The sequence below is a fragment of the Nitrospira sp. M1 genome (assembly GCF_965152605.1).
This window is the reverse complement of sequence record NZ_OZ224217.1, coordinates 478,529-536,199: the sequence shown is the minus strand read 5'-3', so window position 1 is coordinate 536,199 and position 57,671 is coordinate 478,529. Positions and strand designations below refer to the sequence as shown.

At 47.1% G+C, this 57,671-nt stretch carries 57 protein-coding genes and 2 tRNA genes (2 of these 59 running past the window's edge); 14 read left to right on the top strand and 45 right to left on the bottom strand.

The annotated features are described in order from the left end of the window. The 5 genes from ACWHX8_RS02565 to ACWHX8_RS02545 all read right to left on the bottom strand — a co-directional run. A protein-coding gene (locus ACWHX8_RS02565; protein ID WP_447970410.1) for a DUF2868 domain-containing protein crosses the window boundary here: on the bottom strand, window positions 1–490 show its start. Its footprint begins 1,007 nt before the window's first position; the window shows 490 of its 1,497 coding nt (coding positions 1–490); the start codon lies at window positions 488–490; its stop codon lies off the left edge, out of view. Window positions 491–901: 411 nt separating this feature from the next. Next, complete coding sequence (locus ACWHX8_RS02560) at window positions 902–1,162, bottom strand: hypothetical protein (protein WP_447970409.1); 261 nt, start codon at window positions 1,160–1,162, stop codon at window positions 902–904. Window positions 1,163–1,178: 16 nt separating this feature from the next. Continuing rightward, window positions 1,179–1,325, bottom strand: a complete 147-nt coding sequence (locus tag ACWHX8_RS02555; protein ID WP_447970408.1) for a hypothetical protein — start codon at window positions 1,323–1,325, stop codon at window positions 1,179–1,181. Between the two features lie 793 nt (window positions 1,326–2,118). Beyond that, entirely contained in the window at window positions 2,119–2,769 is a 651-nt protein-coding gene (locus tag ACWHX8_RS02550) for a bactofilin family protein (protein WP_447970407.1), read from the bottom strand. A gap of 328 nt (window positions 2,770–3,097) precedes the next feature. After that, window positions 3,098–3,172 (bottom strand) — tRNA-Thr (locus tag ACWHX8_RS02545). Window positions 3,173–3,420: 248 nt separating this feature from the next. Here ACWHX8_RS02545 and ACWHX8_RS02540 point away from each other — a divergent pair. Further along, complete coding sequence (locus tag ACWHX8_RS02540) at window positions 3,421–3,879, top strand: DUF2914 domain-containing protein (protein ID WP_447970406.1); 459 nt, start codon at window positions 3,421–3,423, stop codon at window positions 3,877–3,879. Window positions 3,880–4,004: 125 nt separating this feature from the next. Continuing rightward, the gene (ubiA, locus tag ACWHX8_RS02535; protein ID WP_447970405.1) at window positions 4,005–4,916 is read left to right on the top strand and encodes a 4-hydroxybenzoate octaprenyltransferase; all 912 of its coding nucleotides are present in this window, start codon (window positions 4,005–4,007) and stop codon (window positions 4,914–4,916) included. Window positions 4,917–4,919: 3 nt separating this feature from the next. On the opposite strand, the gene ACWHX8_RS02530 is transcribed toward ubiA, so the two are convergent. From ACWHX8_RS02530 to serC, 28 genes are all read right to left on the bottom strand, one after another. Continuing rightward, window positions 4,920–5,969, bottom strand: a complete 1,050-nt coding sequence (locus tag ACWHX8_RS02530) for a c-type cytochrome (RefSeq protein WP_447970404.1) — start codon at window positions 5,967–5,969, stop codon at window positions 4,920–4,922. Further along, the gene (locus ACWHX8_RS02525; protein WP_447970403.1) at window positions 5,966–6,811 is read right to left on the bottom strand and encodes an ethylbenzene dehydrogenase-related protein; all 846 of its coding nucleotides are present in this window, start codon (window positions 6,809–6,811) and stop codon (window positions 5,966–5,968) included. Before ACWHX8_RS02525 ends, ACWHX8_RS02530 begins: the two co-directional genes overlap by 4 nt. 47 nt (window positions 6,812–6,858) lie before the next feature. After that, window positions 6,859–7,581: a c-type cytochrome gene (locus ACWHX8_RS02520; RefSeq protein WP_447970402.1), complete on the bottom strand. Its 723-nt coding sequence runs from the start codon at window positions 7,579–7,581 to the stop codon at window positions 6,859–6,861. A 21-nt stretch (window positions 7,582–7,602) separates the two neighbouring features. Continuing rightward, the gene (locus ACWHX8_RS02515; RefSeq protein ID WP_447970401.1) at window positions 7,603–8,256 is read right to left on the bottom strand and encodes a c-type cytochrome; all 654 of its coding nucleotides are present in this window, start codon (window positions 8,254–8,256) and stop codon (window positions 7,603–7,605) included. A 35-nt stretch (window positions 8,257–8,291) separates the two neighbouring features. Further along, complete coding sequence (locus ACWHX8_RS02510) at window positions 8,292–10,169, bottom strand: cytochrome ubiquinol oxidase subunit I (protein WP_447970400.1); 1,878 nt, start codon at window positions 10,167–10,169, stop codon at window positions 8,292–8,294. 63 nt (window positions 10,170–10,232) lie between these two features. Beyond that, window positions 10,233–11,102, bottom strand: a complete 870-nt coding sequence (locus ACWHX8_RS02505; RefSeq protein WP_447970399.1) for a hypothetical protein — start codon at window positions 11,100–11,102, stop codon at window positions 10,233–10,235. A gap of 85 nt (window positions 11,103–11,187) precedes the next feature. After that, entirely contained in the window at window positions 11,188–12,300 is a 1,113-nt protein-coding gene (locus ACWHX8_RS02500; protein ID WP_447970398.1) for a cytochrome b, read from the bottom strand. Window positions 12,301–12,318: 18 nt separating this feature from the next. Continuing rightward, the gene (locus tag ACWHX8_RS02495; protein WP_447970397.1) at window positions 12,319–13,263 is read right to left on the bottom strand and encodes a QcrA and Rieske domain-containing protein; all 945 of its coding nucleotides are present in this window, start codon (window positions 13,261–13,263) and stop codon (window positions 12,319–12,321) included. Between the two features lie 25 nt (window positions 13,264–13,288). After that, window positions 13,289–14,095, bottom strand: a complete 807-nt coding sequence (locus ACWHX8_RS02490) for a c-type cytochrome (RefSeq protein WP_447970396.1) — start codon at window positions 14,093–14,095, stop codon at window positions 13,289–13,291. Between the two features lie 25 nt (window positions 14,096–14,120). Then, the gene (locus ACWHX8_RS02485; protein ID WP_447970395.1) at window positions 14,121–15,863 is read right to left on the bottom strand and encodes a cytochrome ubiquinol oxidase subunit I; all 1,743 of its coding nucleotides are present in this window, start codon (window positions 15,861–15,863) and stop codon (window positions 14,121–14,123) included. A gap of 73 nt (window positions 15,864–15,936) precedes the next feature. After that, window positions 15,937–16,497, bottom strand: a complete 561-nt coding sequence (locus ACWHX8_RS02480; RefSeq protein WP_447970394.1) for a c-type cytochrome — start codon at window positions 16,495–16,497, stop codon at window positions 15,937–15,939. 1,037 nt (window positions 16,498–17,534) lie between these two features. Next, a complete protein-coding gene (locus tag ACWHX8_RS02475; protein ID WP_447970393.1) occupies window positions 17,535–17,885 on the bottom strand; it encodes a hypothetical protein in 351 nt (116 codons plus the stop codon). Window positions 17,886–17,923: 38 nt separating this feature from the next. Continuing rightward, window positions 17,924–18,943 carry an adenosyl-hopene transferase HpnH gene (hpnH, locus tag ACWHX8_RS02470; protein ID WP_447971846.1) on the bottom strand — a complete coding sequence of 340 codons (1,020 nt, stop codon included), beginning with the start codon at window positions 18,941–18,943 and terminating at the stop codon, window positions 17,924–17,926. 88 nt (window positions 18,944–19,031) lie between these two features. After that, window positions 19,032–19,107 (bottom strand) — tRNA-Cys (locus ACWHX8_RS02465). A gap of 68 nt (window positions 19,108–19,175) precedes the next feature. Then, window positions 19,176–20,381 (bottom strand): flavodoxin-dependent (E)-4-hydroxy-3-methylbut-2-enyl-diphosphate synthase, encoded by a 1,206-nt coding sequence (ispG, locus tag ACWHX8_RS02460; RefSeq protein ID WP_447970392.1) that lies wholly within the window; start codon window positions 20,379–20,381, stop codon window positions 19,176–19,178. A gap of 14 nt (window positions 20,382–20,395) precedes the next feature. Then, window positions 20,396–22,291 carry a 1-deoxy-D-xylulose-5-phosphate synthase gene (gene dxs, locus ACWHX8_RS02455; protein WP_447970391.1) on the bottom strand — a complete coding sequence of 632 codons (1,896 nt, stop codon included), beginning with the start codon at window positions 22,289–22,291 and terminating at the stop codon, window positions 20,396–20,398. A gap of 155 nt (window positions 22,292–22,446) precedes the next feature. Next, the gene (locus ACWHX8_RS02450) at window positions 22,447–23,196 is read right to left on the bottom strand and encodes a tetratricopeptide repeat protein (protein ID WP_447970390.1); all 750 of its coding nucleotides are present in this window, start codon (window positions 23,194–23,196) and stop codon (window positions 22,447–22,449) included. 191 nt (window positions 23,197–23,387) lie between these two features. Then, window positions 23,388–24,596, bottom strand: coding sequence for a BamA/TamA family outer membrane protein (locus ACWHX8_RS02445; protein WP_447970389.1), 1,209 nt, complete (start codon window positions 24,594–24,596; stop codon window positions 23,388–23,390). Window positions 24,597–24,610: 14 nt separating this feature from the next. After that, window positions 24,611–25,264: an MlaC/ttg2D family ABC transporter substrate-binding protein gene (locus tag ACWHX8_RS02440; RefSeq protein WP_447970388.1), complete on the bottom strand. Its 654-nt coding sequence runs from the start codon at window positions 25,262–25,264 to the stop codon at window positions 24,611–24,613. A 232-nt stretch (window positions 25,265–25,496) separates the two neighbouring features. Next, complete coding sequence (locus ACWHX8_RS02435; RefSeq protein WP_447970387.1) at window positions 25,497–26,318, bottom strand: 5'-methylthioadenosine/S-adenosylhomocysteine nucleosidase family protein; 822 nt, start codon at window positions 26,316–26,318, stop codon at window positions 25,497–25,499. 15 nt (window positions 26,319–26,333) lie between these two features. After that, the gene (shc, locus tag ACWHX8_RS02430) at window positions 26,334–28,514 is read right to left on the bottom strand and encodes a squalene--hopene cyclase (protein WP_447970386.1); all 2,181 of its coding nucleotides are present in this window, start codon (window positions 28,512–28,514) and stop codon (window positions 26,334–26,336) included. 241 nt (window positions 28,515–28,755) lie between these two features. Further along, window positions 28,756–30,060 (bottom strand): nucleotide sugar dehydrogenase, encoded by a 1,305-nt coding sequence (locus ACWHX8_RS02425; protein WP_447970385.1) that lies wholly within the window; start codon window positions 30,058–30,060, stop codon window positions 28,756–28,758. 362 nt (window positions 30,061–30,422) lie between these two features. Next, window positions 30,423–30,869, bottom strand: a complete 447-nt coding sequence (locus tag ACWHX8_RS02420) for a type IV pilin protein (protein WP_447970384.1) — start codon at window positions 30,867–30,869, stop codon at window positions 30,423–30,425. A gap of 353 nt (window positions 30,870–31,222) precedes the next feature. Then, on the bottom strand, window positions 31,223–33,040 hold the full coding sequence (locus ACWHX8_RS02415; protein WP_447970383.1) for a tetratricopeptide repeat protein: 1,818 nt from the start codon (window positions 33,038–33,040) through the stop codon (window positions 31,223–31,225). A gap of 98 nt (window positions 33,041–33,138) precedes the next feature. Continuing rightward, window positions 33,139–34,488 carry a replicative DNA helicase gene (gene dnaB, locus ACWHX8_RS02410; protein WP_447970382.1) on the bottom strand — a complete coding sequence of 450 codons (1,350 nt, stop codon included), beginning with the start codon at window positions 34,486–34,488 and terminating at the stop codon, window positions 33,139–33,141. Beyond that, entirely contained in the window at window positions 34,475–35,800 is a 1,326-nt protein-coding gene (gene hisZ, locus ACWHX8_RS02405) for an ATP phosphoribosyltransferase regulatory subunit (protein ID WP_447970381.1), read from the bottom strand. Before hisZ ends, dnaB begins: the two co-directional genes overlap by 14 nt. Before the next feature lie 70 nt (window positions 35,801–35,870). Next, window positions 35,871–37,466 carry a phosphoglycerate dehydrogenase gene (gene serA / locus ACWHX8_RS02400; RefSeq protein WP_447970380.1) on the bottom strand — a complete coding sequence of 532 codons (1,596 nt, stop codon included), beginning with the start codon at window positions 37,464–37,466 and terminating at the stop codon, window positions 35,871–35,873. A gap of 50 nt (window positions 37,467–37,516) precedes the next feature. After that, entirely contained in the window at window positions 37,517–38,599 is a 1,083-nt protein-coding gene (gene serC / locus ACWHX8_RS02395; protein ID WP_447970379.1) for a 3-phosphoserine/phosphohydroxythreonine transaminase, read from the bottom strand. A gap of 306 nt (window positions 38,600–38,905) precedes the next feature. On the opposite strand from serC, the gene ACWHX8_RS02390 reads away from it, so the two are divergent. Continuing rightward, window positions 38,906–39,175, top strand: a complete 270-nt coding sequence (locus tag ACWHX8_RS02390) for a hypothetical protein (protein ID WP_447970378.1) — start codon at window positions 38,906–38,908, stop codon at window positions 39,173–39,175. A 75-nt stretch (window positions 39,176–39,250) separates the two neighbouring features. On the opposite strand, the gene ACWHX8_RS02385 is transcribed toward ACWHX8_RS02390, so the two are convergent. Next, window positions 39,251–40,273 (bottom strand): tetratricopeptide repeat protein, encoded by a 1,023-nt coding sequence (locus ACWHX8_RS02385; RefSeq protein ID WP_447970377.1) that lies wholly within the window; start codon window positions 40,271–40,273, stop codon window positions 39,251–39,253. A gap of 166 nt (window positions 40,274–40,439) precedes the next feature. Further along, complete coding sequence (locus ACWHX8_RS02380; RefSeq protein WP_447970376.1) at window positions 40,440–41,930, bottom strand: FAD-dependent thymidylate synthase; 1,491 nt, start codon at window positions 41,928–41,930, stop codon at window positions 40,440–40,442. A gap of 395 nt (window positions 41,931–42,325) precedes the next feature. Here ACWHX8_RS02380 and ACWHX8_RS02375 point away from each other — a divergent pair, with 395 nt between their 5' ends. Then, the gene (locus tag ACWHX8_RS02375) at window positions 42,326–43,693 is read left to right on the top strand and encodes a sodium-dependent transporter (RefSeq protein WP_447970375.1); all 1,368 of its coding nucleotides are present in this window, start codon (window positions 42,326–42,328) and stop codon (window positions 43,691–43,693) included. A 478-nt stretch (window positions 43,694–44,171) separates the two neighbouring features. Beyond that, window positions 44,172–44,435: a hypothetical protein gene (locus ACWHX8_RS02370; protein ID WP_447970374.1), complete on the top strand. Its 264-nt coding sequence runs from the start codon at window positions 44,172–44,174 to the stop codon at window positions 44,433–44,435. A 44-nt stretch (window positions 44,436–44,479) separates the two neighbouring features. Here the strand turns inward: ACWHX8_RS02370 and ACWHX8_RS02365 are convergent, their stop codons facing one another. The 5 genes from ACWHX8_RS02365 to ACWHX8_RS02345 all read right to left on the bottom strand — a co-directional run bounded on the left by ACWHX8_RS02365 (window position 44,480) and on the right by ACWHX8_RS02345 (window position 46,211). Continuing rightward, window positions 44,480–44,635 carry a hypothetical protein gene (locus ACWHX8_RS02365; RefSeq protein WP_447970373.1) on the bottom strand — a complete coding sequence of 52 codons (156 nt, stop codon included), beginning with the start codon at window positions 44,633–44,635 and terminating at the stop codon, window positions 44,480–44,482. A gap of 129 nt (window positions 44,636–44,764) precedes the next feature. Continuing rightward, window positions 44,765–45,145, bottom strand: coding sequence for a type II toxin-antitoxin system death-on-curing family toxin (locus tag ACWHX8_RS02360; RefSeq protein WP_447970372.1), 381 nt, complete (start codon window positions 45,143–45,145; stop codon window positions 44,765–44,767). Further along, window positions 45,142–45,369, bottom strand: coding sequence for an AbrB/MazE/SpoVT family DNA-binding domain-containing protein (locus ACWHX8_RS02355; protein WP_447970371.1), 228 nt, complete (start codon window positions 45,367–45,369; stop codon window positions 45,142–45,144). Before ACWHX8_RS02355 ends, ACWHX8_RS02360 begins: the two co-directional genes overlap by 4 nt. Window positions 45,370–45,540: 171 nt before the next feature. Further along, complete coding sequence (locus ACWHX8_RS02350; protein ID WP_447970370.1) at window positions 45,541–45,975, bottom strand: TA system VapC family ribonuclease toxin; 435 nt, start codon at window positions 45,973–45,975, stop codon at window positions 45,541–45,543. Further along, window positions 45,972–46,211: an antitoxin gene (locus ACWHX8_RS02345; RefSeq protein WP_447970369.1), complete on the bottom strand. Its 240-nt coding sequence runs from the start codon at window positions 46,209–46,211 to the stop codon at window positions 45,972–45,974. Before ACWHX8_RS02345 ends, ACWHX8_RS02350 begins: the two co-directional genes overlap by 4 nt. A gap of 131 nt (window positions 46,212–46,342) precedes the next feature. Between ACWHX8_RS02345 and relB the strand changes: the two genes are divergently transcribed. Further along, entirely contained in the window at window positions 46,343–46,555 is a 213-nt protein-coding gene (relB, locus tag ACWHX8_RS02340; protein WP_447970368.1) for a type II toxin-antitoxin system RelB family antitoxin, read from the top strand. After that, window positions 46,539–46,823: a type II toxin-antitoxin system RelE family toxin gene (locus ACWHX8_RS02335; protein ID WP_447970367.1), complete on the top strand. Its 285-nt coding sequence runs from the start codon at window positions 46,539–46,541 to the stop codon at window positions 46,821–46,823. The genes relB and ACWHX8_RS02335 overlap by 17 nt, the downstream gene beginning before the upstream one ends. 108 nt (window positions 46,824–46,931) lie before the next feature. On the opposite strand, the gene ACWHX8_RS02330 is transcribed toward ACWHX8_RS02335, so the two are convergent. Continuing rightward, window positions 46,932–48,497 carry a hypothetical protein gene (locus ACWHX8_RS02330; protein ID WP_447970366.1) on the bottom strand — a complete coding sequence of 522 codons (1,566 nt, stop codon included), beginning with the start codon at window positions 48,495–48,497 and terminating at the stop codon, window positions 46,932–46,934. Window positions 48,498–48,942: 445 nt separating this feature from the next. On the opposite strand from ACWHX8_RS02330, the gene ACWHX8_RS02325 reads away from it, so the two are divergent. The 6 genes from ACWHX8_RS02325 to ACWHX8_RS02300 all read left to right on the top strand — a co-directional run bounded on the left by ACWHX8_RS02325 (window position 48,943) and on the right by ACWHX8_RS02300 (window position 53,189). Next, window positions 48,943–49,374 (top strand): Fur family transcriptional regulator, encoded by a 432-nt coding sequence (locus ACWHX8_RS02325; RefSeq protein WP_447970365.1) that lies wholly within the window; start codon window positions 48,943–48,945, stop codon window positions 49,372–49,374. Window positions 49,375–49,421: 47 nt separating this feature from the next. Continuing rightward, on the top strand, window positions 49,422–49,847 hold the full coding sequence (locus ACWHX8_RS02320; RefSeq protein WP_447970364.1) for a rubrerythrin family protein: 426 nt from the start codon (window positions 49,422–49,424) through the stop codon (window positions 49,845–49,847). Between the two features lie 103 nt (window positions 49,848–49,950). Beyond that, the gene (locus tag ACWHX8_RS02315) at window positions 49,951–51,234 is read left to right on the top strand and encodes a heterodisulfide reductase-related iron-sulfur binding cluster (protein ID WP_447970363.1); all 1,284 of its coding nucleotides are present in this window, start codon (window positions 49,951–49,953) and stop codon (window positions 51,232–51,234) included. Further along, entirely contained in the window at window positions 51,231–51,812 is a 582-nt protein-coding gene (locus ACWHX8_RS02310; protein WP_447970362.1) for a DUF3501 family protein, read from the top strand. Before ACWHX8_RS02315 ends, ACWHX8_RS02310 begins: the two co-directional genes overlap by 4 nt. Before the next feature lie 173 nt (window positions 51,813–51,985). Then, a complete protein-coding gene (gene erpA / locus ACWHX8_RS02305; RefSeq protein ID WP_447970361.1) occupies window positions 51,986–52,306 on the top strand; it encodes an iron-sulfur cluster insertion protein ErpA in 321 nt (106 codons plus the stop codon). 94 nt (window positions 52,307–52,400) lie between these two features. Further along, the gene (locus ACWHX8_RS02300; RefSeq protein WP_447970360.1) at window positions 52,401–53,189 is read left to right on the top strand and encodes a 6-carboxytetrahydropterin synthase; all 789 of its coding nucleotides are present in this window, start codon (window positions 52,401–52,403) and stop codon (window positions 53,187–53,189) included. Between the two features lie 25 nt (window positions 53,190–53,214). Here ACWHX8_RS02300 and ACWHX8_RS02295 read toward each other — a convergent pair whose 3' ends face one another. Both ACWHX8_RS02295 and ACWHX8_RS02290 read right to left on the bottom strand, forming a co-directional pair. Continuing rightward, on the bottom strand, window positions 53,215–53,553 hold the full coding sequence (locus ACWHX8_RS02295) for a thioredoxin family protein (protein WP_447970359.1): 339 nt from the start codon (window positions 53,551–53,553) through the stop codon (window positions 53,215–53,217). A gap of 104 nt (window positions 53,554–53,657) precedes the next feature. Continuing rightward, window positions 53,658–54,128, bottom strand: coding sequence for a redoxin domain-containing protein (locus tag ACWHX8_RS02290; protein WP_447970358.1), 471 nt, complete (start codon window positions 54,126–54,128; stop codon window positions 53,658–53,660). Between the two features lie 372 nt (window positions 54,129–54,500). On the opposite strand from ACWHX8_RS02290, the gene ACWHX8_RS02285 reads away from it, so the two are divergent. Further along, entirely contained in the window at window positions 54,501–56,888 is a 2,388-nt protein-coding gene (locus ACWHX8_RS02285) for a penicillin-binding protein 1A (protein ID WP_447970357.1), read from the top strand. A gap of 19 nt (window positions 56,889–56,907) precedes the next feature. Here ACWHX8_RS02285 and iscX read toward each other — a convergent pair whose 3' ends face one another. Continuing rightward, a complete protein-coding gene (iscX, locus tag ACWHX8_RS02280) occupies window positions 56,908–57,123 on the bottom strand; it encodes a Fe-S cluster assembly protein IscX (protein ID WP_447970356.1) in 216 nt (71 codons plus the stop codon). A 21-nt stretch (window positions 57,124–57,144) separates the two neighbouring features. After that, on the bottom strand, window positions 57,145–57,671 hold the final stretch of the coding sequence (hscA, locus tag ACWHX8_RS02275) for a Fe-S protein assembly chaperone HscA (protein ID WP_447970355.1). It continues 1,300 nt past the right edge of the window; the window shows 527 of its 1,827 coding nt (coding positions 1,301–1,827); its start codon lies off the right edge, out of view; its stop codon occupies window positions 57,145–57,147.

Genomic DNA, 57,671 nt, shown 5'->3' with positions numbered 1-57,671 from the left:
GTGAAATTGCAAGCCCCGATGTCGCTAGCCACTGTGCGAGACCCTCAACTCGAGCATTCGTTCTTGCGCGTGACACGAGCCAATTCATGCCCGACCACATATACAGACCAATATTCCACAGCACCAAGGCAAGCAATGGAAAATGTAAAAGATTGATATGTCCCTCTGGCCCAATCGGGTCGGTCAAGAACCCTCCGATCATGGCCAGGGTACCAATCAAGACAAGCGGAATGTGCCGCTGAGTCAAACGACGCGTAAGACGGAAAACCGAGTATCGCCTTTCGAGTGTAGCCGTAAGACGTTCCGCACGGTCTATGACAAACCGTTCTTCCGAAACACGTAAAGCTGCATCCGTCTCAGCAGACCCATGGGTTTCACGAGCGAGCTTTTCTGCTCGTTGCCGATCATGAAGCGAAAGAAACTGTCCGGCAGGATCTTCTTCCTCACAACTCCACGTGATGACAATTTTCGAGAGAGTATCTACGTCCATGTATGATTATAGGCAAGTAGAGATTTTCATTGACTCATGAAAGTGTAGCAGGTTATTGCGATTGCTGGAATCTCACAGTGACAGCAAAAACACACCTCAACTATGGTCTTACCCTACACTGCTGGTCTCTGTTGAGAGGTGCAATCGCTGCATTCCGCCTATTATCAAGCCATCCTTCTATTTCAAAATATCATCGATCACTATTAAGCGATGTCGTCCGAAAAACGCAAGCGGTAGGCTCACCGTTCAAGACAGACATCTGCGTTTCAACACTACCGATACGGACGATCGGGAAAACGGAATAGCCTTCAGTAGTCATGAATACGATGATAATGCGGGGAAGAGATGAGGGGAGATCACGTTCATGTGGGGTACATTCCCATTAAATTGGAATGCCCCCACGCAACACTTCTATGGAATTTTCGTCTTGGCTCGAGACCGAGATTTTCTTTCGACGGTAGCAGTCGTCAGACTCGTCTTGTGTGTTGGCGAAGCCAACTCACTCAGGACGTCACTCGGTCTATTGGCGACGGCTCCGGATATACCTTGATACACCTTTCTCGCGGCTTCTGACCACTTTGGATTAAAGGGAGCACCTCGAAATGCCGCCTCAGCAGCTTTTTTTTCATCATGGGTGAGTGGTCGTACTGTTTGCTTTGTCGATGTTGACATTGTGCGTCTCCTTTTCTTAATGAACTAAGGGCCTGGGTTCCTTTTCCGCTTGCACCCGTCGACCACAATTTAAACACGCGTAGTAAAACATTTTAAGCCCAACTTCAAGGTCAACCGCTCGTTCAATGACCATCGACCCTTGGCACTTATCACATGTCTTCATGTTGTCCTCACTCTCTATGCTACAAGTTGTGCATTCCTAGGTTAGCTTGAGCAAGGGGCATGCCCATGTTGTTTTTCGGCATAGAACTGACACAATGCACAAGAATACCTAGCACTTAAAAATAAGGAAGAGCGTGAGAACGTTCTTTTGCGTTTGAGAAGAAAGGTGGGACGAAACAATCGTGTAAATCTGACTGACGACCCTACAACAAAGGATAGTCCATAGCTCCAAAAGGCTCCTAATTCCAGAGAGTTAGCCAGGAACAGTCCGTGTCAGGTCATCTTACTTAGGGACACGCTGCGGACTGGTGAATCCATCAACCAACAACGACATGCAATCTGACACACCAGATGACAAGAACGGAAGGGAAACGGATGGATAACTGGGTTGCGTGAATGAAAGGCCGCTATAGCCGTTCCAGTTATGCCGAATCTGCATGTCGTCGCACTGAATGCGGATTGACCCATCGTGATTGAAGCGTCAATCGCCTGTAGGTCATCCAGGCGGGCATAACCTTCCTTACGTTCAGGCGGCACAACGTGTGTTTTTGCGCTGTGTACATGATGTAAATTCGGTTGGAAGCTCTTTGGTATCACTATAGTCTAAAGACGCGGGAACATTCTCAGTATCAGACAAACTATGACAACCAGCAAGACAATCTCTATGGCCGTTCAATACAGTGAGAATGTGCGTGACAAAATAGAAATGGGCAGCCACCTGACTCACAACGTATCCTGTTGTCAACCAGAAGACTGCCCATCACGACAAGCGATAATATGAGTGGATTGCTGTGTTACTTCAAGGCATTACCAGATTCAGGTTTGGTTGAAGAGCCATTTGTTGAATTTTTGTCAGTATTGGTATCCGTTCCTGTAGACTCGGAAGAACTGGCTGAGGTTTCTGAACCTTTATTCTTTTTCCCGGCATTGCTGAAGTTTTGACCGGTATTGCCATTGGGTTTTTGGTACGGAGCCGGCTCCTTATACTTCATCGCTGACTGGTCACTGGAAACACCGCTGCCCGAATTCATGGAAATATCTCCATTAAACACGACACCAATTTCCATTGATAACTCAGGAGTCCTCAAGGAACCATCCATGATAGCAGTAGAAAGAAGTTGCACCTGTTTATTGGCTACAATGTCGCCATTAACCTTCCCTTTACTAATGACTGACCCGGCATTCACTTTGGCACTGATGACTGCCTGTTCACCGATTAATAACGTCCCATTCGTGTGAATTTGTCCATCCATGTTTCCATCGATCTGGACACTACCTTCGTAATAAATTTCTCCTTTAAATTCCACTCCAGGACCAATAAACGCTACGACCTCACCTTTGCCGTCTACCGGTTGAGTGGGAACCTGAAATGTCTTCTGTGATTCTAAGGCTCCGTAACTCGTCACAGTTTGTGTCGGTACGTCTAATTCGCTAACGGTTGCCATAAACTCTCCTCCTAAGGTTCATGAGGATACCGGCTCATGCCGTGACCCTACTATGGGTGTGTGTAAAAACGCTTTCGTGTTTCCTGTCCATAGTGTAATTCTATCGGCAATTCATCCAAGCGGCTTTAACATCAATTTTGATGCGTTCAGTCTTTCAATGTTCAATACGGAATCCGCTAACTGTGCACGATTTTTCCATGATTTTGCGTGTTTTTTCTCATTGCGTACCCACCCACAAGTCAGCTTGAATAGAGCTGCCGACACGACCGATCGCGACATTCAGACAGCCATGTAGGGGAACCTATATGAAAAAATAATACGAGTAAACTGGAGCCGGCGAGTGGGATTGAACCACCGACCTACGGTTTACGAAACCGTTGCTCTACCACTGAGCTACGCCGGCCCTGGCTCGTTGACTAGTCAAGGAGAGAAGGGCAAAACATTGATGGGAAGTCCTGAGAAAATTGAAGGATTGCTGGACAACCGTAGCCATTTTATACCGTTCTTAAGGAGGAGGCGTCAACTTTCTTCGTTTGCCTTTCCTGAAAAGGCTTTCCCGGAGTTAGTCGTTGACAAGAATAGCCCAATATCCTAAGTTGAGGACACAATTATACTGTATTGTCAGTCACTTAACTGATAGGGGTAGTCCTCGTGCGTTTTCTCTTAACGTTATTGATTCTTGGAACCAGTCTCATATATAGCGGCTACGCGTGGGCTGACTTTGAAGTTCTTGATGTTTCGTTGGCCAGTTCTATTCGGAATCGAGAACCCTCGACTCCAGTCTTGCCAGCGGCACATTGCGAAAAGGATAAAAATGGTCAATCCGACCTCCCAGTCGTGAATTCTTTAGTCCGACGCAAAATCTTCTTTTGGACACGCATTGCTTCTTCTTCAGAAGGAGCCATTCGCCACACATGGCATCAACATTTGGAAAATGGCTGGGAGACAATAGCCGAAGTGAACCTTCCAATTACACCATCACCAGGGTATCGAATGTGGAGCTCAAAAGCTTTGCATAGAGGTAATCCAATTGGAGATTGGATGATTGTCGTGGCACCATCCCATGATCCAGAGCATGTGCTCTGCATCACACGATTCAGCGTAAAATAGTGATGATGTCCGCTTGCATGCTATGAGCGTCTTCGTCTCTACGACCATAGACCTTACCTTCTATTCTTACAATGCGACGGCCGTTCGCTCAATGAACCGGCTCCCGTAAGGGACATGTCTCCCAAATGTTCAACGCATTCCCCACTCCTTCAGTAGATTCTTCGTCAAAATTACCTCCTCAAACGCCATCCATCCTTTCGGCATATGCTCGACTGATTCGACTCCGCAATCAAAGTGGAACATTGTTGCTTGTTCTTCCATCACTCTGGGCTTTAGTTTTGGCATCAGAAGGAAATCCAGACTTTACGCTCATAGCGATCTTTATGCTCGGATCGTTTTTCATGCGAAGTGCCGGCGTCATTTTCAATGATCTTGCAGACCGATCGATCGACCAAAAGGTTCATCGCACCAAACACCGCCCATTAGCCAGTGGAGCGCTTACACCTGGTCAAGCAATAGGCTTGGCTTCACTGATCATCGTATTGGCAGGTGTCTTGGTCTGGCGTTTAAATCCATTAACCATGGCCTTAAGTCCAATTGCCTTGCTACTCGCCGCGATCTATCCCTACGCCAAACGATATATTCACATCCCACAATTCATCTTAGGAGTCGCTTTTGGCTGGGGCAGTGTAATGGCCTGGTCGGCAGTACGCAATAATCTTGATACCACGGCATGGCTGCTCTTTGCAGCAACAATATGTTGGGCAATTGCCTACGACACGATCTATGCGTTACAGGACAAAGAGGATGACCTACAAATCGGCGTTAAGTCATCAGCGATACTCTTTGGATCCTATGTTTGGCTTGGAGTCGGAACGTGTTCCGCGCTAACGATTGGGTTTGTAGGAATGGCCGGATGGACAATGGGCTTAGGGCAAGTTTTTTATGGAGGGCTTGCTGGAATTAGCGTATTTTTAATCTACCAATCCTTGATCCTCGTCAAGAAGCAACCTACACATGTGTACTTTTCAATGTTTAAACAACACGTGTGGGTGGGAACAGCGATACTCGTAATCTTCTGGCTTGGGTTCGTCTAAACCCTATTCTTCTGAAACAACAGGAGCGATGGATTTATCAGGTTTTGGAGCTCGAAGTGTTTCGAGATACGCCGTCACTGCCCTGGCATCCTGATCATTGAATCCCAAATTAGGCATTTTGGTGTGTTTTTTAATACCTTGCGGATACATCAACCATTTATAAACCCATGTTGCGTTTAACCGAAATCCAGCTCGATCTAACACGGGCCCGACAAGGCCTCCTTCTCCCGCAATGCTATGACAACTATTACACCCGTATTTATTGAAATAGAGATGCTTTCCAGTTTCCTCTAATGTTACCCGCTCTTCATCGGACACCGTCAGGTCTGGACGCGCAACCGTCATTTTAGGGCGTTTGGCAAATCGTTCAAACGCGAGCTTCGCTTCATTCTGTTTAATAGCAGCCTGCGTTGCAACTTCTTCTTCAGGCAATTCGATTTCTTCTGCTTCAAAATCCTCATCGCCAGCCGCTTCCGCAGCTTCCTCTGCGGCTTCCACTTCGGCATCTCTCTTGGCTTCTGCAGCTTCAAGTGCCTGTGAGGCTGTCTCAAGAACTTGAGTCGCTGATTCAAGTTCGGACTCCAATTGCTGACGTCGTCCCTCCACATCGAAGGTAAAGTCACCTCCATGAAGTGACCGTACATATCGAACAAGTGTCCAAACTTCCATCTCTGAAAGTGTATACTTGAAGGTCGGCATCGTCGCCACACCAAAGTAGTCCACATCATCGACAACTTTTTGATCGGTCGTATCTTTCATGTCACGGGAAATTGCATTAAATATGTCTTCATCGGAGATCGAGTCGCCCATGGATGAATCAGAAAGGTCTTTTGGTGGCGGAAATTCCATATTCGATAAGCTATCCCAATTAAATCCTTCTCCCTGCCTTCCAGACTCTCCATGACAATGCATGCAATAATGACGATAGATCTTTTTTCCTTTTGCCGTCTGTTCATCCTCAAACAAGGCACAGCCATTCACGATGAACAAAAGACCCAAGCTGACCACTAACGGCCATACCCACCGACGCCTGGACTGCTGCGAGAGATTCATACGGCCTGTCCTTTACGAAGTTTTCTGATGAGGAAAAATTCAAACGCTGCGGCAATTAAGAGCCCCAATACTACATAGCCAAAAATAGAATTATCTGGTGCTGGCTCAGCGCGAATCGACCACCACGAAGACACAGCCTTTTGACTGCCTTTTTCTTTCACGGCACCATCAACAAGTTTTCCGTCCCAGAAGGCAAAAGCCACGCTGGTCCAAGTCCCTGGAGTAATTTGAATATCATGCTCATCGCCGGTTTCAAGAGGTCGTGAAAACACGACATTCCATGTTCCATCTTCCCAAATACCTTTAGCGGAGACATCTTGCTGTTCTTGAGGTCTGAGGGTTTTGAATCCCTTCGCACTCATATCCGTTGCTGTACCTGTTTCATTTTTCCAGTACCAAATATTAACCGGTCCGCCTTCGACTAAAAGCATCTCTTGCCCATGAGCAAAATGCGCTTTTTGATCACCAACCATAAACTCTAAAGCCGCCGCATCTGCAGCGTCTTGCGTTGGATCTTGATATTCCACACGAATGGCAATGTTCTGTCCATCGTGTAGACCACGAACTTTCACTGTCTTGACTGTCGCTTCTTGTAAACGATCAGGCCAGTGGACTTGAGGAGACAAATTGAACTCTGACTCAGCGACAGAATCCCAAGCTGAGGCTTGTGGATCGTCAATTGGCACAGCGCTTTCAGACAAATAGACTCGAACCGAGACGCTGGCTGGGGCACCTGCTGGAGGTGGATCGCTGCCATACACAGAACTTGTCAGGAACACGAAAAAAACACCCACAAGCGTGAGACAAAATCCTGTGCTAAAACGTGTGAGCCAGTGTTTCATATTCTCATACCTATCTACCATCGGTTCACCTAACCCAATTGAATCTTTTATTCTTCTTCTTCCCATGTTCTCGGAGATTGCCCGGCGCCATCGTATTCACCGATTATTACTTTCCATATTTTCTCATCGGTTAACTCATGTTCCCATCGTGGCATTGCCGACTTCCACGGCATTCCTTCAATTGGTAGGCCCACACCACCTTTTTTTATTCGCCAGAACAAATATGATTCTTGTAGTTGAGCGATTGTTCCCGGGTCTGCAAAGTTTGCTGGTGGAGGATTAAAGCCTGGAGCAGCCGTTCCTTTCCCATCAAAATTTGGACCATGACACGGTGAACAGTTGGCAGCATAGATACCTTTACCCTCTTGTATGTTTTGCTCATTCGCAGGATAGGGATTCGCTAAACCAACAAATTCTCCTGGTGGCGCTGGATGAATGGTCCTATTCTCCGCAGGCGGTAAATCACTTGGCGCTAGCTTCGTATAGGTTTGCCATCCAACAAGAAGAGGAAACACGATCAAGAGCAACAGTCTCGCCGATTTGGCCGGGCCATCGATTTCACCGGATAAGAAACGATAAATTGGCCCCATAAAGGACTCCAATCCACCAGCACTCATCGTTTGGTAAATCATGGCACCACTAAGCGTAATCGCCAAGTATAAATAAATAAGGCTTGCTGGCAATGGTGCGGTAAAGAGAGGAAGAAGAAACGCCAAGAAGACATAGACTCCTACGAGAAGAATCGCTGTAGAAACAAGTGGGCCTTTCATAACGCTACTCCTAATTAAGAATTATTTGGAGCCCTTGGTCGTGGCTTGCGCGACGACAACGGAAGAACTGGCTTTGCCTGTGCCATGAATGGCAACGGTCTCTTCTTCTTGGTCTGACTCAGGGCTCAAAATGTCTTCGACTTTAATACTAATCGGTTCTCCACTCATCTTTTGAAGAAATGCAATGACCGAGTATATCTCTGGCTTGCTTAGAGCAATTGGATTTTTGTTGATATACGGCATTTGCGCTGGATACTCTTCCGGTAATTGATCATGCCGAAAGTCCAAATAGATATATGCCTGTGGATCGGTCAAACTCTCATAAATAAACTCTGGAGCAAGCTTTGCGCCTATCCCGGCAAGGTCGGGACACCGCGCAGATTCACTCGGTCCAATAGAATGACAGAGCGCGCACTGCCCTTTACTGAAAAATATTTTTTGCCCAAGAGAGGCAAGATCATCAGGAGACTTCACACTAGCAATGTCAAACGATTCAATGGCAGGGGGAAGAGAAGCCATTTGAGGAACACTCAGAGCCATAAGGCTAAATGACCCAAGCACAATAATGACAAATCCAATGACACGAAGAAATTTCGATTTAATGAAAAGGAGGATACTGATACCCAGCCCTACAACAATCAATCCAATTAATTGTAGTAATGCAACTTCACTCATGGTGCCTCACTTTTCATTGTTACCTTCATGACAATTCAGAAGCCTGTCTCTCTTGACGAAAGTTCATCCTGTCTCGGAGACCCTCCAGCCATTGCTGGCGCAGCGCTTCCCATAGGTGGTACTTTCGCTTCCTGTCCGCCTGGAGGTTGATTCTTCGCTTTATCACCTAATGTTGCGACCCAAAAGATAAATGCAGCTAATAGACAAAACACAAAGGTGTTTAGTGACATAAATGCTGCGGCATAGCCCAATGCTGGAGAGTAGGCATATTCAGATGTATCGCGCATGACACCGTAAATATGCCAGTGAACCCGAGAAGACGATCGTGCATAACCCATCAAGGACATCAGCAAAATAACCATTACCGCATTCAAGACTAAGCTATAACCAGCCCGAACTGGCATCTGACCCCACACCATTTCTGTGGTTGTTTTCGCACTTTTCATCAAGAGAGCCGTTAACGGTGTAAAGGTTACCATGATGAATATCACAATCAGCACTTGTGCCACTGAGAAATAGTTAATTCGTATAATTGCAGGAACAAAGTATCCCCAGACACCAAGGACGATAACCGCAATTCCAGCAATGGCTAATAATACTCCCATCAAGGCTTTTGCGGCTTTTGCCCATCCTGCCGTTTCAACTTTTCCCGCCCGCCAATACATAATGAAACTCATAAACGTGACGAGAATCATGAGATTCGACACGGTCATTTTGGCTGACATAACTCCAAACACTCCAAGGAGTGGATGGTGAGTACCTCCCATTTTTTGAGCTTCTGCTAAGCTGGCAACAAGCGAATGGGGAGTCATCCAAACTGCAAGGCAGGCCAAGAGAACAACCAACATGGCCATGATTGGTTTCTTATATTGACCTTCAGAACCAGGTATTCGATGAGCAATACCTAGCCAAAAATAATAATTTGCCCCGAGAAACAACACACCTATAAGCATAGCCTGAAGAATAAAGAGCCAGGCTAAGAACCCCCCCATCAGCGTAATGCCCATTTGCTGATTGTACTGATAGATTTCTCTCATTAACCAATAGCCAGCAAATGGAAGCGGCAACATTCCGAATACACCGATGAAGTTACCTACATATCCCATCCAGTCATAATGCTCTTTTTCTTCTCTTGTGACCGCCAGGAGGTACCTGACGCCTGCATACGCCCCGCAGATAAATCCGCCAAGCACCACATTCGCAATTAATCGATGGATATTGACTGGCCACCATGTTGGATTTTGCATGGCTGCCCAAGCCCTTTCTATAGCGGTCCCATCGGCAACGACAACTGGGCTGGCCTGAAACGTCGCCCATGCATTTGGAACAATCATAATTCCGAGTGCAAAGAGATTGAGTAACAGTCCAAGAAAAATATGAAAAGCTTTTTTCCGACCCTGCATTGCATCCCATCCGTACCAATACATGTACAAAGTCGCAGTCTCAAGAATGAAGAGGATGCAATAGGCAATAAATGACGGGAAAAAGATATCGGTGAGATAGGCCATTAACTTTGGATAGAGTCCAACGAGAAGAAATAGTAGGATTCCTCCAAAAAGAGCCGTTGTGGCATATGCTGATGTTAAAAGTTTTGTAAATTCCTTTGCGAGCTTGTCATAGCGTGGCTCATTTGTCTTCCACCCGACGATTTCACACACCCAGGCAAAGATTGGAACACCCAACACAAACCCGGCAAGTAATAGATGCTGCTGGGCCACGATCCAAATAATGTTGCGGCTACCAATACCAGGCAGATCCCGATACTCGACCGACATTGCCTGCGTTGCGGCATCTTGAGCCCAAGCAAGGATTGGGAATAGGAGAAGAATAAGTAATCCACCCCACTTGAGAAGAGATACCCCCGATATTGGAAAGGTTGAATTCCTGAGGATATGTAGAGGTCTTCCGTACATGATTACTTTCTCCTCACCCACACGTTATAAAAAACCATGAATACCCGGTCATTTTATACCCCGTTATTTAGGGGGAGATGGTGCTTTTCCCTCTGTCGTTTTTTCAGGCTTCTTTTTTTCGTCTGGCTTTCCACCGTCGGCGTCTTGTTCTTTTTCTAACTCAACAATAGTTAATTCTGCTTTCTTAAGCACCTTCTCTGTATTTGCTAAGACCTCTAACGGCTTTACAGGCGGCTCTATCTTTACCACATTTGAATACACATATTCATCATGTGGATGAGGCGTTGTTTCTGGCAACAAGCCCCAAAAAAGAAATACCATGACAACCCCGACAAACGTAAACGAGGTTAAGAGAAGCACCTGATCGGCAGGAATACGAATTTTATCCCAAAAGTGAACGATTTGCTCAAAGTTACCGTCTTTCGATGTTGAGGCATTGACTTCTCGTTGAGCCAATGCGCCTAACCCGTAGAACCATCCTACCGTGAGCAACACCAATACCGCACTGGTGACACTCCCCCACATGACTAGTTCAATGGTGATTTGCTCGGCAACAGGAATCGCCCAGACACTTTCTTTAATTGTTTCGACAATACTGGTCGTGATGCTTTTTGAAATGGACTTCACAAACCCGACGGTAAAGTACAAAAGTGGCAAATAGATGACACTAAATAGTGCCCACTTCCACCACAACCTCAAGCCTAATCCTGGCTTTGAATCAATACTGAGCCGTTCCAACAAGACCGTTCTTGCACAAAGACCTAACGCCCAAATATCAATAGGGATGGAAAGGAGTAGAAGGAATTCAATCCCTAGACCTTTCCAGGGACGTAGTCCACCCGCAAGAAGCAGGAGACAGATAACCATCTTTATGGGAAAGCCAGTCCAGAAGGTAGGCCAAAAAACTAAGAGCCCAAGCTTTGTATTAGACATGTGCAATAACTACGTGTCTCAATGTAAAAAAAATTGACATTTCCAAGGCCATGTATTCTTCAGACAAGAAATTCTCGCCTTACGACTAGTGGAGAAACTCTCTATTAATAATGGCAGACACCGTAAAGATTAAAATACCGAGCATAATAACAATCCAGCCAACCAGTGCAACGGGACGCTTAAAAATATCGCGTTGCGGATTGGTATCAATAAACGGCAGCGCTGCAAGAAAAGCCATAAATGCCCCAGGAATGGCAATAGCCCCAAGAAATTGCCCAAACTCTCCACCAAACATCTTTAAACGTAACAGCTGAAATAGAAAGAGGAAGTACCATTCAGGCTCTGGATGATAATCTCCAGGATCCGGGGTCGCCTGTTCGAGCAGCGTGACGGGTTCAATAAATGCCAAGCAACAAACGATTAGAAATACTGTGGCCATTGCCACGATGTCTTTCCATATTTGCCGTGGGAAAAAGTAATCGGTCTTCGCTTTCAATTCCTCAGGAGTTCCTCTGAACGGACCAGCAGGACCTGCCTTGCGGAATAAAAAGATATGCAGCCCCGCTAATCCCATTAACCCTGCAGGCAATACCATCACATGAATCACAAAAAATCGACTTAACGTCATCTGGCCTGGAGTTGGGCCTCCCTTTAAAAAGCGAGCCATGAAATCTCCGACAATTGGTGTTTTATCCATGATCTCGACACCGACGACGGTTGCCCAATACGCCCGTTGATCCCAAGGGAGGAGATAGCCGGTAAAACCAAAAGCCATCACGATACCAAAAAGGGCTAACCCTACGAGCCATATAAGTTCTCGTGGTTTTTTATACGCACCCCACAGAAAAACCTGCGACATGTGCGCAAAGACCATCACCACCATCGCTGAGGATCCCCAGAAATGGTAACTTAGCAAAAACCATCCATACTCTACTTCGTGGATAATGTACTGAGTACTGTCGTACGCATGGTCAGTACTCGGAACATAATAAAACATCAACAAAATACCCGTGACCACTTGGAGGATAAAGATAAAGAGAAGACAAGAGCCAAAGGCATACGCCCATCGTGACCCTCCAGGGACAGGCTCATTGAGCATTTTGGCCTGTAAAGTCTTTAAGCCAACACGCTCGTCGACAAAGTCCACAACCTTCTCTAACGCATTAGGTTCATTCGCGGTACGTTGCTGATCATTCATGATGTTGTAGTAAGGGAGTTACAAAAGTCTGATTTGGTTTTTGACGCCGGCCTTATACTCAACGTCAATAATTTTAATTTCTCCACCAGCATTCACATCGAGCGGTAACACATCGAGCGCTCTTGGTGCCGGTCCATCTATCACTTTTCCAGCCTCATCATAGATACTCAGATGACATGGACATAAAAAGACGCCATCAGGATAGTTTTTCGTCCTTCTCCATTTATAGCCACACCCTAAGTGAGGACACTTTCCAGAGAATCCAATAAACGGTGAATTGGCTTTATTGACCCAAATGACATCACCCTTATCATCATAAAACTTTCTATCCTCGCCTTCGTACACAGCTTTCTTTACTTCCTCAGTAGCCTTTACAACCCAAATGTTTTTTTCAATCTGCTGCTCAGGCATAAAGGCTTCCTTAAAACCGCGAGTAAACTTAAACTGATAGCCGATATTTTCCTTTGACAGCTTTTTAGCACTCCCAACATTGAACCATGCATTATCGTACGGCTTATACATCGGTTTCATCAGGTACTTTAAGACCGGAAAGGCAAAGGGTAATGCAATCAGGGCTCCGATCGCATGTGTCATATTTGTAAAAAACGTTCGACGCGGGACATCACGCTCTAAACATGGGAGGGGAACTAGCACTTCCCCTGGATTCACATGAATATTATCTTCGAGATGCGCAATTTCTACTTCGTGAGTGGTCACATATTGATCTCTATTCAAGATGGGAAACTGTCCAAACTCTGAGGTCGAACAACGAAGAACAATTTCTTCTTCACTCAGGATTTCTTGAACGTCGCCGATTGGCACACAACGCTCCTGGCCCTGATTCCCAGACTCTTGAACAACAACATGGCTCACTTCATGAGAAATGGGGTCCATGATGACTTTTGAGATCTTTCCGACCTCACCATCACTACTTCGAGCTTTTGCAGTTAACTTAGGTTGCATAACACCAAATGCCTACAATCAAGGTTTAATTCATCTTAATGGGTTTTGGAGTTTCCACCGATGTATTCTTCAGAGTTGCAAGATAGGCAACAAGGGCATCAATTTCTTCATCAAACATCAGATCTTTATACTTATCAGGCATTTTGCCTTTTTTATACTGCTTATCAAAGCCTTCCGCCATCCAACTTTTTGGATAAAGGATTTTTTCTTTAAGCTGTTCTGGCGTCATCAGACTTCCAATGTTATCCATTACCGGTCCACGTTTTTTACCACCTTCACCACCTAATTTATGGCAGTTGTAGCACTCTTGCAGTTCCCATTGCTCTTTCCCGAGAGCCACAATATCTCCTCCAGCACCTGAAGCTGCAGGGACAACCTCTTCAACGACTTCAATATTCCCACCACCCAACGAGTTCAACTTTTTATCGATCGCTATCGCCCGCTCATCAAGTGCCTTTGCACGTGCAATGAGTTCCTCAGCTTTTCCTTTTTGAGTTCTAGCTTTTCGCGCCTTAAGCAACTTATCGATTTTACCTTTTTCAACTTCCGGGTCATATTGAGGTAGCCCACTCGCCCCTGCCGTGAACATGACAGAGAGTACGATATAGAACACAACCAACCCAATTGCAGCCTTCGGTCCTTCAAGACGATTCATCGTTGGGGCATCAAGTAAGATGAACACGAGAGCACCCAACATGGCATACGAAAAGAACATCACTTGAAACACGAATGGGAAACCAGTCAGCTTGGCAACCACGACTAAAATCACGCCAATAATGACTCCAATAATTCCCTTTTTCATGATGTTACCCACGAGACTTTGCTGAGCCATTCGCTTCTCCCTTATATCGCTGAAATTACTTCGCCCCTTCTGGAACAGGAACTCCCTGCGCTTCAGGAGCCTTATCTTTTGTGATGCGCAAAGTCACCATGATGGCAAAACTCACGACGGTAAAGAACACGACCGTGCATCCAGTGATCCACCACGCCGAATAAGCCAGCGTAGGCGTAAATGCTTCAGCTGTAAAATCTGGAAGCAGGTTGTACACATGAAAGTACTTTCGAGTCAACGACCGAACCGTTCCCATAAGACCCATCGTCCAAATAGCACTGAATGCCAAGAAAATGAGAACGAATTGAGAGGCGAAGTCGATTTTCCCCCACGAAATACTTCCTACGCGAATTCCACGATTATAGAGAATATAGTTAACAATAGTTAAATACACCAAGGTAAATGCCGCCGCATTCTTCGCCGGCATCAAGGCAAGCTCCTGAGCCCACTCTGGCAATTCCAAAGCATGCGTGGCCTCCCCTTGTGTCGCAACAAACCCATGCGGCGTCATCCAAATTGCATCAGCCACAACAATCATCAAAAATCCAACCTTGATCATGGTAAACGCTGATACCGTAAACTTTAATCCAGGCAACCGACTGAGCACCGGCGGCAAGATCACGAGCGCCGCGAGATAAATCAAAGACTGCCATTCCGGTGGTGGAAACATTTTCCATGCGAGTCCCATTACCGCAGGCATCACAATAACGGCAATCATCACCAATCCAGAAATTCGAACTTGTTCAACCCCCTGAATTCGCTTCATACTGAGCCAGATATAATAATTGCTGGCAAGGAAGATAAGACCAATCATCGCGCCTTGCATTTCAAAAAACATCGACAATTGGTCGGCCATCATGTAGGGGCAGATCGACGCGTCATAGTCACAAAGCTCATAAGCTAACAAATAACCCATGAATGGGAGAAGGAGGAGAGCGCCAACCCCAATGAGATTGCCGATAAAGCCCATCCAGTCATAATACGCACGCTCTTCATCAGTTCGGGAACGCATATACATGTAGGCTGCTATAAGCCCGGCGATAAACCCACCAAACGTGACATTGCCCACAAGCCTGTGCAAATTCAAAGGCATCCAACTGTAGTTGGCCACCTTGTCCCATAAACCAGCCGTCTGTATGAATTCGACAAGCGACATGCCTTCCGCCGCTTTAGCAGGCGTGTTCATAAATGCGGTAGGCCCGTCAATGACGAACAGGGTAATCGTTCCAACCAAATTCAATAAGACACCTAACGCGATGTGCCTTGCCTTCTTACTCCCCTTCATTGAATCCCAAGAATAGAAGTAGGTGTATAGAATGATGGTTTCTGCAATAAACAAAAGAGGGTATATAACTGCAAAGACCAGGAAGAAATGCTTGATGAGCCATGTCGTAAAGTCAGGGTACGTGCCCAATAAAACAAATATAAAGAGGCCTCCAGTGAGCGCCGTCATACTGTAGAGAATGACAGTGACCTTGGTGACCTCTTTTGCTAGGCGATCATACTTCGGATCGTTATTCTTGTAGCCCAGCCATTCAGACACAACAGCAAAGATTGGTGCGCCAAGAATGAAGGCCGCAAATAAGATGTGCAACTGAGCCACAACCCACACAGCTGTCCGATTTCCAGCATAGGGGAAATCGACAGGTGGCGCATCGGGGGCCTGCCCATACGCAGCAGCCGCACCTAGCACCAACAAGCCTGGCAAGAAAAGTAGACTTCGGCTTAATGTTTTCAAGGGTCGTGGCCCTCCTTCTTTAGCTTTCATGTGCCCCATGAACAACTTGTAATCTTCTTGGTTTAACTAAAACTTTAAGATCTTGCCTCCGCTTAGCTCCAACTCATTCTGCTGGAGCTTCATCGGTTGGAGCTTCTGCTGCTGGAGCTTCTTCAGTTGCGGCTCCTGCCGCCCCGGCCGTACCCACTGGAACCCATTGCTTCTTTGCAACGTCATACTCTAGCCCCTTAAGACCAAACGTCGCTTCAAAGGCAATAACTTTCCATATTTCATCTTCTGAAAGCTTGCTCTTCCAGGATTTCATTTTTGTTCCTTTTACACCTTCCGACACGCGCCAGAACCATTGCGAATCCGAATATAATTTCATGTGTTCGGTCTGCCTGAAGTCACGGGCTCCAGCCTTGACCGGCTTCCCGTTCTTTCCATGACAGCTTGCACAATTCACATCAATGTTTTGCTGACCGGTGTAAATGGCCTGCCCTTCGGCAATAATATCTGCATTTCCCCAGTGATCTGGAGGCATGTGTTTATCCGCATACTCTGGTGGAGCTGGCGGCGGAGGTTTTGGAGGTCCCTCAGATCCTCCACCGCATGCCGTGAGGGTTAATCCAGCAACGGATAGACCGACCAATAAGACGTTTCTAAAACTATAACTCTGCTTCATATAACCCCCTAGTTGAACGTTGTGATATACAAACTCATCAAGGACACATGCCGACTACTTCACACAAACACATTTTGTCTTTCTCGCAAAAAAGCGCTTTCCCCTGCCATAAAGCCAGAAACAAAAGCGCTACCCACATCAAGCTTTTCAGCAACTCAATGAATGAATGTGTCTTTTATTACACCTGGTTATGCATGCAGTCAGCGTCTTACGTAAGTGGAATTGCCACAGCTTTTGCAAGCTCAACACCTACCCACTTCCATTCCAGTAATGGTCTCCTTAGTAGTTCACCTTTCTGCTATAAGTGGATAGAGAGACGCGACCTTTGCTCTTCATGACTTTTGTCTGTCCAGAAAAATATAATGAGATCGAGCGACATGAAACAATCACACAAAGACAAAATCATTCCGCCCAAGGCCCAGACTCACCACCTACCCCACTTGCCATACCGAACATTTACCGTACACTGATAAATGCCTGAAACGCTCAAGTAAAAAATCATTGATCGTGTATATAGTAAAGATACAAAAACTACGAGCCCAATCAATACCTCATCAAACCACGCAAGCTTTTAGCACAATCAGAGGCTAAACCGATACTCTTTTAACACGAATAATTCTACACTTGCGGACACAGGCTTCATTGCTTTGATTCTTTAGGTCTCGCTTCGATGACTTTACTATATTCCGATGCTTGAAAACTATTTCTTGGCTATCAAAGATTGAAGCATTCAACTGAAAAATAGTTAGATTCTTCATAGTCAAAAAAGGTCCGTGGTTTCTAGCACAGACAAGAGGTAATCGTCAATGATGACAGCACAATGTTTCTTAGAATACCGGCATTTTCGTCAATCTTCATCAATGATAATTTTATGTGTGATGAGGTCAAAACGAACAGTTGCAGAACGTAGGCACACGCAAAGATAAAGCAACAGGATCAACCATATGTATCACTGTACAATGAAAGACTTTAAAACAGGCGAGAAAAGGACAATACGGAAAACGAAGGAGGAAGGAATGCGTGACGAGCGAGGAACGTTAAGCTTTCTTCTGCGATAACTTCTCCATCTTGTTGACCCAGTCATCCCAAGATTTTCCGAAGGCCGTATCTTCTCCAGAAAATTCCAGAACGGCAAGGTCTTCATATGGAATGCTCCGCATACCAGACTGGCCTTTAGGAAAAATTTTAATGGTCGAAGACGAGGACTGCACATCTCGGTCATAGACATACCCCTCGATCAACTCACCGGACTGCAGTTCAATCCTCACATCTCCGCGATAGTCAAAGGCCAAATCAATGACTCGTTGCCGCTCTTGAGGGTCAGATAATTGAAACCTTTGCCCCTCAAGGCTTTTCGCAGCAGACGGTGATTGTTGATGATTATCCATACCTAGTAAGAGAGAGACGTACACTCCATAGGGGAAACCTAGGAAGTCACATGAGGAAATAACGTGGATCTGACTGTCCCTAAAAACCCTGACCAAGAACTGAAGGTGTCTTCGACCGCTGAGGCTTCATAGCCACAATGCACCATACAATCCTGACATTTCTCATTTCGACCCGTTCCATAACGCTCCCAGGGCGTCTCTTCCATTAGCTCTCGGAACGACGATGCATAGCCATCTTGGATCAAATAACAGGGTTTTTGCCAGCCAAAAATATTATACGTGGGATTGCCCCAGGGCGTACATTCATACTCTCGCTTCCCCATCAAAAATTCCAAGAAAAGTGGAGACTGATTAAACTGCCAGCCCCGCTTTCGCTCACTGAGCAGTTGCGTAAACAGCGCATGCGTCCGTTCGCGCTTCAGAAAACTATTCTGATCTGGAGCCTTGTCATAGCTATAGCCTGGCGAGATCATCATCCCTTCAACGCCTAACCCCATCATCTCGTCGAAAAATTGACGGACACGAGAAGGGTTCGCATCGTTAAATAATGTGGTATTGGTGGTTACGCGAAAGCCACGCTGAAGAGCCGCACGAATCGCCTTCACCGCCACATCGTAGACTCCCTCTCGACACACCGCATGATCATGTTCATCTTTAAGACCATCCATGTGAACGCTAAAGGTCAAGTACTTAGAGGGCGCATAGTCCGACAGTTTCCGCTCAAGAAGAATGGCGTTGGTACATAAGTAGACATATTTTTTCCGCTCAACCAAGCCCTCGACAATTTTGGGCATCTCCGGATGAATCAACGGCTCTCCCCCGGGAATGCTAATGATCGGCGCATCACAATCATCAGCGGCGGCCCAACATTGCTCTGGAGTTAACCGCCGATCAAGAACATGATCAGGATATTGGATTTTCCCACATCCGGCGCACTCAAGATTGCAGCGAAAAAGAGGCTCCAACATGAGCACGAGGGGATAGCGCTCAACCCGCTTAACTTTTTGAGTGATCACGTACTTTGCAACGGTATACATCTGAGAGACTGGTACAGCCATCATGCTCTCCTTATACGATACATCGAATATTGACCTATGATCATAGTATATTAGACTTTTTTGAGTTGGAAAGGTTACAGAGAAAATATGGAGGCGCCGAGCGGGTTCGAACCGCTGAATCGCAGTTTTGCAGACTGCTCCCTTAGCCACTTGGGTACGGCGCCCGAAGGCGTATTATAGAGACTATCAGTCAACGAAGACAAGAATGACAGAGACGTGTAGCTGCAAAACATTACGAACGCGCAGGCAACACAGGAATTTCTTTTCGTCCAATCACTTTTTCTTCGTCTTCTGAATTGTTGAAAGAAGGAAACTGAGAGGATTGAAAGGCTGGAAGGGCTACATCTGCTTGACCCGTACTCGCCAACTCCGCTTCTTTTTCCTGAGCCATCATTTCAACTTCTTGAATCAACACATCAATCAACTCTTCTGACGGAACCTTGCGAACAAGCTTCCCTTTTTTAAACAAAATACCAGAACCTTGCCCACCGGCAATCCCAATGTCGGCCTCCTTCCCCTCTCCGATGCCATTGACCACACAGCCAAGCACAGAGACGGTCAAAGGAGTTTTGACATGACCAAGCCGATTCTCCAATTCATTCGCCATACGAACAACATCGATTTCCACACGGCCACACGTCGGACAGGCGATCACATTCACCCCTCGATGTCGCAACTCTAAGGACTTTAATATTTCAAACCCAACCTTGACTTCTTCCACTGGATCAGCGGCAAGCGAAACCCGCAAGGTATCGCCAATGCCTTGCGACAGAAGCCACCCCAAGCCCATGGAAGACTTAATCGCACCAGTCATCGCCGTTCCGGCTTCCGTGATGCCAATATGCAAGGGATAATTAGATTGCTGCGCAAACAACCAGTAGGCATCAATCGCCATATGAACATCCGAGGCCTTGAGTGACACTTTCATGTTGGTAAAGCCAACATCTTCCAACGCATGCACCGCATTTAAGGCAGACTCTGCAAGGGCTTCAGCCGTGGGATAGCCATACTTCTCAAGAATTGGCTTTTCAAGAGAACCACCATTCACGCCAACTCGCAGCGGAATGCCGTTGTCATTGACAGCCTTTATGACTTCTTCCGTCTTCCACCACGGCCCGATATTGCCAGGATTAATGCGAACACAATCAACAATTGCAGCCGCCTTAAGTGCAAGGCGATGGTCAAAATGTATATCGGCAATGAGTGGAACGGTCATGTGAGGTTTAATCTTCGACAAGGCCGCAACAGCCTCTTCATCGGGTACGGCAACTCGAATCAGTTCACACCCAGCTTGCTCCAACTGATGAATCTGCTCAAGCGTACCCTTCACATCGCTGGGATGAGGAATAGTCATGGATTGAACGGAAATTGGCGCATCTCCGCCAATTTTGACATTCCCAACCTGTATTTGCTTGGTTTTCCTACGAGTGATATACACGATAGTATTCCAGACTAATCCATCACAGTGTGGAGAGGAACTCGTGCGAGCAAGGCCTTGGCTTGGTCATAAATGCCATTCGCCGTTAGCCCATATTTTTCTCGCAAAAGGTCTTGAGGACCCTGTTCTATATAAAAATCTGGCAGCGCTAAGACCTTGGTCGGAATATGCCAGAGACCTTGATCAGACAACGACTCGAGCACGGCTGATCCAAACCCACCCATCTGGCACCCTTCTTCCATGGTCAGCAAGCATTTCACCTTCTTGGCGACCGTTCCGATTAACTCGTTATCGAGAGGCTTGACGAAGCGTGCATTTACGACTGCTGCAGAAATACCTTCTTGAGCCAGCCGTTCTGCGGCCTCCATCGCATGGTGCACTAACACCCCAACCGCGATCAATGCCACATCGTCTCCATCTCGCAAGAGCTCACCTTGCCCAAGCGGTAAAGGCTCTGGAGTCGCATCCATCGGCACCCCAAGACTTGCCCCGCGTGGATACCGGACAGAAACGGGACAGTCATAATGAATGCAGCTCTTCATCATATGCTGCAGTTCGTTCTCATCTTTTGGAGCCATCACTACCATATTGGGCACATGTCGTAAGAAGGCAAAGTCAAATGCTCCATGATGCGTTGTCCCATCTTCCGCAACCAACCCTCCACGATCAATACACAACGTGACGGGTAAATTTTGCGTCGCCACATCATGCACCACTTGATCGTAGGCCCGTTGCAGAAACGTTGAATACATGCAAATGACAGGGCGCATGCCCTGAGCGGCCAAGCCTGCGGCAAAGGTCACGGCATGCTGCTCGGCAATTCCCACATCATAGATTCGATCAGGAAAGGCCTTTTCAAACGCGGCCAGCCCAGTGCCTTCACACATCGCCGCCGTAATCGCAACAATTCGCTTATCATCCTTGGCCATATCGACTAAGGTTTTCACCGCTATTGCGCTATAGGAAGGCCTTGTGGCTTTTTTCGTCGGCTCTCCAGTTTTCGCATCGAAGGGTGAACAGGCATGAAACCAAACCGGGTTTTTCATAGCCGGCTCAAAACCTAAGCCTTTTTTGGTAATGACATGAAGAAGTGTCGGACCTTTCAATTTGAGCACATTGTCCAGCGTCGTCAACAAATGCTCAAAGTTGTGTCCATCAATCGGCCCAACATAACGAAAGCCTAATTCCTCAAAGAGCAGACCTGGCAGTAAAAACCCTTTGGCCAGTTCTTCCGCCCGAATCGCCATCTTTTTGACTGGCTCACCAATCTGGGGAATAGTTTCGAGAAGCTGCGACGTTTCTTCACGTAATCGCGTATAGAATTCACCGGTAAACGTTCGATTGAGGTACGCCGAAATTGCCCCAACGTTTCGAGATATAGACATCTGATTGTCATTGAGGATCACGACTAAATTTTTCTTGAGATCGCCAGCATGCTGCAACCCCTCCAAGGTCATACCTGCCGTCAAAGCTCCGTCCCCCACGACACAGACCGTCCGATGAGGGAGTCCCATTTGTTCATGCGCTTCGGAATAGCCAACAGCCGCCGATACGCCAGTTCCCGCATGTCCGGCGTTAAACGCGTCATACTCGCTTTCTTCACGCTTACAAAACCCACTCATCCCGCCAAACTGCCGTAATGTATGAAATTGCTCTCGTCGACCCGTGAGAAGTTTGTGCGCGTACGCTTGGTTACTCGTATCCCACACGATTTTATCGTTCGGGGTATCAAGCAAGTAATGCAACGCGACTGTGAGCTCCACAACGCCTAAATTTGACGCTAAATGCCCACCGACATTCGAAAGAACAGAGATGATTAAGCTCCGGATTTCCTGACACAATTCAGGAAATTCTTCGGGCGATAATTTTTTAAGATCTGCAGGACTCTCAATCCGTTGTAGTATCGACATAGCTATAACCTTTCGCTGTTCATATTGAATTCGTCGCCAGGGCAGGAAAACATACAGGAATCGACAATACTACGTAGTTTTCATTATACCTGTAATTCTCCCATAGACAGGGAAACAAGTCAAGAAATCTTGTTGCCAACTTAAGAAGTCATATGCTAATGCGATTCGGCTGAATTCTGCACATTCCCCTCAAGCTTTTGAAGAATCTTTTCGGCTTCAGGTTTATATCGAAACGCCCAACTCCAATTCTGTTCGGAGGGGTGACGTTGAACAATATTCCGTAGCTCTTTCGTCGCCGCAGCCACATTCTTTCTTTTGACATAGAGCTTCGCAAGATCAAGTCGTGCGTGAGTATCATGCTCATCAGCCAGCACAGCTTTTTTCAAGTAGGCCAATGCGGCATCTTCATCTCCCCCTAAAAACCACGGCAATTCATCCAACATCCGGCCAAGCATATGCAAGGCCGGGGCATGATCAGACTGCAACTCCACGGCTCTGTTCGCATGGAATTTCAATTCATCTACCACGAGTGCAGAAGCCATACGGCCCTTGAGTTGCGTGGCACTCCCGAGATTTGCAGCATAAAAAAAGTGCGCATCGGCAAGCGACTCATCGTGCGTAAGAGCCTGCTTCGCCAAACGAGCGCCTGCTTCATGGATGGCGATTCGTTGCGTATTTCCTTCAGCACTGAGGTCACCTAATTGCAAATACAGTCCGGCAAGCCGACTCAAGACCTGCGGCTCATTGGGACTTACTTGCGTTACAGCCTCTAATCGCTGAATATCTTCCTGAATCACCTGAATGTGCTCAGCTCTCTCCAGGTGAGCCCACACCGGACCGCTTGCGGCACACACACACGCAAACACAATCCATCCAACGACTTGCCGAGAAGGTATCCATTTCAAAAAACCAAAACCCCTTCCACGGCTATAGCCGTTCCAATATACTTCTGTCTGTATGACGTGTGTTGTTGTGCTGTGTACATGATGTACATTCGGCTGGAAGTTACTTGGTTTCGCTATAGACTGTCCCCTCGTTTCCACGCCTTCCTCGCTCATGCTGAAAAAAATCCTACCATTTTTACGTCTCTCATTGCCTAGAACGGATAATCCAACCCGGCAAAGACCGCTCCTCCTTCTTTACTGTACGCCCAATCTACGCGCCCAACCACATTTGGACGAACAATTCCGCGGAACCCAACTCCTGGAGTCACCTCATATTCACTAAACTGTCTGAATTCAAAATTACTATACGTCCGCCCCATATCAACAAAGGGCGCGACCTCAAACTCTACGTTCACATTAAAAAATCGAACCCCAAGGACATGAATTCGTTCTTCAACATTCAGTGACACCAAATGCCGGTCAATAAAACGATCCTCACCAAACCCACGCAAGTTGTGTTGACCGCCAAGGGAGCTTCGTTCATAAAAAGGAATCCCATCGCCAAAGCTCAACTGAACATTTCCGCGTATAGCCAAGATCATTCGCTTTGATGGGGTCGGGAATAACGCTCGCACATCGACGCCATACCGAAAATACACAAAATCATTAAGACTTTGCCGTTGAAAATTATGACTGGCCTCAGCGTAGGCCTCAGCACGGGTTCCAGCGGTTGGCGTGATGAGATTGTCTCGAGTGTCATATTGAAAAACTAATCGATTCGCCAAGATTGCCGTCCGCTCGATTCCCGTAAGTCCGGCGAACCGAACTCCCGTAAATGGCCGAGCCTTCACACCGCCCGGCTGCACTTCCACATCACGATACCGCTGTCCAATCATCAGCCGTGTCACATCGTTCAGATGCACCCCAAAGCTCCATTGCACCCCAATTTCCCGGCTCGTATAGTTGGATTCGTTACTTTCTGGCGTCGTCTGCCCAATCCCATAGAACCGTTTTGTGGCGTTTTTAAAAAACTCGGCGCCCACATCCAGAAAAAATAAGCCTTGGATAAATCCGGGATCCTGGTAACGAATTTTCAGCTTTCGTTCAATCTCCTCGGTGTAGGACCCCACAAACTCCATTTGGCGACCAGCAGACCAATAGCGGTAATAGTTCATGGTCCCACGGACTCCCAAAAATGAATTATGAATCGCCATGGGCGCCATGAGCGAGACAAGATTTCCCTCGTCGTCGGACTCAAGGACAGGAATAATAAGGCCAAAGTCTTGGCCATCGTTCTTCGATGCAGAAATAGCCGGAACGGCAAAGATAGACTGACTGGCCGAGGCAAGAGACGGACATATGCTGAGAGAGACTGCGAACAAAAAAAGGAGGGTACTCAGAAACCAACGGCAATGAGGCATGAAACACAACCCAATCAGGGCTGAGTCGCCTGATCGGCTTTCGTCCGCAATTTCGTCAACAGACCTTCAAACGAGGAGGTTTTGAGGATACGCGCAAATTGCCCGCGATAGTTTTTCATCAAGCTCACCCCGTCGATAATCACATCATACACTCGCCACTCCTGACCTTTTTTGAGCAAGCGGTAATCGATAGGAACACGAGACTTCGGTGAGATGACCTTCGTCTGCACTTCAGCAAAATTGCCCTTCGTGCGTTCTTTCAGATACTCGACTTTTTCTCCGGAATAGGAGTCAACATTGCCGGCATAGGACTTGGTAAGAAATCGTTGAAACAGAGCCACAAACTCCCGCTGCTGTTGCGAATTAAGATTACCCCATTCTCGCGAGAGCGTCCGTTTTCCCATTTCCTCATAGTCAAAGCGTTGACCGATCACCTCAATCAACCGCGTCAGGCGCTCTGATTTTTTGTCCTCACTCTGCAATTCTTTCTGTTGCAAGACAGCGAGAACCCGATCAATGGTGCCTTTAATAGCCTCGGTTGCCGACCCAGCATCAGCGGCATGCCCAATAGAGGACACTCCAAGCACACACCCGAGAAAAAGACCGAGGACAGTCACACGTAATCCACAGTTTGATTTCATTCGATGCTCCATTGCACGCTGGTTCATAAGCTGTTCACCTTATTGTGCATTCCCTACAATACCATGACGTACACAAATTAGTCTCTGGGCCATGGAAAACGTTACACGACATTCAAAACGTCCCGTCTGGCAAGGACTGACCAAGCCCTTCCTCATTTTACGCAACGTCTGAATCTTATTGGGAGATCCTTCCATTAACTTCCTATCAATCTTACCACGGGAGAGGGTTGATGCAATAAAACCAAGTCACAGGTCCACGTCAACTTGTAGAGGTGCGGCGTTGCGAGTCATAGCGTTGTCCAACCTCCTCCAAAAATATCTGAAAAAACTGGGTGAGACTTCGAGAAGCCGCCACCATGTGTTTTCGTAATTGAAGTATGTGGAGTACGGATGTAGGTTTCCGTATTATCTCACCCACGCCTTTCATCCAGTCGCCTGGATGAAGAAACAAATTGAAATCTATCGGAAGATCTTCATCGCTCAAATCCGATATGGTCCGGACCACCATAAACGGAATATGTTGAGTCTGCGCAACATACCCTAATGACGCACTTTCCATATCGAGCGCCACCGCATGTGTCCGGTCGGCCACAATCTTTTTTTCCGCACCAGTTCCGACTATGCGTGAAAGAGATACGATGTGACCGAACTGACTTCCGCTATCGATGGAACGGGCAAGGCGTAAAGCATGACTTCGAAACCGATCGTCACACACAATCGGGGTTTGGCCAGGGGAATGAGGGAAAACTGAGGCTGCATCCATCATCACTTCATGACCAACCACAATCGCACCAATGGAACACGGAACCAACGCTCCGGCAAACCCTGAAGACACCACGACATCCCACGATGCATCACTGAGCACAGACCGAGAGATGTCATAGGCTTTTTGAGGACCGATACCTGACTGAAATACAGAGACGTGCGCCTTCCCTCGACGCCCAATCGCACATCGAACGCCAGCCATGGTGGTCGTTTGCTCTACCGCCAAAGCTTTGAGGACAGCCTGATATTCCCAACGAGTCGCAGTAAAAATGGCAAGCGTAACTTGGGGAACCTCGGATGAGACAATTGGCCTCACAGATCTACTGATCGCTTAGAGGTTTTTTTGATGATGTCGTCGGGCTGCCTGTGTGGCAATGCGCAATTCATCAGCTCGTGACTGGCCATTCATCTTGATATTTCGATACATCGCCAGGGCCCACAAGGGGAAATACTTGAAATACCCATGGTAGCGGAGATAAAACACGCGGGGGAATCCAGTTCCTGTATGAAAAGGCTCATCCCATACCCCATCTTGCCGTTGATGACGCAGCAAGTAATTCACGCCGCGCACGACGCTAATGGAATCTGAGGCGCCTGCCGCAAGCAAGGCCATCAATGCCCACGCGGTCTGCGACGCAGTGCTTTCACCTCGGCCAGCCTGACCAGGATCAGCATAGGACTCGCACGACTCGCCCCACCCTCCATCATGATTCTGAACCGTTTCTAACCAAATCACAGCTTTTTGAACCCACGGAGCGGTCATATCAATATCAATCGCGCGAAGCCCCGAGAGCACACACCATGTCCCATAGACATAATTCACACCCCAACGACCATACCAACTCCCATCCGCTTCCTGCTCACGTTGCAAGAACTCTAAAGCCGGCTCTACCGCTGGATGTGAGCGATCATACCCTAATGTGCCCAACATTTCGAGACATCGGCCGGTCAGATCGGCTGTACTCGGATCTAGTAGCGCCTCATGATCGGCAAATGGAATTTTGTTGAAGATAAGACGATTATTGTCTTTATCGTAGGCTCCCCAACCACCATCGGACCCTTGCATGGCTAAGGCCCATTCGCAACCCGATCGAATCGCGTCATCTCGATCAGCCGGCAATTCTGTCTCAAGTTTTGACAAGGCAATGACCACAGCGGCCGTGTCATCCACATCTGGATACCAATCATTTTCACCCTGAAAGTACCAACCGCCGGGACGAGCGTCGGGTGACGACACGACCCAATCGCCGACTCTGTCGGTTTGACGCGATCGCAACCAGGAGGCTGCACGCAATAACGACGGATGATCAGCTTTCAACCCACGCTCAACAAGCATATCCAAGGTCAATGCCGTATCCCAAACAGGTGAGACGCAGGGCTGAAGATGCAGCGTTCCTCTTTGACTCCCCCCATCACGAGACGGTGCATACACCTCAAGAGCTTCGATTTCTTTCAGTGCTTTGGCAATCTGCGGATGATCAACCGAATAGCCTAACGCCTGCAGGGCCACGATTGAATTCGCCATGGCTGGATAAATGGCTCCCAGCCCTCCCTCCCCCTGCATATGTTCCAACATCCAGGCTTCAGCCTTTTTGACGGCACGCTTTCGTAGCGATTGCACGGGGTACATCTCATACAGTTTCAGAACCGAGTCAATCCAGACAAAAAAGTTCCGCCAACTCAACCAGACTCCATCCTTCGTAAAAGGCGAAACCTGTGAATAGTCGACCTGGTTCGAAGGCTGAACAAACAGTTCTTCAATCCCTTGTGCCTTCGAAATATGACAAAGAGGTCGTTTTGCAAAAATGATGAGAAGGGGAATAATCACGACGCGCGACCAATACGACACCGCATACAGATTAAAATACAACCACTGAGGCGCCAACATAATTTCAGCCGGCATGCTCGGCACCCTTCTCCAGGGGTACTGTCCGAATAATGCCAAGGTAATCTTGGTAAAGACATTGGCTTCAACCACGCCCCCACGATCAAGGATCAACTCGCGTGCCTTCTTCATGAACGGTTCATCAGGCGAGACGCCACAGAGCTTTAAGGCAAAGTACGCTTTGACCGATGCGCTGAGATCTGTTGGACCACCTAAATAAATTGGCCATCCCCCTTCATCCAATTGCATGTCAATCAGGTAATGCATCGCCTTCCGTTCCCGCTCGGGATCAACGCGATCCATAAATCTTCTCAACATCAGATATTCAGAGGTAAGCGTCGTATCGGCTTCGAGTTCAGCGACCCAGTATCCCACCTCTCTATTTTGGTGAGAGAGGAACCAGGATTCCCCTCGTAGCAATGCCTCTTCAATCGACTCAGCATGACCGAGCGTTGCCGAGGACGCACGGCTTGAAGACGACGGAGCCGAAGGTACGGGATTGGGATTATGAGAAACGAGTTTCAGGTCTGGGGTATGTCGCGTTGTCGCACGGGACTTTAAGGCTGGATGAACATTCGATAACAAACTGTCAGAAAGACGCACCAACAGTTGCTTGAAAATCCTCATAAATTATTTGCGAACGTCTGGTATATGAAAACACCGATGAAGAGAATGCACGAGCATTCATAGGGATACCCCCACGATACCCCTTATGCTGTAGAGGACTATTGCTTATAGCAAAACACCTAGGCACTGTCAACGCAATGCGAGAGATTGAGATGAAGGCAGGTTCGCCTAAAGAAAGGAACGGAAGGAAGGACGAAAGGGAAACAGTGACGTCAAAACTATGATCTACTTCCCCTTATCATCACGAAAGCAAAATAATACGTTCTCGATCATGCTGGACATGCTTCGTTCCATTACGAGTATCAAACACGACAGATGCCTGCTTGACAATCATGTCATAGTCAAAAGCCGAATGGGCCGTCAAGATAAGGGCACACGAGCTTTTGGCAACGAGCTCTGGGGTGAGTTCTTGAGATTTATACTGCCGATCTGCAATAGAAATGCTTGGAGCAAAGGGATCCGAATACACCAGCGTGGCATTTTCACGTTGCAATAATTCCATGACTTTTGTCGCCGGCGATTCACGCTCGTCGCTAATATCGGCCTTATACGTGACTCCCAACACTAACACTTGCGCTCCATTCAGACATTGGCCACGTTGATTGAGCACACGCTGCAGTTTACTGACAACGTAATAGGGCATATTTTCATTGATTTCGCCGGCCAATTCGATAAATCGAGTATGAATATCATATTCCTTCGATTTCCACGCCAAATAATAGGGGTCCAAAGGAATACAATGACCGCCAACGCCTGGGCCAGGATAGAACGGCATAAACCCAAAATTTTTGGTCGCCGCAGCATCGATCACTTCATACACATTAATGTCCATTCGGTCGCATAGTAACGTGAGCTCATTGACCAATGCGATATTCACCGAACGAAACACGTTCTCAAACACTTTGGCCATTTCCGCCACGCGCGGAGAACTCAGCGGAAATATTTTGACAATAGACTGTTCGTAAAAGGCCTTCGCCACTTCACGACAACCTTCCGTCACACCACCAACGAGCTTGAAGGTATTATGCGTCTTAAAGTCCTCATTGCCAGGATCTACCCGTTCAGGAGAAAAGGCCACAAATAAATCCTTTCCAACCGTCAGGCCCCGCTCTACTAATCGAGGAAGAATCACTTCTTCTGTCGTACCTGGATATGTGGTGCTCTCCAACACCACTAAAAGATCTGGATGCGCATACCGTGCAAGATGCTCTGTCACCTTTAAAATCGCAGTAATATCCGGCTCTTTATTTTTGGTAAGCGGAGTCGGCACACAAATAAGGACAACGTCACAATCCTGTAACTTCGAAAAATCGGTGGTGGCGACAAGCTTCTTACTCTCCACAACCTCGTGGAGCTCCACGTCATCTACATCACCAATGTAATTATTCCCTTGATTGACCAAATCGACTTTTTCAGCGACTGAATCGATTCCGATGACAGAAAACCCTGTTTTAGCCTGAAGAACGGCAAGAGGAAGTCCAACATAACCGAGACCAACAACGCCAACTTTGGCTGAACGATCTTTAATTTTCTCCAACATCTTCATCTATCACTCCTCCTTGAGCACCTTCGTATGGCTATCACAGACATTCATCTTTTCCATCGGGTAGGTCAATCGGAAACTTTATAGCGAAATGACATAACTTCCAAGAGGTAACTTTGGCTATGATCTTTGCCATCACCGGGAAAAAGCCGAGAATAGGCCGCCGGGATTAACCCTGTCCACTCCTGTTTATAGATAAGGGTCGCCAAGACAACGCAATATCACATGTCGTAGAGACGGCAGTGTATAGGAACGGCTATAACCATAGAAAGGCAATATCATTGTCGAATCAAATTTCGTTTCGGGGAGAATCAGACAGAACACACCCTGCGACCATCATGACCTAAATGGAGTGCCCGGACTTCCTACGATGAAACATCATTGGTCACATTTGTTAACACTTTATCTTGATCAATGGCCCAGACATCACAGGTGGTATCACCATCGATATTTCCAATGGCGACAGCCACAAAACTGTTTGGCGTCGCCTGGTCCAAGGTTGATGCGGTACAACCAGGCGGAAGCGTCCCGAGGCTAGACTTTCCAATTTCATAGTAATACCGTTGCGATGAACCACTCACCGCAAACCCTATTGCATTAAAATCGTCAATATAGCCATTATTTTCTGCAAAATACGCAATCTCACCGGTATGAATAGCGACCAAATTATTCTTGGCCTCCGTCTGCTTGGCCTTTGCTTGATACGTCATAAACTTGGGGATGGCAATAGTCGCAAGTATACCAATAATCGCCACGACAATCATAAGCTCGGTTAAACTAAACCCTTGTCTATTGCGTACGTGCTTTCTCATATGAATTCTCCTACGGATAAAGCGACCCTAATGCACTCGACATTCTGGGGGTGTTGCTTACAACGAGCTATCACACAACCACTGCTACTATTGTGCAAGAAGCTCCATCATTTGTCTATTCCCATACTGCATTCGATCTATGAACATCACAACTGACAGTCAGACGCGTTCCACTTCATTCGAGTCTCTTGTCGGTCAACCCAAATGGAAGCCTAAGTAAACAATTCGTGATGCGATATTCCATATGTACGAGACCACCCCAATGACTGACAATAGCCCAAATGAGGGGCAGAGGAACTTCGGCAAAGTTATAAAAACAGTGACCCGCTGCCGCCCGTGATTTCTACATACGTTTAGGGAGTGAAGGAATGTTCAGAAGCGCTATGACTGACTTTGGGAAGTTCTGACTGGAGTGTACCCTGTGAAGTCGGCTCACCAAATCCTTGATCTCGAAACCGCTTGATCAATCGCTCATTCGACGAATCAAGTTCAAGTGACCGCGCCCAGGCCTTCTGAGCTTTGTCTAACTCATCCCGTTGAAGGTATATTTCACCAAGATGTTCAAATATAACTGGATCATCGGCAATTAACGACAACGCATGATTAATCGTTGCCAGAGCCTCCTCACTTCGCCCAACTTTGAACAAAGCCCAACCGAGGCTATCGATATAATATCCATTATTCGGCTTTAATTTCACAGCACGTTGAGTGAGTTTGAGTGCCTGTTCGACCTGAACCCCACGATCCGCGTAGCTATAGCCGAGATAATTCAAGGCATCGGCATGTTCCGGCTCCAATTTCAATGCATGTTGCATGGCCTGAACAACATCGTCAAATCGATCCAATTTGTCATAGGCCGTACCCAGATTAAAGTGGAGATCTGCATTCGTCGGATCTTGCTGTATGCCTTCCTCAAACTCTTGGGCTCCAGACTCATAGTCTTCTTGCTGAAGATACGTGAGACCCAATAATAAATATGGCTCTGATCGCTTCGGATGAATGTGTTTCGCTTGCTCTAAGTGTGAGACGGCATCGGGGTACTGTTTTTGGCGGTAAGACAAAAACCCAAGATGTAATAAACTGTCATAGTACTGCGGGTTAATCTTGAGATTGGCTTGATAGGTGTCTATCGCCTGCTGAAAATCTTTCTGCTCTTCATACATAAGGCCCAGATAGTCGCGAACGCGCAACTCATTGGGTCGTGCCTGTAAAATTGCGGTCAGCTCATCAATCGCTTGTTGATAGTTACCCATTTCGCCATAAATCAACGCCGTACGAACTTTAATGTTCAAATCATCTGGATGATCTGCTGCAAGCAACGCTAATTGTTTCAAGGCATTCTCGTACGAGTGGTCAATGAGATATAGCCTGACAAGTTGCAAGCGAAATTCTTTATCATGAGGGTTTACCTCACGCAGGTATTGTTCGTACACATCAGCAGATTCCTGTTGCTTCTTTTGATCCTCATGCAAACTGGCCAAGCTCTGGTAGGCACGGCGAAAGTCTGTCCGTAATTCTATGGCCTTTTTAAAATGCTGCTCTGCCGCATCGACTTCACCTGATTCATTGATTGTAATGCCAAGATAGTAATGGGCTGCAGAAGAACGTGGAACTTGAGCGATTGCTGTTTCAAAGATAACCTTAGCTTCCGCTGTCCGCTTAAGACCCAAAAGAAGCATCCCTTTTGAAACATACCCTTGCTCTTCTCCTGGGGATGCGGCAATCACGCGATCGAAAATGGATAGCGCTGTCTTCGAATGACCAGTTCCCGCATACACGCGCGCTAACTGCATTAGATGAGAGACATCCTCAACCTCTGTCAACGGAATGGCATTGGCCATTTCAACGGCCAAAGACATCTCACTATTCGAAAAATGTAGCGTCGCAATGCGTAATTTTAAAAATGCTGAATCAGGATCAACTCGCAATCCCTTTCGATATTCCGCGATGGCCTCTCTTGGATTATTGGCCAATTCAGCCATATAACCGCGAAGAAAGTGATAGTAGGCTTGAGGATTCACCTGTACAGACACAGGACGTGGAGGGGGAGAAAGCTTAGGATTTCCCTGAGGGGCGGTACCGCACGACAAAATCAACAGAGGAGTGGCGAGAAACACGAGCGAGAGCCGTGCCCGACAAGAAGAAAAATGTTCCCAATATTGACGACCCAAAATATCCACCTAGATCACGATCACCAAGTTCATGTGTATTCTATCATGATCGGCACACAGACGGGATCTCACAATGAAAAAAATTTATAATCGATATTTTACTGGCTCTGTTGATGCTCCTCAAGATCTCGAAACGCCGCATATTGCTCATGAAAGTGAAGACGAGGCTCACCAATAGGACCATTTCGGTGCTTACGAACAAGAATTTGAGCCACACCCTTTTCTTCTGTGTCAGGGTCATAGACTTCATCACGATAAATAAACATGACCACATCGGCATCTTGCTCAATCGCACCAGATTCCCGCAGGTCAGCAAGTACGGGTCTTTTATCCGTCCGATTTTCAACCGCGCGGCTTAACTGCGACAACGCAATAATTGGAATATCAAGCTCCTTCGCCAATCCCTTCAGTGCACGCGAAATATCAGAGATTTCCTGCTGCCGCGACTCAGAATCTCGCCGACCTTCCATGAGCTGCAAATAGTCAATAATTAACAGGTCAAGGCCGTGCTCGGCCTTGAGGCGACGGGCCTTGCCTCGCATTTGCTGCACGGAAAGGTTGCCGGAATCATCGATGTAAATTTTCGCCTCCTCCAGACGAGTCGCCGCATTCGTCAAGGCTTTCCAATCATGACTGGATAGCTGACCCGTTCGAAGCGCATGAGAATCGAGCAACGCCTGTGAACTCAACATCCTCAGCACAAGCTGGGCTTTTGACATTTCCAAGCTAAAGATCCCAACCACGGCATTGCCTTTGATTGACGCATTTTCCGCAATCCCGAGCGCCAGACTGGTTTTACCCATGCTTGGCCGACCAGCAATAATGATGAGATCGGAAGGCTGTAACCCTGCCGTAAGATCGTCAAGTCTGGCATATCCTGTTGGAATGCCCGTGATACGTTCCTTACGACTGTAGAGACGATCAACAATTTCTACACTTTCTTTAATAATGTCGCTGACTGGCAGAAACGAGCGCCCTAACTTTCCTTGCGCTAAACGAAAAACCTCTCGTTCTGCAAAATCTAACAATTCATCAGTAGGACTTGTTCCTTCATACCCTCGAGTCGCCACATCTGTGGCCGTGCGAATCAGTCCACGCAGCATGGATTTATCATGGACGATCTTACTATGGTATCGGATATTCGCGGCACTGGCTACCATGTGGACGAGTTCAGCTATATACGATGCCCCGCCGATATTCTCTAATTCGCCAATGCTTTTCAGGTGTTCGGTTAATGTAATTTGGTCAACCGGCTCATTGTGCTCCGAGAGCGTCATCATCGCTTGGTAGATAATGCAATGAGCTGACCGATAAAAATCTTCTTCCGATACAATCTCAATCGCACGGTTTAAGGCTGCGTTATCAAGTAAAATCGCGCCAAGCACAGATTGTTCCGCCTCCAGATTTTGTGGAGGCAGACGGAGATCGGTCATTTCAGACACTGACATGAGGCGGTCCATTCAATAGGTCTGGCAATTCATGGCACTCGACCGTCGACAGGCGAGGTTGCTTCTGTTGAGATGCACATTTCATCAGCACAACAGAGTGAGGAGGTACGCGAGGAGCACCGAAGATAATAGCTGTGACTGTCCCCATTTTTTTTGCACGATCACGCGCGTGATGAATCAGAGCAGATTTTCCAACCACCACGGCTTCTTGAATAACCTGCAACCCTTCGCTTCGTAACCGCTGTGCTAACTTATATGCCACACCAAACTGTTTAAGAGGAGCCATAAGCAAGATCGGCACGCCCTGCGCTCCGGCATGGAATCCGATGGGATCTAAGCTCGCAACCACACGATCCATATTAAGGGCAAACCCTGTTGAGGGTAAATCTCGTCCAAATCGACCTAATAAATGATTATACCGACCTCCCCCCCCTAGCTCAGAACCAAGTGACGAGGTAAAGACATCGAATACCACACCGTCATAATAATCAAATCCTCGAGACTCACCAAGATCTAACAACATATGATCCTTGAGTCCCGCAAGGTCAAGTAAATGATAGACCTTGGCTAAACGCTCAAGCGGTCGCGTTAACGCCACATCTTTTCCAGCAACCGACCTCCCCCATTCCAGCACCTCATCCTGCCCACAACGCCCAGCGGCATCTAAAATGACCTGTGTTTTCTTTCGAGGCAAGCGTTCCTGGCCTAAGATACTTTCTAGTGCGGGGAGATCCTTATGGGCCGCCGCGGATTCCGCTTTTCGTTGCCCAGCCTCCGATAAACCAGACTTCGTTAGCAAGGCATGATAAAACCCGACATGGCCAAGCGAGACTTTAAAGTCTGGAAGACCCACAGCCTTCAGTAACTCAATGAGGGACATCAAGACTTCAGCGTCGGCATTGGCATCGTCCAGCCCAATCAACTCAACCCCAACCTGGAAAATCTCCCGTTCTCGTCCAGCATGTTCCGCTTCATAGCGAAAGACGGTCGTGCGATACGACAGCCGTAAGGGAAGGCCTGCACCGCCCATTCCCATCGCAACAATTCGTGCAATTTGCGCGGTGATGTCCGGACGGAGCACAAGGATACGACCCGTGGTCCAATCCGCAAATTTATAACACTTCTCTAATACTTCCGGAGCAAGGCCGCCAGACAGGACATCAAGATATTCAAAGGTTGGAAGAATGATCTCACGATAACCCCATCGTGAGAGAAGCGTGATGAGTTGACTTTCTAATGTTCGGACACGGCGCGCGGTATCCGGCCCAAACGTAGCCGTTCCGATTGGAATGAGGGAGCGCGCCGGTTTCATAGAAAGGTTAAAGAGAAAAATCGACTCGTGGTTATCGTTTGAACCCAGGAAAAGAATAGGCCTGGCCCACCTAGTGACCTTTAGAGAGATCGACGAGTCTCGCCGAGAGGATCCCATCCTCTCGCTTCACAACATCTAAAACCTCTGCCGGAGGAGGGGAATCTAACCCGAGGATCAACAGAGCCTGACCACCTTGCTGTTCGGCTCGAGAACATTGCATTTGCGCAATATTCACCGAATGTTCACCAAGGATTCGCCCAACGGTCCCAATGACGCCCGGACGATCAACATTGTCGATCAAAATCATTTGTCCATCACAAATCACCTCGACCTGGAATTGGTTGATCTCAACGATACGAGGTTCTTGTCGATGAAAGAGCGTCCCGGCGAGATGATAACTCTTTTGCCCCGTGTCGACTTTGATACGAATAAGACTGGTGAAATCGCCAGCGTCACTGCTCTTGACTTCTTTTACCTCGACTCCACGTTCTTTCGCCACAACTGGAGCATTCACAAAGTTAATGACATCTTCCAGAATCGGAGATAACAAGCCCTTGAGCACCGCAATGGTCAGTGGGGCCACCGATAGTCCGGCCACTTCACCAAAATATTCTACCGTGACAGATTTGACTCCCCCTTCAATGAGCTGAGCTTGGAAATGCCCCATACGCTCGGCCAGCGTTAAGTATGGCTGGAGCTGAGGAAGGACCTCTGGCGACACCGACGGAACATTCACCGCGCCACGGGCCAGACCACGCTTAAAGTAATCCACAAACTGCTCGGCTATCCCAATCGCCACGTTTTCTTGCGCTTCTTCTGTCGAAGCCCCGATATGCGGCGTACAGATGAAATTGTCGAGCGTCAGCAAAGGATGATCAGCCTTGATCGGCTCTTCTTCAAATACATCAAACGCCGCCGCATACACTTTCTCGGCTTTCAACGCGTCATATAAGTCCTGCTCATTGATAATGCCGCCTCTTGCACAATTCACGATCATCACGCCGTCTTTCATGTCCTTGATCGTCGTGGCATTAATCAGACCCTTCGTTTCATTCGTCAACGGGGTGTGCACAGAGATGACATCGGCCCGCTGAAACAGCTCTGCCAATTCAACAACTTCAATCCCCATCTGCTGGGCACGATCTTTTGCCAAATACGGGTCATACCCGATCACGTTCATGAAATGTCCTTGGGCTAATTTGGTCACATGGGAGCCTATTTGACCGAGCCCAACCAACCCCATCGTCTTGTTGTACAATTCCACTCCCATGAACTTACTTTTTTCCCACTTCCCGGCTTTCATAGAAGCCGTGGCTTGGGGAATCTTACGGCTCATCGACACGACCATCGCCATCGTGTGCTCGGCTGTTGTGATGGTATTCCCGCCTGGAGTATTCATCACAACAATTCCGCGTCGGGTTGCCGCATCAGTATCGACATTATCAAGCCCCGTCCCGGCTCGCCCGATGATGCGCAGTCGCCCACCCGCCTCAATCACCTCTTTCGTGACTTTGGTAGCGGAGCGCACAATGAGCCCTTCATAGTCTTTTATTTCTTTGAGTAACTCTTCTTTGGACAACTTGGTTTTCACACCAACCGAAAACCCAGCATGTTCCAACACTTCAACTCCACGAGCAGACAATTTATCACTCACTAAAATATTCATAGGTATCTTTTAAGCAACCTCCTCTTTCCTTCTTACAAAGGAGCAACGTATTAGGCTTTGCGTTTTTCAAAATCAGCCATGTAGGCAATCAGCGCATCAACTCCGACCTCAGGCATGGCGTTGTAAATACTGGCTCGCATCCCACCAACGGAACGGTGACCTTTCAGCGTGGTTAACCCCGCTTCCGTGGCTCCGGCGAGAAATTCTTTGTCTAAATCAGCATTGGCCAGGACAAATGGTATGTTCATCCATGAACGAGCAGACTTCTCAACTGGATTACTATAGAAACTTGAATTATCAATGGCGGCATACAGCTTTTGTGCCTTACGTTCGTTGACTTTCCCTATCGCGTTCAGACCACCTTGTTCCTTCAACCACTTAAACACGAGACCTGCAACATACACCGCATAGGTAGGCGGCGTGTTTAACATCGAATCCGCTTCGGCTTGCTGAGCATAATCATAGACACTTGGGGTTATTGGTGAGGCTTGCCCCATCAAATCCTCCCGAACAATCACCAAGGTCACACCAGAAGGTCCAATATTTTTTTGAGCACCGGCATAAATAATTCCAAAACGACTCACATCTATAGGACGGGATAAGATCGTAGAAGAAAAATCAGCCACAAGCGGAACGCCTCCAACATCAGGCACCCAGTGGAATTCTACCCCACCGATCGTTTCATTTGGCGTATAATGCACATAGGCGGCATCAGCATCTAATTTCCAGGATTCAAATGCTGGGATACTCGAAAAGTTATCGTCCTGAGAAGAAGCGGCGACATTGACGTCACAATATTTTTTGGCTTCGCTAATAGCCTTTTTCCCCCATGCGCCGGTCCAAATATAATCGGCTTTGGATTTACCTCGTAAAAGGTTCATGGGGATGGTCGCAAACTGTGTGCTAGCTCCGCCCTGCAAAAACAAGACTTTATAATTAGCTGGGACACCCAAAAGATCACGGACATCCTGCTCGGCATCAGCGGCTACAGAAACAAACTCTTTACCCCGATGACTCATTTCCATGATCGAAGCCCCGGCATTATGCCAATCGGGCAACTCCGCTTGAGCTTGCCGAAGAACTGGCTCTGGCAACATGGCAGGACCGGCACTAAAATTATAGACTCGCGACATATATGACTCCTCTTAAAAAACGAAAGGCTTTCGTAGAAATTTACCTAAGGTGATGAACCCACACATAAAGATTAACTTTTATCACACGCTCCACTGAAAACACACAATGATGTTACGTTTGAAGAATATGTGTCTGAGGAGGGAAGGCTCCTACAACTAAATTTTTCCTGGAAAAAGAGGCTACGCTAGCATAGGGTCCAAGACCAGTCAAGGAGCTGAGCTGAGAACTTGTCTTGTCGCAGACAATAGCCTAAAATGCGCCTGCTTCCAATGACTTTTGACGATTATACGCATATGAGGCAATAGATGAATGGACTGCGTTTTGAACAAAAAGGCGAAGGGGATTACTATAAACTTATCCTCCACATCGGAGACTGTTATGTGCCCGTGAGTGACGATATCGTTGAAGTTCTCACACAACAGACTTCCGCAACTGCGGACCAATTTTTACTGGTCTTACTTGAGAAGGTAGGCTATTCGTCCTACCTCAAAGAACAGATTCAGACTGAACTGGCAAAGGGTGGAAATACCAGCGCACAAATCAGCGCTCTCCAACAATCATTGACGACATCCTAGGCAACCCACGACACATCTATTCAGCAACCGACATAATTTTCGTCTAGCGTAAGCCCCATAAGACTGCCAGGGATCTCAGCCTCTCCCTCTCCCAATTCGATCGATAAAGTTTAAAATACGCGACTTGCGGTCTGGGTCTTTTTCTAAGTCCAAAGCACGACAATAATGAGAGGATGCAATGTCCTCCTTTCCCTTCGCGTCGTACACTTGGCCCACACCAAATGTGGCGCTGGCATCATTTGGATTAGCTTGCAACGCTTTACTAAAATAATCTAACGCGGCATCAGGACGTCCCTTCTCAAAGAGATACCACGCGATAGCTGTTGCAGCAGGGAAGAAGTCTGGATCAAGTCGAAGCGCTTCCTCATAGGCGCGCTGCGCCAAATCCTTGCGGCCCTTCGTCTCATAAATTGCTGCAAGTGCGAAATGGACTTCTGGATCATTCGGCACAAGCTCCAAGGATTTTTTGTACTCAATGATAGCCGACTCAATTTTCCCTTGCTCCGCCAATGCACATCCTAAATTGGTATGGGCCACGGCATCGTCAGGACGTAACTTTAAAATTTCCCGATATTGTGGAATGGCCATTTCCAATTGCCCCTGTTCTTGGTAGACAACACCGAGATTCAGTCGAGCGGCAATATAGCTCGGATCCTGCTTCACAGCTTCACGATACGATTTAATCGCCAGATCTTTCCGCTCCTTGAGCAGAAAAATCTGGGCCAGAAAAAAATGGGGGTATGGAGAGGTTGGATCCAATTGAATCGCCTTCTCATAACAGGCAACTGATTCTTCAGATTTCGCCGACTGCCCGAGAAATAAGCCTATGACTAATTGAACATGGCTATTATCAGGAGAACGTTCCCGTACCGTCTCCACCCACTTTCTCACAGAAGCTATGTCTTCAGGCTCCTCCAAAGCCTGACTATGTACATGCCAGGCCTTGGCAAAATTGCCTTGAATCAAACTCGCAATATTAATGGCAAAAAATGCGCAAGGACTCTTGTCTGGCCCCTCTGCCCATTCTGTCGCTTCGCGGAGGACCTTCTCCCACTCTCCCTTGAGTATCGCTTCAACTATGACTTCTTCATGCTTCATTAATACAGATCTTTCTTCCGGCTCTGAACTCAAACCATCAGAGCGTATCTCGTCGCTCGTGAAGCGTATCTCGTAAAATCCAGAAGAGTCCTTTCACGCAATATGTGAAATACATGCGATGAGCCAAAGTAATGTCGTCGACAGGGCTTTTTCAACGCTTTCAACGTTACCGCGTCAGCGTATCTTCAATATCCGGAGGCGTCGCTTGAATCAAGCTGCCGAGATACGGATACCGTTCCACCATTTTTTCTTTCATCAACCACGCAATCGTTCGATACGACCAATGCCCCTTCACCCCCGACCGCAATTGCGACATATATTCCGCCTCAGCATAGTCCATCTTAAAGAGACAACGCACCCTGAAACCAAAAGGAATGGCATAGAGCGCCCCTTCCTGGCTGGTATTACGAAGTTGCTCAATGTCTTGCCGCACGGCGTCCATGGCCTGACTATACATTTTCTCTACCCCTGCCTCCTTGAGCACCGGCGGCACATCGTATCCATGCATCGTCGTGAAGTTTTGCTGAATCTGCTGGCAACGACGATGACGGTGCATGTCCCGCCATCCTCCGATATCCATAAGGATGTCAAAAATAAAGGCATAGCCTGAACGAAACTCTTTAATCAGTTCATCATGCGGGCCACGCGATTGGAGCGCCACGGCAACAAAGTCATACTTTTGCTCATTTGACCATTGCTGGACCAACTCCAACAGACAGCGATACGGGGCATGGGCCACGCGATACAGCAACGTCGTCACCAATTCGTCTAACGGCTCGTGCGGTTCAATCAGGTCTACAGGAAGACTTCGCCCCGCCCATCCTTCCGGACGATCCAATCCCGCATTCTGTAAAATCCGTTTTCCGACTCGCGAAAGATCACGATAGACGTCTGATTGATAGGAACTTGGAACCGCGTAACGAGCCAGCGTTGGCGCTAACGGCTCTTCCTTGTTCGCATCTGTTTTCTCAAGATCGGCCCATATCGAAGACGGCCTTTTGGCGCACGCTTCCTTCAAGTCTTCTCCGATAGACTTGAGTTCTGGTAATTGTGCCGACAAAAGCCTGGCAATTTGCTTTTCCAACGTCCGAATACTCACAACCTGCCCAACATTGGTCTTCGCAGCCAACGGAAGTAAGTAACGCGTCACATCAAACGCCCGCGCGGCAATCGTCCTACGGTACTGCGCCTCAGGCATTGACTCTGGTCTCGGATCACGTTCCGAGAGAAATTGCTGAATGGGACCGGTTAATTCTCGATAGACGGTAAAGAGACTGTTGAGAATACCGTTGTATGTGCCTTCTGTTTCTGGATCTTGAATGGAGGCGGGCACAAAACATCCACTGGCTTCAAAGTTTTGATAGCGACTCGACTTGGCTTGGCCATCCCACAAGGGTTCATCTTCAATCCGGATAGCTGCAAGCTCCGAGATGTTTTCAAAACAGATCGTCACATGCCCTAAGTCCGCGATAGAACCATGGCCATAAGCAAAATAAAATTGTTCCCAGAACTTTTCCGACGAATGTGAATGCACCCACGCCAGACTCTCTTCAATAGAATCTGGGGATCGACTGTAGCGCGCCAGCGCATAGGCAGACTTTTCCGGCGGCATCGGCGCCAGTGCAATCACCCGCTGTGCTTTCTTGTCAGAACTCATAGAACCTCGTATGGTATAAATAACGCGCGAATCTTGGGGTTTTCACGGAGTCTTTGAATATAATGAGGTCGCTCACAGTTAGCAAGTCTCTCATAAGCGTGTTGAAAGTACCCATAGTATCTGACAACAACAATCGTAAGGGAAAACCCTTGAAACCCTGAAAAGCACTCGGTACACTCCGCAGGCTACTTGGGCGCCTATTATCTCACTCGGAGTAGGATCATCGCTCTCCACCAAAGGATGTGACTCATCAGCCATTGCCCACTCGATTATCGTACACAAGGCCACGATCTTGCCGCTTGGGACTCATTTTTCATTCTGACTTCATTATGAAGCTTTTTCTAACGGACGTAACTTTCCTCAATATACCTATAGTGTAGAACCGTAGGAACAGTATGGCAGCACACCTTCCAGAACAATCCATGCACGGCCAGTGGTCCTCACGCTGGACCTTTATCTTAGCCGCAACCGGGGCCGCTGTCGGACTCGGCAATATTTGGAAATTCCCTTACCTCACTGGCGAAAACGGCGGAAGCGCATTCGTGTTGGTGTATATCGTGTGCGTGGCAGCACTAGGAATTCCGTTGATGATGTCTGAGATTCTTCTTGGCCGGCGAGGTCGCTCCACCCCAATCAACTCCATGCGTGTCCTCGCCGCAGAAACGAAGACCAGCCAATGGTGGCAGATAATCGGCTGGTCAGGCACGATCGCTGGCATGTTGATTTTGTCGTATTACAGCGTGATCGGCGGGTGGACATTGGCCTATATCTTTAAATCAGGCATAGGCACATTTAGCGGGGCCACCGGAGAGATGGCCGCCTCGACCTTTTCGGAATTTGTGGGAAGTCCCGGCACTCTATTTCTGTGGCATACCATCTTTATGGCTATCACCATGAGCATCGTGGCAGGAGGCGTTCAAGGTGGACTGGAAAAGGCCGTGCAGTATCTCATGCCCACGCTATTCGTCTTACTCCTTGTGATGGTGGGCTACAGTATGACGACGGGATTTTTCGGAAAGGGCTTAGCCTTTCTGTTCACTCCTGACTTCAGCAAACTCTCGGGATCCAGCATGCTCACCGCCATGGGACAAGCCTTCTTTAGTCTCAGCCTTGGCATGGGCACGATTATGATTTATGGATCATACGTTCCCAAAGGCACCTCTATCGCCAGCACCTCCGTGGCCATCGCACTGGCAGACACGTGCGTAGCCTTGCTTGCCGGTATGGCAATTTTCCCAATTGTATTTGCCAACGGCATGGAACCCGGATCTGGGCCAGGTTTGATTTTCCAAACGCTTCCCGTCGCCTTCGGGAACATGACCGGAGGCATCGCATTTGGTTCGTTATTTTTCATACTGCTGCTCGTCGCAGCATGGACTTCGTCGATTTCACTCATCGAACCGCTGGTCACGTGGCTGATCGAAACCTATGGCATGTCACGTATTACGGCATCCCTCTGCTCTGGCTTCGCCACATGGCTTCTCGGATTGGGCACGGTATTTTCTTTTAATATTTGGGAAGAGGTTACGTTTTTTGACTTGAATTTCTTTGAGCTTTTGGACTTTCTCACGTCCAATATCATGCTTCCACTTGGCGGCATATTGATCGCTGTCTTCGCCGGCTGGCTCATGAAAGTTGAACTCACCAAATCCGAACTCAATATTCAAAATTCTACTATCTATCTCATCTGGCAATCCCTCGTGCGTTATATTGCACCCGTCGCGGTCTTTATCGTTCTGCTCAACGCCATCGGCGTTTTGTAAAAACGTATCTCGTCGCTCGTGAAGCGTATCTCGTCATCGGGGCAACGGTTCCTTCTCCCTTTTACGGAGAAGGCTAGGATGAGGGTGGAAGCGTTGGGAATGCGGAAACAGCTCACGACAAAGAATAAGCAGCTCTGTCATGACCTCGCTACTAACAATACTTCTTTATTTTTTGCCAACCTCTACAGAGACTCTCACCTATTCAAATCAGACAAACCCATTGTTATCTCATCCTGTACAGTGCGTATCTAAATAGATAATCAATGAAACGTGTAAGAACTTTGAATCTCATTTCAATCTTTAGAATCTCGTTGAATACAATCCAAAATACACACTCCCTTTAAGCTCACATTTACCTCTCAAAGTCTCTCAACGCCCATGACTCCCCGTCCGCGACAATGGCATTGCCCTTGCCTTCCCTACAGTCATGAAGGGATACACATTGTTCTTTAAACAATGAAAAAGAAAGGGATAGACCATGCAAGCGAATTTGAACAGCCACAACGGAGTGACAGAGCAAAACAAGGAAACCCCACATTGCCCTCGCTGCCAAGGGCTCTTGGTAAAAACCGACTATATGGATATGCTCCAAGGTGGGTATCTCTGGGGATCGGGACAACGATGCGTGAACTGTGGCCATCTGATGGACCCCAAAATCCTGCTAAACCAGTACCTCCAGCAAGTGGGTCCCAAAAACCCACCGACCAGGAAGCGACAACGAAGCGACTTCATTGCCGCCTAATAGGGAAGCCGTCCCAGGACGAAACAGGGAGCGAACAGCAACCATCATGTGCAGACTTTTCGAAACTGCTCGACATCCTGACGTCTAACATCATGCTGCCACTCGCCGGCATGCTGATCGCCCTCTTTGCTGGCTAGCTGTTGAAAGGCAAACTTACGAAATCTGAACTCGACATCCAACCCCCCCACCACATCTCTCATCTGGCAAGCGCTCGTGCGCTACATCACACTGGTTGTCGTCTTCATCGTCCTGCTCAAAATCTGTTGGGATCCTCTAGAAAACGTATCTCGTCGCTCATATTTCGTCTGACAAGGAATTACCACATTTGTTTACTGACAGTGCTCCTTCAGCCACAAGGCAAACTCCGCTTCAGTCAGCCTTTTGCTCACGAGATCGAGTATCACCTGAGTGGCCTCAGCTTCTGAGGCAACCAATTCCTTTTTATTTTTACCGAGAAATACATACCCGGTCAGAAAAGCTGTGCGCTTGTTACCGTCTATAAAGGGATGGTTTCTTAGGATACCGTGGGTATACGCCGCGGCGAGACCGAAAAGATCCGCTTTCTCATAAGCAAAGAGATTCTCTGGCCTCACCAGAGCACTGTCCAACAGGCCTTTATCCCGCAAACCAGTGGCCCCTCCATGTTCCGCAAGCAATTCTTCGTGCATGGCCAACACGAGTTCTTTACTAACCCACAATGGATCCTTCATTTGGCAAGCGCACGTAAGGTATTCCGATACTTCGACATACCTTTTTTCGCGATCTTCATGTCCTTTTCAAAGTCTGGATCATACGCGCTAATCCGGTAGCTGCCATCTGGGGCGTCGACGAGAAAGAGCTTCTCGCCTTCGTTGAGCTTCAAACGCGTTAAGACTTCTTTGGGTAACAAGACACCTAAGGAATTCCCAATTTTCCGAACCGTCAAGTCAATCATTGGCATCGCCTCCACGTTACAACGCACATTATAACACAAAAAACACTCTCAACGAGAATAAAAAAACAAAAAAATAGGGCGATCATCTCTCGAAGAATTTTACGTACCTTCACTTACAATATATGATACACGAACTTCGGGATGACTCTCCGGAATATGAGCGAGGTAAACTTACGCAAAGGGATTTCGAACATCCAACCAGAAAAACTTTAGGAAATCAGTGTCTGCAGTATACAGTTTTTTAATATCATGCTGGCGAAGCAGGGCAACCAGATGCGCATCCGGCACAAGATTTCCACGTACCGGCATCTCACCAGTTACCTCTCGATAGATCTCAAGAAATCCCTCCTCTTCCGACAACGACCGGACATGAGGAAGATTGAGCAGGGCCTCAATATTCGCAAGAACTTCATTTGGTGAAAGGGGGTGGGTAAAAATTCGAGGATGCGTCGCGATACGCAAATACGACATCAACGTGGGCCATGCGAGATAACAGAGCTCTCTATTCGACGCACATTGCTCAAGAAAGTCACTGGCAGCTAAATGAAAGGAACTGGATCGATCCGAGGCGTAGAGCAGGATATTAACATCGAGAGAAAAACTCACAGGGTGTCTTCATCAAGCGCAGCATAAACGGCTTCTTTATCCGCTAGATCCACCCGCGCCTGCATGGATTGAGACACCCAATTGAGAGAAGACGTTTGTTTCGGTTGCTTACGAGAGTTCAACGCTTCTGCCAACAACTGCGAAACGAGCTGTCCCAATGAACGATGCTCACTCTTCTGAAGCTGCTTTAATTCATTGAGAATCGGGGTATCGATATCAACAGTCGTCCTTGCCATGATGACTTGATGATATAACCCATATCATCTGATGTCAAATTGGACACATAAACTAACAAACGGATTTGACAGCTTGAGCTATACGAAGTATGGTTAATACATGTATTACATCTAATCCATAGAGGTGCACTATGGCGTCTTTACGTTTGGGTGAAGAACTAGAAAGCAGACTCGATCACTTGGCTGCCAGTACAGGGCGGACCAAGACTTTTTATATCAAGCAGCTCATCGAAGAACATATTGACGAACTTGAGGATCGTTATATTGCCGAACAACGTCTTGAAAATCCCGCCAAGCGTCTGAGCAGCGAAGAAATGAGGCAGGAACTTGGCCTGGGCCATTGAATATGACAGCCGTGTTGTCAAAGATATGAAAAAACTGGACAAGAAAGTCCAGCAACAAATCATCGCGTATTTCGATGAACGTATAGCCCCTTCCTCAGATCCCTGTACCTTAGACAAATCACTGAAATCTTCCTTCTCCGGTCTTTGGCGATATCGAATCGGCGATTACCGTGTCGTCTGCCGTATCGAAGATAAACAATTAGTCGTTTTGGTGATCCATATCGCCCACCGTAGCAAGGTCTATAAAAAACCATTTAAGGCACGGTAGACGTAAATTGAAAAGCCTCATTCAGTAGCGCGCTCTTTTTATAGGCTGGCCGCCCTCCCAAAAAGCGGAGTTATCTGAAGTCAAAATAGACAGGTAGCGATAAGTTAGTCAGGAACAACCATTGTCTTTAGAAATGAGAAGGCGTTTTTTATATTCTGCTAAATGTTCATAGTTATGAGCGGGTTCTGAGGCTTCAAAATTTAGAGTTAGCAAATCCGCCACTTCTGCATGGGCAAGTTTTTCATAGTTATCAATTAGGGTTTTTTCGAATTGCTCAATCGAGATTCCTGACAACGTGTTTTCTAGCGCATTCCACGATAAATACTGAATTCCCTCGATACCCAAATCCTTTAACAATCCAGATCTGTGGGCGAACAATAGAAACGGCATAGCTTCCGCGGTGATATGATCCGCAACAAGAATCACAGGGATATTGATTTTAGCGGGTGTTGCTAGCTTTTTAATCGACTCCGAACATTGAACAGAAGCATTGTAAAACCTCTCCCAGATATTATTAATGTCCTCTGGCCTCATTATAGAACGCGCTTCAACACTGGCAATCGCAGTCTTTGTTTCAATGATCAGATTTATCTTTTTCAACTGCAAAAATATATCAGCTTTCTTTCCCTCATGTTCTATCTTTGAAACACTATCAGAACCAAAAATATTCTCTAATGCATTCTGTATATGAACCTCGATAACGTCTCCCAAAACACTGAACTGGCTACATTGCAGAATGCTTCCATAAATGGCACTTCGAAGGCTTCTTGTAAAACTTCTGGGAGAAGGCAAAATAAATTGCTTTTTATTGCTACCTCTCAAGCATATCAAAGGCTTCGCAGATAACGGATCGGGGTGATATTTCTGATGCATGGGGTGGAAATCTTTAAGCGGATTAAACCAGTCACATCGTAAGTTTTCTTCAGGAAAACTTAATTGTTTTGCTAAAGCTTTTATTTGTTCTTCTGAAATTTGAAGTGTATTTAACAGCGCCGCTTCTGCTCTAAAATCTTCAAAGTCTATCCTCCCTTTATTACGTGAGGCGTTCGCCATTGCGTATAAGAAAAAACTAGCTCTATATAATTGCAGAAGATTTAGCCCAAACGTTTTTTCAGAAATGATTGCAACATCACCACTGCTTCTCTCATCAAGTCGCTCTAAGAGGCCATAGTCCGTATATATTTCCGACATATTAGATTTATATCCTTTACTCTGACTTCCTATTGACCTTGACACGAAAATATCTAGGCAACAACGTTTCAATATATCTAGGTTTAGATATCTTTGATCTAGCCAACCTTGTTGCTCAAGTGTCTTATGAATTTCCTGAGCTTCTGCATTTATAAATTCCGGATAATTGACAGTCTCCGGCAATCCAAGATAGTCATGACATAAATTGTGAAATTGCACTGAATTAATTGTGATAGTTCTATGATTATTGGCGGCAGACAAACCAAGAAGAATTATTTTCGGCCCATACGCTCGCATCACGATTCTTTGACCTTCAGCGAAACCGCGCATCTCACTATCCTTACATAAGTCTGCCCACACTAAATCCAAGCCGAGACTCACAACATCGTCTTTACGATATCGTCTCACCTTATTTGCCATAGATTGAATATCAACAGGTGTGTCTAAAGACAGTCTTTCACTAATAGAAAGCTCTAGTGTCATTACTTTTCCGTTTCTTTACGTATAATTTTCAGCCAAGATTCATAGATCACAACGTATCTTTCCACTTTTTCATGCACTCACATGGCCCCGTGAAGATTTATTAGTGTACGATGGATCCTCATATACAGCTTTATCGGAAAAGCAAGACGCCTTGAAGAGGCACCTCAAGAAAAGTGGGAGTCCTAAGTAAAGGGGACACAACCTTTTATAATTGGGGTCATGGCTTGATTATCTTCAATTTCAGTTTTTTTGTATTCCGAAATGTCAGGTCTAGCAATGAATCCTATTCTTAATGACTGAACCTTGCCCTCACCTTGGCTTCGTCCCTCTTCGGAACGAAGCCCCTGATAGGCGATGAAATTGTATTCAGGGTGAATAACACTTCCTTCACTTGACCGCATCACTACAATTTGCTAATTAGTAATGGTTCCTAAAAGAGAATCATATGCAAATTTCTTCTGAGGCTATCCGACAGCGGTTTAAAGACCAAGGCTTAAAGAGCACGCCCCAACGGGCAGCTATATATAAAGCGTTGGTGGAAACGACGAGCCATCCGACAGCTGAGGATCTGTACCGGCACGTTTCACAAGACTATCCGATGATTTCACAGAATACGGTCTATTACACACTTGGGGTCTTGCAGCAGGCCGGGTTAGTTCGTGAAGTGAATGTTGGGCATGAGCGAGCACGGTATGATGGGAACCTTTCTCCACATCATCATTTAATTTGTATGGAGTGTCATTCCATTGTGGATGTGATGGATAAAAAATTGAATGAAATTTCATTTCCTGCTGGGCTACCAACGGGATTTGAGATTACAGACTATCAAGTGGAGTTTCGTGGCTATTGCAAGCGTTGTCGTGCACAGAAAGTATAAATCTCTTTTCACTCGTTCGTTATTTTTCTACTAAAGGAGGCTGAGTAATGGGTAAAAGTCTGAATGGAACTAAGAGTCATGAAAATTTAAAGGCCGCGTTTGCCGGTGAATCGCAAGCGAATCGCCGATATCTCTATTTTGCGCGACGTGCAGACATCGAAGGCTATACAGATGTTGGAGGACTTTTCCGTGATACCTCTGAAGCGGAAACCGGACATGCCTTTGGACATTTAGACTTCTTGAAGGAAGTCGGTGACCCCGCAACCGGTGTACCTATTGGCAACACCGAATCCAATCTAAAGGCCGCAATCGAAGGTGAAACCTACGAGTACACGCAAATGTATCCAGGCATGGCTAAGACGGCACGCGAAGAAGGATTTGATGAGCTTGCCGAATGGTTTGAAACCTTGGCCAAGGCCGAAAAGTCTCACGCCAATCGCTTCACCAAAGGGTTAGAATCTCTTTCCTTATAAGCTTGCAGACAAGATTCTCCCCTACCCCAGACAGGAACATGACCTTCCTGTCTGGGGTTTTCATTCCAGACGCTATCATTGAACTTGATGAACTGAGGCACATGTGAAAGGCTTTGAACTCATTACGCCAGGCTGGGATCGCCCGCAACTTGAGACTGAAACATTGCGCGTGTTTGATATCTGCGACGGCTGCCGACGGTGTTTTAATCTCTGTCCGTCTTTCAACACGCTCATTGATCGTATTGATGACTACGACAATGACGTCAACAAGTTTACAGCCAAAGATTTCGAGCAGGTTGAACAGGAATGCTACTACTGCAAGCTCTGCTTTAACCACTGTCCGTATTCTCCACCACACAAATATGAAATTGATTTCCCTCGATTAATGGCGGCGTGGAAGAAACAACGCGTGGCCGAAAAAGGCGCAACTTGGCGTGACCGCCTACTCATTGAAACAGACTTGATCGGAAAAGTTGGCACACTGACGGCTCCTCTTACCAACTGGGCACTGCGAACACCTTGGGTCCGCAACCTCATGGAGCGAGTCATGGGAGTCCATCGCAATCGGCAGATCCTGCCGTTTCAGTCAGAATCGTTTCCATCTTGGTGGTCTAAGCGAAAGACCTCATCGACCCCATCCACTGCGAAAAGAAAAGTTGCCCTATTTCCCAGTTGCATGGTCAACCATCAAGCGACGGATATTGGAAAAGCCACAGTGCAAGTCTTGGAGAAGAATGGCATCGACGTCGTAACGCCTGAAGGTCAACAATGTTGCGGAATGCCCTTGTTTGACCTTGGCGATACCGACAAAATGATTGAAACGGCGAAGGCCAACTACGACACGTTTCGACCCTACCTGGAGTCCGGACACGACATTATTGTTCCAACCGCAAGTTGCAGTCTGATGCTGAAACGAGAATATCCCTACCTCTTACCCGACAATGAGCCAATTAAGAACATGGCGGAACGAACCTTTGATGTGTGCGAATACCTGATGAAACTGAAGAAGGAAGGAACGCTTTCCGTCGACTTTCCCACAAATCCCGGTCGTGTGGCCTACCAAATTCCCTGTCATCTTCGGGATCAAAATATTGGGTTTAAATCCAAAGAACTCATGGAACTCACCGGTGCCAAGGTTCAACTGATCGAGAAATGCTCGGGCCATGACGGAACATGGGGTGCGAAGGTGGAGTTCTTTGATCTATCAATGAACATTGCGAAGAAGGCCATACGAGACATCGAGAACGATACCGTAGATATGGTGGCTTCCGATTGTCCGCTCTCTGCACTACAGCTTGACCAGGCACGCGGCATTCCACAAGATTCACACAAGACCGCTCGGCATCCTATTCAAATAATTCGAGACTCTTATGGACTACCTTCATGAATAAAGTGACTCAACAAGACCTTCTGTCCCACGCTGATTATGAACAACAACGGTCGTCCATTCGGCAACAGATCATTGCCTTGAAAAAACGTCGGCGCATCGCTATTGGCGACCTCGTGACAGTCATTTTTGAAAATCGAGAGACCATCGTCTATCAAATTCAAGAAATGCTCAAAACGGAACGCATCTTTGACGCCGGAAAGATCCAAGACGAAATTGACGTCTATAATGCACTGCTTCCCGAAGCTGAAGAATTAAGCGCAACGCTGTTCATCGAAATTACTGATTCTGAGCGTATTCAAGAATTGCTGGATTCATTTCAAGAAATTGACCGCTCTGATACTCTGGCCATTCGAGTCGGCGATCAAGCCACCTATGCTGAGTTTGAAGCCGGGCATAGTAAAGAAGACAAAATCAGCGCCGTGCACTTTATACGATTTAAAACACAGGCACCATTTCGTCAATTATTGGGGAATTTCGATATTCCAGCTTCCCTCAACATTACGCATCCTCACTATCAAGCTGAAGTCCTGATTCCAAAAGAATTGCGCGAAGAGTGGTTGAAAGATCTCAAATAATGGTTATCTGTTAGGACAGGCGCAGGCAAATCATAAGGAAAGTCTTGCAAAATCAATAGGTTAACACTCACGGTTCAATTGACAACATAGTCAGTGCTTGTTAGAATGAAAGACTCACGAAGAAACAGATTTTCCTTTTAGTTTCATCAACTTATAAAGGTGGAGGAATAGATATGGTAACCATCACTGAGATTGCCGAGCAAAAGATTAAAGAAATGATAGTGGAAGAAGAAAATGCCGTTGGGCTGCGTATTTACGTCAAAGGTGGCGGATGTAGCGGCTATCAATATGGGATGTCATTCGAAGATAAGATTGGTGATGACGATACCATGATTGAAAAAGGCGAGGTAAAGGTCATCGTTGATTCACAAAGCGCTCCACTCTTAAGTGGTGCAGAAGTGGACTATGTTGACAGTCTGCAAGGGTCTGGATTTGCCATTAAGAATCCTCAGGCCAAGAGCACCTGTGGTTGTGGCAGTTCCTTCTCGACCTAATCATCGAATCTCGTAGATCCTCTTAAAGGGGCTTGGATGTGCATCTCTTTATGATGACATAACCAAGCCCCTTTTTCTTGTTGGAGATACTCACATGGCAAAAGCGACACTAACGAAACGGACAGAGTTCTGTTCCTCACACCGTTATCACAACCCCAACTGGGATGATGCCAAAAATAAAGAGGTATTTGGGCCGTGCAATAATAAACATTCCCACGGCCACAACTACATGCTTGAAGTCACGCTCTGTGGTCCGATTGACCCGGTCAACGGCATGATCATTAATTTATATGACCTGAAGATTTACCTGTGGGATGTGCTCAAAGAATTTGATCATAAAAACCTCAACCTTGACACCCCGTACTTCACAGACAGGATTCCCACAACCGAAAACCTCGCAGTCACCTTATGGCAACGATTGGCAGAGCATCCTCATATGCCCCCAGTCGATCGCATCAAACTTTATGAAGATCATACGCTGTTTGCCGAAGTGACTCCCGAACTGCTGAACAACGGATCAACGCAATCCCCACATGCTGCTATCACGAGACGGTATCATTTTTCCGCAGCTAAAAACCTTCCTCACGGGCACACAACCGGCCACAACTATACTGTAGACATCACGGTCACAGGCCCTATCGCCTCCGACACCGGACAAGTCGTCAATCTCGGATCACTCGACCAAGTTGTGAATGAAAAAATATTGGAGAGGTTTAACGGGAAAAACATTTCAGAGGATGAAGCATTTCACGATGCGTCGCCTAGCGAATCTCACATTGCACGTGTCACGTGGCATGCCCTTCAAGACAAGATGACTGAAGCCGCACTGACTCATATTGCCGTGAGCGAAGAGACTGACTCACACGCGGTCTATCGCGGGTAATGGGGAGTGACGTTTCCTCAAAAACTCAGCTCGTCTTTAATAAATACTGATCGATTAAGAGAGCGAGTTCTGGAGACTCGACTTTTCCTGCTCGAGTCAACACAAGTGTTCCACTGACAAAGAAGTGAGTGGTGGGATAGGTCTCGAAGGTGTGCTGCTTCTTAATCTCTCGACATTTTCCTGGAACATGCATTTTCGCTTTGCCGATACGGACATTCGTATATTTCGCAGCAGTCTCCTCTAAAATTGGGTCATAGGCTTGGCAAGGGTCGCAGGACGCAATACCATAGGCCACCACAGATCCTGCGGCTTGCTTAAACTCTTCATAGTTTTCGTCTGTGACGTTTTCTACGGTTCCAGGCATATCGTTTTTCTCCGTATCTCGTATCATTGGTGGCCCGCTGGCCAGCCATGATACAAAAAAGGGGATCTCTCTTGAGATCCCCTTTTCATCAAGGTGTATCGGCATTAATTCATCGATTTAAGCGCTTCGAGAATTTCCTTGTCATCTCGTGCCGTCTTAATCTCTTGGACTTTCACATACCCGACCTTACCATCTTTCCCCACAATCACTGTTGCGCGCTTTGAACAATTCAGTGGTTCAAAATAAAGTCCATATGATTTACTAACGGATCGATCCATGTCTGCTAAGAGTTTGTGCTTGAGATCAAGCGAGTCGGCCCAGGCCTTGTGTGAAAAGAAACTATCACAGCTTACACCAAACAAAACTGAATCACTTGACTCAAAACTTGGGAAATCATCAGTCAGGCACTTGTTTTCCCCTGTACAGACAGGACTCCAATCTAATGGATAAAATGCCAGAACCACCTTCTTTTTCCCTTGAAAGTCACTAAGTTTGACATCATTTTGATCCTGATCCTTCATGGTAAAATCAGGAGCTGGATCACCAACTTTAATTTCGGCTGCAACATCGGACATGGACATATCCTCCCTGTTATTAAAGACAAAATAGGACTCTGACTATCTTATCAAAGTTGGTAACATGGGATCGAAATCTTTGTCAACACGCGTAAAAGGCCTAGATGTCTCATCTTCCCCTGCACAGAACTGAGAATCTTGCTCCAAGACTGCCTCTCTCATATTCAGGTGTGCAAACTCACACTCCCTGCATGTGGAAGTTACATGTCAACGGCTATAAGCAAGGGGCACATGGCTCTACGAAGAAGATATTGCTTACTCTCTTGTAATTTCCCCAAATGCAGAGTATCGTAAAAATATGTGGTAACGAAGTAATATTCCTTCCAGCCTTATATTTCAACGAGAACGAATTCACCCCGATAGCGCCCATTCATGGCAGATAAGCGATCGTTTCGAACATCTCTAAAACGTGTGCTGTTTTCCAGAAAACTGGTTATCAGTATTGCCCTATGTGGTGGGCTTATGCTTGGAGGGCTGATCGGCATACTCTGGGTGGGAACCCAAGGCTTACCTTCGCTTGAATCGCTGCAAGACTATCAACCAAGCCTCATTACCCGCGTGTACTCTGATGAGGGAGATGTCATTGGCCAATTTTTTGTCGAGCGTCGGATCTATATTCCTATCGATGGCATCCCTCAATCACTGATCAATGCCATCGTCGCCGTGGAAGACTCAAGATTTTTTGAACATCCCGGTCTCGACGTGGTTGGGATTTTTCGCGCAGCATGGACCAATCTCAAAAGTGGAGGAAAGGTTCAGGGGGCCAGCACCATTACCCAGCAACTGGCAAGAACCCTGTTCCTTTCGCGAGAACGCACATATAAACGAAAAATACGTGAGCTGATCCTCGCCTTTAAGATGGAACTGATCTTGAGTAAAGAAAAAATCCTAGAGATGTATTTAAATCAAATTTATTTCGGTCATGGCGCCTACGGAGTCGGCTCTGCCTCGCAAACGTATTTTTCCAAAGATCTCTCCGACATTACGCTCTCAGAGGCGGCAATCTTAGCTGGCCTACCCAAGGCTCCGAACACCTATTCGCCCTATCGTAATCCTGAGTTGGCTAAAAACCGGCAGGAACACGTCTTGGGCCGCATGGTTCAGACAAACTTCATTTCAAAAGCAGAAGCCAAGGAAGCCATCGAGGCCGAACTGACATTCCATCGAAAATCGTTAAAACCAATCGCATCGTACTTCCTCGAACATATTCGTCAAACGCTCGTCGCGCATTACGGAGAAACGATGGTCTACAAAGGTGGACTACAAGTTCATACGACCTTGAACGTCGCCATGCAAAAAGCGGCTGATGAAGCCGTGCATCGAGGGCTTCACGAATTGGACAAACGTCAAGGCTGGCGAGGACCGATTGGCAATCAACCCCTCACCGAACTCACAGAAAATCCTGTGAAATCCCCTGATGAACCCAATCCTCATGAGATCTTAAAAGCCATTGTCACGAAAACCTCGGACAAGTCAGCTGAAATTCTGGTTGAAAATGTTTACAAAGGCCACATTGCACTGGCCGATATGGCGTGGGCTCACCGCCGACTCAAACGGGGCAAAGAAGTGACTGAGGCTGTTCTTCGAACAAATCTGACCGCCAGAGAGATCTTGCAACCTGGAGACATCATTGAAGTCACAACCAAACATGGAGATCTCGAAGCTGGAGAGTTTGTTCTCGATCAAACTCCTCTCGTTCAAGGATCCCTGTTAGCCCTTGACCCTCGAACCGGCGCTGTTCTCGCCATGGTCGGAGGCTATGATTTTCAACGGAGCGAGTTCAATCGTGCCATCACGGCTCGACGGCAACCCGGCTCAGCGTTTAAACCCCTTATTTACGCCGCAGCCTTGAAAAATGGGTACACTCCAGCCTCCTTAGTCCTTGATGCCCCTGTCGTCTATGAACAGGAAGACGACGGAGAAATCTGGAAACCTGAGAACTACGAAAAACGTTTCTTTGGTATGATCTCGTTACGCGAAGCCTTGCGACATTCACGTAATGCAGCCACTGTTCGATTATTGGAACAGATTGGAGTGCAAGATGTGCTGGACTTATCCACATCACTTGGGATTACGAGCCCCCTGAGTCAAGACCTTTCCCTCGCGCTCGGCTCGTCAAGCGTCACCCTTCAAGAAATTACTTCCGCCTATGGGGTATTTGCCAACCAAGGACTATGGCTTCCACCGTATACGATTACCATGGTGAAAAACTTGGAAGGGGAAGTCCTGGAACAACATATTTTTGAACCACAACAAGCGGTTTCTAAAGAAACGGCGTATCTGGTTACCAATATGATGATGGACGTCATTCAAAGTGGAACAGGTCGAAGGGCCAAATCCATTGGTCGACCACTGGCAGGAAAAACGGGAACGACCAATAGTTATCGTGATGCTTGGTTTGTCGGCTATGCGCCAAACTTAGCGACTGGAGTGTGGGTAGGGTTTGATGGGGTTCGAACCTTAGGTCGCCTCGAGTCTGGGGCTCACGCGGCCTTACCGATATGGACTGATTATATGGCTAAATCCCTACAACCCTTGCCCGTAACGACATTTTCCATTCCGGAGGGCATCCGCTTTGCACAAGTTGATACTCAAACAGGGAAACTCCCGTCCCAGGAGTCAACACATATTAGCACTGAAGTGTTCGCAGAAGGCACAGAACCTTCAAAACCCGTCACCACGAAACCCACGCCATTAGACTTTTTCGAGATGGATCAAATTGGTCCATCCTCTGCCACCGCTAGCCCGCTGTTTGAATAAAACTCCTGAATCGGTGGCGCTATTTGTTATCGGTATATTCTTCATGCCAGGCCATTTGAATCGCTTCGAGCTTTTTTTCGTCTGAACCTTTCGGATCAGACGTAAATTCAGGCCAGGCGACAATCCAGGCATGCATGTCGGTAAATCTCACCGTGAGCGGATCAAGGTCTGGGTGTTCCTCTTGAAGCCGTATACCAATATCTTCTACATCATCCCATGTTAATTCTTGCGACATAATTTCCTCTATGGCTTGATTTCAACTGTCAGAAAAATCTGAAATTTTCTTACTTTCTAATGCTTCTTTCAGTGTGGAATCCATTAATACTTCAGCAAGATGATGCGTAACTTTCTCCACTTCACCTATCTTCGCACGAATAAGACGATGATCATCAGCTTCCTTGACGGTCTTTAATTCTCCCAGAACTCGTTCGATAGCTTCCACTTCGTTTTGACGAATTAAATCTTTCCCACGCCGCAAAGCTTTATCGGTGGCCATAAGTATGGCATCCGCTTCCGTTCGAGCCTCAATCACTTGTCGTTGCTTAATATCGTCGGCAGCAAATTCAAAAGACTCCCGGACCATGCTTTCCACTTCGTCATCAGTTAGCCCATGAGAAGGCTTTACCTGAACCGATTGTGCCTCTTCTGTTCGAATATCCTTCGCCGTAACATGTAACAGGCCATTCGCATCAATGAGAAACGTAACCTCCACCCGAGGCACCGCCGCCGGCAGGGGCGGCATTTTCAACTGAAATCTCGCCAGGCTTCGATTATCCTTCACTA

Bases quoted from the DNA above. Each gene is read 5' to 3' on its own strand.
- ACWHX8_RS02560 (WP_447970409.1), bottom strand. From the start codon at position 1,162: ATGTCAACATCGACAAAGCAAACAGTACGACCACTCACCCATGATGAA.
- ACWHX8_RS02555 (WP_447970408.1), bottom strand. From the start codon at position 1,325: ATGAAGACATGTGATAAGTGCCAAGGGTCGATGGTCATTGAACGAGCG.
- ACWHX8_RS02550 (WP_447970407.1), bottom strand. From the start codon at position 2,769: ATGGCAACCGTTAGCGAATTAGACGTACCGACACAAACTGTGACGAGT.
- ubiA (WP_447970405.1), top strand. From the start codon at position 4,005: ATGTTCAACGCATTCCCCACTCCTTCAGTAGATTCTTCGTCAAAATTA.
- ACWHX8_RS02530 (WP_447970404.1), bottom strand. From the start codon at position 5,969: ATGAATCTCTCGCAGCAGTCCAGGCGTCGGTGGGTATGGCCGTTAGTG.
- ACWHX8_RS02525 (WP_447970403.1), bottom strand. From the start codon at position 6,811: ATGAAACACTGGCTCACACGTTTTAGCACAGGATTTTGTCTCACGCTT.
- ACWHX8_RS02520 (WP_447970402.1), bottom strand. From the start codon at position 7,581: ATGAAAGGCCCACTTGTTTCTACAGCGATTCTTCTCGTAGGAGTCTAT.
- ACWHX8_RS02515 (WP_447970401.1), bottom strand. From the start codon at position 8,256: ATGAGTGAAGTTGCATTACTACAATTAATTGGATTGATTGTTGTAGGG.
- ACWHX8_RS02510 (WP_447970400.1), bottom strand. From the start codon at position 10,169: ATGTACGGAAGACCTCTACATATCCTCAGGAATTCAACCTTTCCAATA.
- ACWHX8_RS02505 (WP_447970399.1), bottom strand. From the start codon at position 11,102: ATGTCTAATACAAAGCTTGGGCTCTTAGTTTTTTGGCCTACCTTCTGG.
- ACWHX8_RS02500 (WP_447970398.1), bottom strand. From the start codon at position 12,300: ATGAATGATCAGCAACGTACCGCGAATGAACCTAATGCGTTAGAGAAG.
- ACWHX8_RS02495 (WP_447970397.1), bottom strand. From the start codon at position 13,263: ATGCAACCTAAGTTAACTGCAAAAGCTCGAAGTAGTGATGGTGAGGTC.
- ACWHX8_RS02490 (WP_447970396.1), bottom strand. From the start codon at position 14,095: ATGGCTCAGCAAAGTCTCGTGGGTAACATCATGAAAAAGGGAATTATT.
- ACWHX8_RS02485 (WP_447970395.1), bottom strand. From the start codon at position 15,863: ATGAAAGCTAAAGAAGGAGGGCCACGACCCTTGAAAACATTAAGCCGA.
- ACWHX8_RS02480 (WP_447970394.1), bottom strand. From the start codon at position 16,497: ATGAAGCAGAGTTATAGTTTTAGAAACGTCTTATTGGTCGGTCTATCC.
- ACWHX8_RS02475 (WP_447970393.1), bottom strand. From the start codon at position 17,885: ATGGATAATCATCAACAATCACCGTCTGCTGCGAAAAGCCTTGAGGGG.
- hpnH (WP_447971846.1), bottom strand. From the start codon at position 18,943: ATGGCTGTACCAGTCTCTCAGATGTATACCGTTGCAAAGTACGTGATC.
- dxs (WP_447970391.1), bottom strand. From the start codon at position 22,291: ATGTCGATACTACAACGGATTGAGAGTCCTGCAGATCTTAAAAAATTA.
- ACWHX8_RS02445 (WP_447970389.1), bottom strand. From the start codon at position 24,596: ATGCCTCATTGCCGTTGGTTTCTGAGTACCCTCCTTTTTTTGTTCGCA.
- ACWHX8_RS02440 (WP_447970388.1), bottom strand. From the start codon at position 25,264: ATGAACCAGCGTGCAATGGAGCATCGAATGAAATCAAACTGTGGATTA.
- shc (WP_447970386.1), bottom strand. From the start codon at position 28,514: ATGAGGATTTTCAAGCAACTGTTGGTGCGTCTTTCTGACAGTTTGTTA.
- ACWHX8_RS02425 (WP_447970385.1), bottom strand. From the start codon at position 30,060: ATGAAGATGTTGGAGAAAATTAAAGATCGTTCAGCCAAAGTTGGCGTT.
- ACWHX8_RS02420 (WP_447970384.1), bottom strand. From the start codon at position 30,869: ATGAGAAAGCACGTACGCAATAGACAAGGGTTTAGTTTAACCGAGCTT.
- dnaB (WP_447970382.1), bottom strand. From the start codon at position 34,488: ATGTCAGTGTCTGAAATGACCGATCTCCGTCTGCCTCCACAAAATCTG.
- hisZ (WP_447970381.1), bottom strand. From the start codon at position 35,800: ATGAAACCGGCGCGCTCCCTCATTCCAATCGGAACGGCTACGTTTGGG.
- serA (WP_447970380.1), bottom strand. From the start codon at position 37,466: ATGAATATTTTAGTGAGTGATAAATTGTCTGCTCGTGGAGTTGAAGTG.
- serC (WP_447970379.1), bottom strand. From the start codon at position 38,599: ATGTCGCGAGTCTATAATTTTAGTGCCGGTCCTGCCATGTTGCCAGAG.
- ACWHX8_RS02390 (WP_447970378.1), top strand. From the start codon at position 38,906: ATGAATGGACTGCGTTTTGAACAAAAAGGCGAAGGGGATTACTATAAA.
- ACWHX8_RS02385 (WP_447970377.1), bottom strand. From the start codon at position 40,273: ATGAAGCATGAAGAAGTCATAGTTGAAGCGATACTCAAGGGAGAGTGG.
- ACWHX8_RS02380 (WP_447970376.1), bottom strand. From the start codon at position 41,930: ATGAGTTCTGACAAGAAAGCACAGCGGGTGATTGCACTGGCGCCGATG.
- ACWHX8_RS02375 (WP_447970375.1), top strand. From the start codon at position 42,326: ATGGCAGCACACCTTCCAGAACAATCCATGCACGGCCAGTGGTCCTCA.
- ACWHX8_RS02370 (WP_447970374.1), top strand. From the start codon at position 44,172: ATGCAAGCGAATTTGAACAGCCACAACGGAGTGACAGAGCAAAACAAG.
- ACWHX8_RS02365 (WP_447970373.1), bottom strand. From the start codon at position 44,635: ATGAGAGATGTGGTGGGGGGGTTGGATGTCGAGTTCAGATTTCGTAAG.
- ACWHX8_RS02360 (WP_447970372.1), bottom strand. From the start codon at position 45,145: ATGAAGGATCCATTGTGGGTTAGTAAAGAACTCGTGTTGGCCATGCAC.
- ACWHX8_RS02355 (WP_447970371.1), bottom strand. From the start codon at position 45,369: ATGATTGACTTGACGGTTCGGAAAATTGGGAATTCCTTAGGTGTCTTG.
- ACWHX8_RS02345 (WP_447970369.1), bottom strand. From the start codon at position 46,211: ATGGCAAGGACGACTGTTGATATCGATACCCCGATTCTCAATGAATTA.
- relB (WP_447970368.1), top strand. From the start codon at position 46,343: ATGGCGTCTTTACGTTTGGGTGAAGAACTAGAAAGCAGACTCGATCAC.
- ACWHX8_RS02330 (WP_447970366.1), bottom strand. From the start codon at position 48,497: ATGACACTAGAGCTTTCTATTAGTGAAAGACTGTCTTTAGACACACCT.
- ACWHX8_RS02325 (WP_447970365.1), top strand. From the start codon at position 48,943: ATGCAAATTTCTTCTGAGGCTATCCGACAGCGGTTTAAAGACCAAGGC.
- ACWHX8_RS02320 (WP_447970364.1), top strand. From the start codon at position 49,422: ATGGGTAAAAGTCTGAATGGAACTAAGAGTCATGAAAATTTAAAGGCC.
- ACWHX8_RS02310 (WP_447970362.1), top strand. From the start codon at position 51,231: ATGAATAAAGTGACTCAACAAGACCTTCTGTCCCACGCTGATTATGAA.
- erpA (WP_447970361.1), top strand. From the start codon at position 51,986: ATGGTAACCATCACTGAGATTGCCGAGCAAAAGATTAAAGAAATGATA.
- ACWHX8_RS02300 (WP_447970360.1), top strand. From the start codon at position 52,401: ATGGCAAAAGCGACACTAACGAAACGGACAGAGTTCTGTTCCTCACAC.
- ACWHX8_RS02295 (WP_447970359.1), bottom strand. From the start codon at position 53,553: ATGCCTGGAACCGTAGAAAACGTCACAGACGAAAACTATGAAGAGTTT.
- ACWHX8_RS02290 (WP_447970358.1), bottom strand. From the start codon at position 54,128: ATGTCCGATGTTGCAGCCGAAATTAAAGTTGGTGATCCAGCTCCTGAT.
- ACWHX8_RS02285 (WP_447970357.1), top strand. From the start codon at position 54,501: ATGGCAGATAAGCGATCGTTTCGAACATCTCTAAAACGTGTGCTGTTT.
- iscX (WP_447970356.1), bottom strand. From the start codon at position 57,123: ATGTCGCAAGAATTAACATGGGATGATGTAGAAGATATTGGTATACGG.